The sequence below is a fragment of the Shimia sagamensis genome (assembly GCF_900182745.1).
In the GTDB taxonomy this organism is placed as follows: Bacteria; Pseudomonadota; Alphaproteobacteria; order Rhodobacterales; family Rhodobacteraceae; genus Shimia; species Shimia sagamensis.
The window spans coordinates 114,377-170,508 of record NZ_FXTY01000002.1 but is presented as its reverse complement, the minus strand read 5'-3'; the positions used below and the strand labels follow the sequence as shown (position 1 = coordinate 170,508).

Below are 56,132 nucleotides of genomic sequence, written 5' to 3'. Positions count from 1 at the left end.
TGCCGCGATCATGGTTTTGGTTCTGCGGCCGGAGGCCATGATGGGGCCGGGGTTTCAAATGTCCTTTGCGGCCACGGTAGCTTTGGTCGGCGTGTTTGGCTGGCTGCGGGACATGCAATGGCAGCTGGGTCCCAAATGGTTGCGGCCTGTGTCCGCTGTGGTGGTGTCCTCGCTGGTGGCTGGGTTAGCAACCGCACCGTTTGCGGCGATGCATTTTAATCACGTGGCGCACTACGGTTTGCTGGCCAACGTTGTATCGGTGCCGGTGATGGGCATTTTGGTTGTGCCGGCGGCAGTGGTGGCGGCGCTATTGGTGCCGATTGGACTTGAGGCGGCGCCGCTTTGGGTGATGGAGCAGGGACTACGATGGATTTTGACCGTCGCACAGTTTGTGAGCGGTTTGGACGGCGCACGCGGTACAGTGCCAAGCGGCGGGCGCTGGGTGTTGCCGGTGATTGCCGTGGGCGGCCTGTGGCTTTTGCTTTGGCAGGGGCGCGCGCGTGTCGCTGGACTTGCGGTTGTTTGTATTGGGTTTTGGCTGTGGTCTGATGCAGAAAGACCGGATGTTTTGATCTCAGACACTGGTGGTTTGGTGGGCGTGATGACGCCGCAGGGCCGGGCCCTGTCAAAGGCGAAGGGGCAAGGATTTGTCGCAGAGAACTGGCTGGAGAACGACGGCAGCGAGCGTGATCAAGCAGGAGCCGCGAGTCTGTGGCCTGGTGAGGAAAGCCGCGTTCCATTTGTCGAATTGACAGGCGGGGGGCGGTTGATCCATGTGCAGGGCAAAACCGGAAAAGCAATGTTTGATGGGTGCGCGCCTGAAGATATCGTTGTGTTTTCAACGGTCTTTGACGAGGAATTGAAATGTCACACGCTGGACTCGCGCGATTTGCAAAACCTGGGATCAGTGGCACTTCGTTTTGACGGCGCAGCGCCTTTACGCAAAACGGCCCGCCAAGTAGCGGGCCGTCGGTTGTGGAATGATGCAGAGCTACGTGGTCAGTAAGTGCGGATCAGCCCAACCAGTTTGCCTTGCACTTTGACTTTGTCCTCAGGATAGACACGAGTCTCGTAAGCCGGGTTGGCCGCCTCCAGCGCGATGGATGTCCCATTGTGGTGGAACTTCTTCAGCGTGGCTTCCTGATCTTCTACCAACGCCACCACGATGTCACCGTTGTCGGCCGTGGTGGTTTCCGAGAGGATCACCACATCACCATTGTTGATGCCGGCGTCGATCATAGAATCGCCTTTGACTTCAAGCGCGTAGTGATTTTGCCCCACAGACAGCATCTGGCCTGGAACGGCGACATGGTGGTCGACATGGCTGATCGCTTCGATTGGGACGCCGGCGGCAATCTTGCCCATGACCGGCAATTCGCGGGCAAAGAGCTGCACCTCGTCCGGCGTCACGTTGGCGGGCTGTGCAGGTGAAGGGTGAGGCCCATCGATCACGTTGGGATGGAACCCTGCAGTTGGTGCTGACGGTGCGCCGCCCATGCTCTCCGGCAGTTTTACAATCTCAATCGCGCGGGCGCGGTGGGCCAGGCGGCGGATGAAGCCGCGCTCTTCCAACGCAGTGATCAATCGGTGGATGCCCGATTTAGAGCGTAAATCCAGCGCATCTTTCATTTCGTCAAAGCTGGGTGGCACCCCGTCTTTTTGCAGACGGGTGTGAATGAATTCCAGCAGGTCTAGTTGCTTTTTGGTCAGCATGCTCGGGGACCCCTAAATAGAGTATGTCTTCCCCTCGTTCTACGCATGTTCTTGTTTTGTGTCAAAACTTTTATAGAACATAGCGGAAACAGATGCTAAAATGTGGTATGGCAACAAGGTGTTGCAGCTAGATTGGGATGTACTCGACGGTGGTGCCCGCGGGCCAATCAGGAGCGTTGGGGGCACAGACCAGCAGCGCGTTGGCGTCTGATAATATCGAAAGCAGCGAGCTGTCCTGATTGTCAAAAAGTGAGAGTTTTCCGTGCTCTACGTGGGCGCGCATATAGTGCTCTCTCGGGCCATTTTTTGGCATACGGGCCGCCAAGGTGGCGGATAGGCGTGGCGTGGGTGCTTCGCTGAGACCCAACATGGCGCGGATCACCGGCAGAACAAAGACATGGCCGCAGACCATGGCGGACACGGGGTTGCCGGGCAGGCCGATCATCATGGCCCCATTGGCCAAGGTGCCCGCCATAAGAGGTTTGCCGGGACGCATGGCAATTTTGTAGAAGCTGCGCTGCATGCCCAGATCTTGCGCCACATCGCCCACAAGATCGTGGTCTCCCACAGAAGCGCCCCCAATGGTGATCAGCAGGTCCGCATCGTCGATCAGATCAAAAGCGGCTTCCAGCGAGGCACGGTTGTCCCGCGCGATCGGCAACAGGCGGGCCTCGCAGCCTGCGTCGCGCAGCATGGCTTGTAGGCCAAAGCTGTTGGAGGCGATGATTTGATCCGGGCCGGGTGTTTCACCAGGCATGACCAACTCGTCACCGGTGGACAGAATTGCCACTTTGGGACGGCGGGTCACAGGCACTTCGGCGATGTTCATTGAGGCCATGAGCGCAATATCGGAGGGGCGCAGGACACGTGGGGCCGCAATGGTCTGCCCTACTTTGAAGTCGCCACCCAAGGGCCTGATATGAAAGCCTTTGTCGAGGTTTCTTGACAGCGTGATTACATTGCCATCACGGGTCACATCTTCCTGGATGATCACGCGGTCGGCGCCTTCGGGCACGGGCGCGCCGGTGAAGATACGTACTGCTTGGCCTGCCGCGACGCTGCCGTCAAAGGCGTGTCCGGCGGCGGCTTCGCCAATCACTTCATAGGATTTTCCGGGCGCAGTACCCTCGGTAACGATGGCATATCCGTCCATGGCGGAGGCCGAAAACGGGGGCTGATCGCGGTTGGCGCGCACTGGCTGAGCCAGCATGCGGCCGTTGGCTTGGGACAGCGGTACTGTCTCCACCGGGAGCTGTTTGGTGAGGGCGAAAAGATGCGCAAGCGCGTCAGCAACCGAGATCATTTTGCTTCGTAACGTCCTGATTTGCCACCGTCTTTGAGGATCACGCGGATGCCGCCAATTTCCATGGCTTTGTCGACTGCTTTGGACATGTCATAGACTGTCAGCGCGGCGACATTTACAGCGGTGAGGGCTTCCATTTCGACACCAGTTTGACCGGTGGTTTTCACCGTTGCCTCAACACGCACACCGGGAAGTGTGGCGTCTGGTGTCAGTTCCACTGTCACTTTGGTGATTGGGAGCGGGTGGCACAGAGGGATCAGGTCGGCGCACTTCTTCGCACCCATGATGCCAGCCAGGCGCGCCACGCCCAAAACGTCGCCTTTTTTGGCGCGGCCTTCGTTGATGATGTCAAAGGTGGCAGGTGCCATTTTGATCCAGCCTTCGGCGGTGGCAACGCGGGATGTGACGGCCTTTTCAGAGACATCCACCATATGGGCGTCGCCTTTGGTGTCAAAATGTGTGAGGCCGGACGCGTGGGTTTCGCTCATCACATGCCCCCCATTGCGTTTAATGGATTGGCCAACAAAGCCCGCGTGGCGGAGGCAACGTCGTCCTGACGCATCAGGCTTTCGCCAATCAGGAAGGTGCGGGCGCCGTAGCGGGCCATGTCGGCCAATTCCGCAGGGGTGTTAAGGCCGCTTTCGCAGACAATCAAGCGATCTTCCGGCACCAGTTTGGACAGGGTGCGGGTGGTGTCGAGCGTGGTCTCAAAGGTTTTGAGATTGCGGTTGTTGATGCCCATCAGCGGGGATTTGAGTTGGCTGGCGCGCTCCAATTCGGCGCGGTCGTGCACCTCAAGCAGCACGTCCATGTTCCAGCTGAAGGCCGCGTCTTCGAGTTCTTGCGCTTGCGCGTCGCTGACAGAGGCTAGGATAATCAGGATGCAGTCCGCACCAAGCGCGCGGGCTTCGGCAACCTGATAAGTGTCATACATGAAGTCTTTGCGCAGCGCGGGCAGGGTGGTGGCGTTGCGGGCTTCGGTCAGGAAAGATTTTTGGCCTTGAAAGCTTGGCGTGTCCGTCAAAACTGACAGGCAGGTTGCGCCGCCTTCCTCATAGGCTTTGGCCAGCTCCGGCGGATTGAAGTCTTCGCGGATGAGGCCTTTGGAAGGTGAGGCTTTTTTGACCTCGGCGATCAGGCCATACCCTTCGCGGGCCGCTTTGTGCAGCGCGTCCGAAAAGCCCCGAGTTGGGCTGGCTTCACGCGCCTCGGCCTCAACTGCCTCCAGAGGTTTGGCAGCTTTGTCGGCAGCCACTTCTTCGAGCTTGTAAGCTTTGATTTTGTCCAGAACGGTTTCGGTCATGCGTCAGTCCAATTTATCGGTGTGTCGCCTTGATCAGCGAGCCATGTGTTGATGGTTGAAAACGGGCGGGAGCCGAAAAATCCGCGACGCGCGGAAAGCGGCGATGGGTGCGCCGTTTCAATCATCAGATGTTGGCCGCCATCTTTAGGCGATGTGATGTGAGGTGCAAGGGCTTGGGCCTGTTTTCCCCACAAGACAAAAGCCGTAGGGCGACGGGTGGAAATGTCAGCCAGCACTTGATGGGCCAGGGTTTGCCAGCCCAGCCCTTTGTGGCCGTTGGCATCGCTTGCTGGGACCGAGAGCACAGTGTTGAGCAGAAGCACGCCTTGCTTGGCCCAGAAGCGCAGGTCGCCGTTTGGAGGGGCTGCACCAAGATCGTCCTGCAACTCTTTGTAAATGTTACTCAAAGATCGGGGCAGTGGGGCCACGTCCGGTTCCACTGAGAAGGACAAGCCATGGGCGTGGCCGGGTGTTGGGTACGGGTCCTGACCCAAGATGACGACGCGCAGCTTGTCTGGTGCAACGGCCTCCAGTGCGGCGAAGCGTTGGGCCGCGGGAGGAAGGATTTCCCGCGGATCGTTTTTGATCTGCGCTTCGATGTCTGGCCAGTGGTCCACGAAGAACGGCAGATGCGCCCAATGGCTGGGCGGAGAGGCTGTGCTCATGCCGCCGAGGTGACTTTGGCCAGTGCGGCGACTTTGCCTTTGGCAGCACCGGAATCGATGCTTTCTCGGGCCTTTTCGACACCTTCGCGCAGATCGCTTGCGGCGTCAGCCACGACCAGCGCAGCCGCGGAGTTGAGCAAAACTGCGTCACGGTACGCGCTTTGCGCACCATCAAGCAGGGCACGGAAAGCGTTGGCGTTGTCTTCTGGTGTACCACCAACGATGTCCTCAAACGGATGCACAGGTAGGCCAGCGTCCTCAGGGTGAAGCTCCACGTCTTTGACAGTGCCGTCGCTTTCCAAAGCAGACACCCAGCTCACGCCGGTGATGGTTAACTCGTCGGTGCCGTCAGAGCCATGAACCAGCCAAGCGCGTTCGCTGCCCAACTGGCCCAAAGTTTCCGCCATCGGGCGGATTAGGTCGCGGGTAAAGGCACCGGTTAATTGACGTTTTACGCCTGCCGGGTTGGTTAGCGGGCCAAGGATGTTGAAGATGGTGCGCGTGCCAAGCTCGGCGCGGGTGGGCATCACATGGGCGATCGCCGGATGGTGCATTGGCGCCATCATGAAAGCAATACCGCAGGTTTGTAGTGCCTTTTCAACCACGTCCGGACCAACCATGACGTTGATACCCATCTGGGTTTGCACGTCAGCTGTGCCAGATTTGGAGCTCAGATTGCGGTTGCCGTGTTTGGCAACTGCGACACCAGCGCCAGCGGTGACAAAGGCAGTGGCGGTGGAGATATTCAGCGTGTGCTTGCCGTCTCCGCCGGTGCCTACGATGTCAATTGCGCCTTCCGGTGCTTTGACCGCATGGCATTTGGAGCGCATGACCGCTGCTGCAGCTGCGTATTCATCCACGGTTTCGCCACGGGTGCGCAGCGCCATCAGCAGGCCACCCATTTGGCTGGGCGTGGCTTCGCCTTCAAAAAGAAGTGTAAACGCGCCTTCGGCCTCGGCGCGCGTCAATGGGCGATCAGCCGCGGCACCGATTAGAAATTTAATGTCGGAAGTCATGCGGCGGCGTCCTCTTTGGCGGGCATCATGTCCAGAAAGTTTTTAAGCAAGGCGTGGCCGTGCTCGGATGCTATGGATTCCGGATGGAATTGCACGCCATGAATGGGCAGTTCTTTGTGTTGCAGCCCCATGATGGTGCCATCATCCAGTTCCGCGGTGATTTCCAGACAGTCCGGTAGCGTTGCGCGGTCCACAACAAGAGAGTGATAGCGCGTCGCTTCGAATGGGCTGGGCAAGCTAGCAAAGAGGCCTTTACCAGTGTGTTTCATGGTGCCCATTTTGCCGTGTACGATCTCATGACAGCGAACAACGTCACCGCCGAAGTGTTGACCGATGGTTTGATGCCCCAAGCACACACCCATTAAAGGCGTGCGGGTTTCAGCGGCGGCGGCGGTCAATGCAAGACAAATGCCGGCTTGGGATGGGTCGCAGGGACCGGGGGACAAAAGGATGCCCGACGGGTTCATGCCCATCGCGTCCTGAACGGTCAACGCGTCGTTTCGCCAGACCTGCACATCTGCGCCCATCTCGCCCAAATAGTGCACAAGGTTGTAGGTGAAACTGTCGTAGTTATCGATCAGAAGCAGCATTTTGTCGGTTCTTTCCCTAAAGATGCAAAAGGGGTGGAGGCAGAGGGCCTGCTCGCGGTATACATGTTCAGGCTTGGCGCAGAGGGTCAAGAGGGGCAGGTGCAGGTCGCCCTATAAAATGGACGTAAAAGAGAGGCAGGCAGCTATGTTTCGCGGATTAATGTCAGGTGTGTTTTGGGGCGCGATCCTGGTGGGAGGCGTTTTGGCCGTCACATCGTTGTTGTCGCCATTGCCTGCGACGGTAAAGCCTCAGACAAACACTGACGCGCCAAAGGCTTCGGATGAGGCCGCGCCTGAGATCGGCGCGATGGAAACAGAATCGCAGGCGGATGCGGCAGTGGAAGAGGCAACGGCTGCGGTGACACCGGCTGCTGATAGCAGTGATGCGCCGCCGCTTAGCGGTACTGATTCAGCGCCGAAACCGGAGACTGGAACCGAAACAACAGCATTGGCAGTGCCGGATACAACTTCCACGGACGGTGCAGTGGCTTTGAATGAAGAGACGCCGGTTTTGCCCAATCCTCAAGCGGAGACGCCTGCAGCGCCGGTGCCGGATTCGGAGCTGTCGATTTCGACAAATCCCCCGCAGCCCGCCGCTCCGGATGTTGCGGAAAATGAAGTGTTTCCAACGCCGTCCGAAGAAAACGCAGAGACAGATACGACAGATAGTCTTGTGACGGAAGCTGCACCTATTGAGGACGCGGAAGACATCACGCCACAGGCGGAAGCGGCTGAAGAAGAGATGGTTGAGGACGCGTCGGATGCAGAGAGCCTGTTAAAACCGGCAACCGATTTGAATGAGACGTTTGAGCAACGCACCTCCACACGCTTACCAACTGTGGGTGCCAATGAAGATGACAGTGTAGAAACTCTCTCCTCGCGCCCCGTGGAAGCCAATGCGGAACAGTTTGAGAACGCTGAAGAAAAACCGGTTATGGCGATTGTTTTGATCGACACTGGCGAACAGGCCTTTGATATTGAAGCGCTTGAAAGCTTTCCCTATCCGTTGAGCATTGCGGTGAGCACGTTGGATCCCAATGTGGCTGAAAAGTCAGCGGACTACCGGACACGTGGCTTTGAGGTGTTGGCGATGCTGGACATGCCTACAGACGCTACTGCAAGCGACGTGGAGCAAGCACTACAGGCGCATTTGTCGGTTTCAGATGCCTTTGTAGGTGTGATGGAAGGGATGGATGACGGGCTGCAAGGCAGCAAGGAAATCAGCGATCAGGTGACGCAGGCGTTGTTAAGCAGTGGGCATGGATTGTTGATGCTTGCCAACGGGTTGAACACCGCGCAGAAGCTGGCTGCAAAGGAAGGCGTGCCGTCTGCAACTGTGTTCCGCGACTTTGATGACAAAGGTCAAACCGCGGTGGTGATGCGTCGTTTCCTGGACCAGGCGGCCTTTAAGGCGGGGCAGGAACAGGGTGTGGTGATGGTGGGACGTCTGCGCGATGAGGCGATCTCAGCATTGTTGCTGTGGGCGCTTCAGGATCGGGCGGGAACTGTGGCCATGGCGCCGGTGTCCGCGACATTTGACACCATCAATTAAGCCACAACGGACGATCCGTTAATGGGTTAAGAAACCGGCGTTTTTTGACGTCGGTTTTTTGTCGGTATCGCGACTGTTTTGCGGAGGTGCGGTTTTGCGTGATGCGACACGTTAACGACGGTGCCTGAATTGGCGGATAATTTACCATCAACCCAAATTTGGGGTCGCTTTAGCGGCTGGTAGGGCACATCAAAACTTCACCGGATTGCGCGAACGCGGCTCGAGTGTGAGCATTTCTGGCCAGCCAATGAACTTCTCGATCAACACCAGAATGATACAAGCGGCCACGATACCGAGCACCAGCTTGACCCGCTTCTCTGATGGCGGGTTGCGGGCCCATTTGCTCATGCGCAGGAAGTGGCGGAGGTTCATCTAGGCGCCTCTGGGGTGGCGCAGGGCTGATTAAGGCCCTGCTGTGTGGAGGGGTCAGCTCTCTTCGACAAAGCGTACTTTGCCGATGAAGGGCAGGTTGCGGTTGCGTTGGGCGTAGTCGATGCCGTAGCCCACGACAAATTCATCAGGGATGGCAAAGCCAATCCAGTCGGCGGCAATGTCGGCTTCGCGGCGGGATGGTTTGTCCAGCAGCGCGATGGTTTTGATCTTGGCCGGGTTGCGGGCCTTCAGAAGGTGCAGCACATGGGTCAGGGTGTGGCCGGTGTCCACGATGTCTTCCACAACCAACACATCGCGCCCCTCTATTTCTCCGCGTAAATCTTTGAAAATACGCACTTCTCGGCTGCTTTCCATGGAGTTTCCATAAGAGGAAGCTTCCAGGAAATCGACTTCCACAGGAAGGTCGAGCTCGCGCACCAGATCCGCGATGAACACAAAGGAGCCGCGCAAAAGGCCCACCACAATCAGCTTGTCTGTGCCGGCGTATTCCGTTTGAATTTCGCTTGAGAGGTCTTCGATCCGCGCCGCAATGGACTTGGCGGAGATCATTTGATCGATGACATATGGACGCTCTGACATGAGACCCTCTTGATTTTCTCTATCTTGCGCCGCTATGTGCGCCACCAGAACTGTGCATAGCGGGGACGTTGTGCGCTGTCACGCCAAAATGAGATGATATGCCGACGCATTCCGAGACCCGCACGCTGCCGTATACCGCCCAACAGATGTATGATCTGGTGGCGGATGTGGCGTCTTATCCGCAGTTTTTGCCGTGGTGCGCGGCGGCGCGCATTCGATCTGTGACGCCGGTGCAGACAGAGATCGGGGCAGGTGATGAGATGTTGGCGGATTTGGTGATCTCGTTCAAAGTATTTCGGGAACGGTTTGGCAGTCGCGTGGTGCTTTATCCTGAGGTTAAACACATAGACACGGAATATTTGGATGGCCCTTTCAAATACATGAAATCCACTTGGGATTTTGCCGATGTTGAGGGCGGTGTTGATGTGACATTCTTTGTCGATTTCGAGTTCAAGAACATCCTTTTGCAGAAAGCCATTGGCCTGGTGTTCAATGAAGCGATGCATCGGATAGTGGCGGCGTTTGAGACGCGGGCACAGGCGCTTTATCGGTGACAAACACACTGCAAAAGTGAGGTTTGGAAATCCCGGAGATTCTCTGTTTCGTTTCCTGTATCGGAATTGAGTGCGCGAATTCGCAGGGAAATATTGCGGCTCGTTATGGCCTGACAGGTCTTCATGCCGTTCGACAGGATGGTTGGTAAGCCACAAAAAAAGGGCGGCCACGTTTGGCCGCCCAGTTCCGGAGTGATTTCTGAGGCCTCTTAGGAGGCGATGTCGTAGGCGCGCTCACCATGCACTGCCAGATCAAGGCCGTTGACCTCGGTTTCCTCATCGACACGCAGTGGGGTGATCAAGCTGACCAGTTTCACCAGCACATAGGTCACAACCACCGTGAAGATGCCGACGATGGCCAGTGCGCCCAGCTGCGCGGTCCATGTGCCTTGGCCAAACATCGCGATCATGATGGTGCCGAAGATGCCGCCAACGCCGTGCACGGCAAACACGTCAAGCGTGTCGTCGATTTTGGCTTTGTTGCGCACAAAGTTCACGGCTTCCTGACACAGGACGCCGGCGATGGCCCCGATCACCAGAGCCTCTACCGGGCCGACAAAACCCGACGCTGGCGTGATGGAGGCGAGACCTGCGATGGTGCCTGTGACGAGACCCACAAGCGAGGCTTTGCCGTATTTGATGCGTTCCCACAGGGCCCATGTGAGCGAGGCTGTGGCGGCGGAGATATGGGTCACGGTGAGGGCCATGGCAGCACCGCCGTCTGCGGCGAGCTGAGAGCCACCGTTGAAGCCAAACCAGCCAACCCACAACATGGCAGCGCCAATCATCACCATCCAAGGCGCGTGAGGCGGCGTGGTGCGGTGTTTGCGGGCGCCGAGCATCACGGCAATCACAAGCGCCGCAAGGCCTGCGGTTTCGTGCACCACGATGCCGCCGGCGAAGTCGCGCACGCCGATCTCACCAAAGATGCCGCCGTCAGCCATCATGCCGCCGCCCCAGATCCAGTGCACCACAGGTGCGTAGCAGAGCAGCATCCAGAGGCCGGAGAACAGCAGCACAAAGCCAAAGCCGATGCGCTCCACATAGGCGCCGACGATCAGTGCCGGGGTGATGATGGCGAAGGTCATCTGGAACGCGAAGAACAGTACCTCGGGCAGGGTGCCGGACAGGCTGTCGACTGTGACGCCGGAGAGGAACATCTTGCCCAAGCCGCCCCAGACCGAGGTGGCGCCGCCGTCATTGCCAAAGGCGATGGAATAGCCAAAGACGAGCCAAAGAACGCTCATCAAACAGGCAATGGCATAAGTTTGCATAAAGACGCTGAGCACGTTGCGGGCGCGCACGAGGCCCCCGTAAAACAACGCCAGACCCGGCAATGTCATGAACAGGACCAGGGCTGTCGCCACGATGATCCATGCGGTGTCCGCTGCGTTCATATTTCTTTCCTCTTTGTCCCGTGAGTGGTGGTTTTTCCGTCAAAGAGCGGAAAACCTGCTCAGAACAAAGGCTCATGTGGCCTCAAAGCGCCTTAAAACAGGGCGTTTTGTGAGGTGCGTAAAAAATAGGCGACAATCGTGGCGTGTCGCCTAAATGGGCATCACTTTGCGCAAGCGGCCTTAAAAAGCAGCGCCAAAGCGTGATTCCGCGCCGCCTCACGCACTTCTGTGCGGCCAAGCGCGCCAAATTCGATGGTTTCTGTGGTGCAGCCAGTTTGCGTGGCGATGCCAAAACAGACACGGCCCTCGGGTTTGAATTCTGACCCGCCCGGACCGGCGATGCCGGTGATGGAGACGGCCAGCTGGGCGTCGGAGTTCACTAGCGCGCCAAGTGCCATTTCGCGGGCAACCTCTTCGCTGACGGCACCCACGGCGGCCAAGGTGGCTTCGCGCACACCCAGCATCTCGGTTTTGGCAAGATTGGTGTAGGTCACAAAGCCGCGCTCAAAGACGTCAGAGCTGCCTGCGACGTCGGTGAGGGCGGCGGCCACCATGCCAGCGGTGCAGCTTTCGGCTGTGGCGATGCGCAGGTTGGCGTCGCGACAGGCTTGCAGGAGTTGGGTGACGTCGACCATCAGATCAGCACAATGTGGTAGAGCGCAGCTGCGGCCAGAGTGGCGAGGCCTGCAAACAGACCGGCCCAGATGTCATCCAGCATGACGCCAATGGGGTCGTGGCGTTGATCTGCTTTGCCCACCAACCAAGGCTTCTTAATGTCGAAAAGACGGAAGAACAGGAAGGCGGCAATTGGGCCGGGCCAGACCATCGACGTATCGCGCATCGCAAAAGCCACGGCGGGGAACAGTAGCGCGATCCACATGCCGGCCACCTCGTCGATGACAATTTCGGAGGGGTCTTCAGTGGGGCGATCGGCCAGGTCGCGGATGCAGGCCCACATGCCAATCACGATGGCCAGCGCGGTGAGGACGGCCAGTAGCCAGACGCCAACAAAATGTGCAGCGGCCCAACCGATGATCAGCGCGGCCAATGAGCCCCATGTACCGGGAGCGGCGGGCAGGCGGCCGACGCCAAAGAATGTTGTGATCATACGGATCATGGTTTCACCAATGTTGCCGTTGCAATAGCGGCAATCCCTTCTTCGCGGCCTGTGAAGCCGAGTTTTTCACTTGTTGTGGCTTTGATCGACACGCGGTCCGTGGCTAGCCCCATGATCTCTCCCATACGGGCCATCATGGCGGCGGCGTGTGGGCCGACCTTGGGGCGTTCGCAGATCAAGGTGCAGTCGACATTGGAAATGGTGAAACCTTTGGAAGCTGCCAGATTAACCGCGTGTTTGAGGAACACGGCGCTGTCCATGTCTTTCCATTCGGATTCAGTGGGCGGGAAGTGGCGGCCAATGTCGCCTTCCGCCATGGCACCATAAACTGCGTCTGTCACCGCATGCATGCCGACGTCCGCGTCGGAGTGACCTTTGAGAGCTTTGGTGTGCGGGATTTTGATGCCGCAGAGGATGACGTGATCTCCGTCTTCAAAGGCGTGCACGTCGTAGCCATTGCCAAGTCTGATATCCATGGGGCCTCTTTGGTCGTTTTGCAGGTGCTTTTCCAGACGGGCAAAATCGTCTGGTGTGGTGATCTTTAGGTTGCGCTCATTGCCTGCCACGATGGTCACGTCAAGCCCTGCGGCGCGGGCGACCTCTACATCGTCCGCAGCATTGCCCGGATGGGCACGGTGGGCGGCAAGGATGGCGTCAAAGGCAAAGCCTTGCGGGGTTTGGGCGCGAAACAGGCCGTCGCGGCTTTGGGTGCCGGTGACCACTCCGTTTGCGCCACACCACAGCGCGTCAGTGACGGGTAAAGCCGGGGCCGCGCCATCTGCGCCGGATTGGAGTGCGTCGATCACCGCGTCAATGGTGCTGGCATCAATGCCCGCACGCGCCACATCGTGGATCAGAACATGGCTGAAACCTTGATCGTTCAGAGCGTTTAAACCGGCCAGAACGGAGGCATCTCGGGTGGCGCCGCCTGAGACGGTTGGCACAGTGAGGGATGCGCTGTGTTCCGTGTCGTCTGGGTGAACCACCACCAGCACATGGTCGATGCGCGGGTGCGTCACAAAGGCAGTGATGGCATGATCAGCCACCCGCTGGCCTGCCAAGGATCGCCATTGTTTGGGTAGGCCTGCACCGGCGCGGGTGCCCCGTCCTGCAGCGACAATCACGGCGGCGGTCTTGAAAGCGGAATTTGTCATGGGCTCTGTGTAGAACTTGCGTGCCGAAGTGGCAATTGACCCTTGAAGTCTGCCTAAATTTTGAGCATGTGCGAAAATCTGCTACATAAATAACCAAATTTCGCGGCAGTTTGATTGAGTTTGACCAAGAGGTCAGATACGCCCGAGGCATCGCACAAGGAATATGCACGTGACCATTCAAGTCGCAGATCTCACTCTGACATCCCCTGTTTTTCTGGCACCTTTGGCCGGAATCACCGATCGCCCTTTTCGGGATTTGGTTGGCAGTTTTGGCGCGGGGCTGGTGGTGAGCGAGATGGTGGCCAGTCAAGAGATGGTTCAGGCCAAGCCCGGGGTGCGCGAGCGGGCCGAACTTGGATTTGGTGAGGCAACCACCTCTGTGCAGCTTGCCGGCCGAGAGGCACATTGGATGGCGGAAGCAGCGCGGCAAGTGGAGGCCAACGGGGCCACGCTGATTGACATCAACATGGGCTGTCCAGCGAAGAAAGTGACCAGTGCCAGCGGGGCGGGTGCCAGTGGCTCTGCTTTGATGAAGAATTTGGATCATGCGCTGACATTGATCGAAGCCGTGGTGGGCGCAGTGGATATTCCGGTGACGTTAAAAACGCGGCTGGGGTGGGACGACAACATGTTGAACGCGCCAGAGCTGGCACAGCGGGCGGAAAATGCCGGGATTCAGATGTTGACCGTACACGGTCGCACTCGCTGTCAGTTTTACAAAGGTGCAGCAGATTGGGACGCGATCAAAGGCGTGAAAGACGTGGTGGGCATTCCGGTGATTGCCAATGGCGACATTGTGGATGTGCCCACGGCCAAGGCGGCACTGGCAGCCTCTGGTGCGGATGGCGTCATGGTGGGCCGCGGGGCGCAGGGAAAGCCGTGGTTGCTCGCGCAGATGGCTGCGGAGCTTTATGGCAGCGCCGCGCCGAAAGAGCCAACCGGACAAGCTTTGGTTGAGATGGTGCAAGGGCACTACGAGGCGATGTTGACATTTTATGGCGTGGATCTGGGCCTGCGTGTCGCCCGCAAACACCTGGGTTGGTACATGGATCATGTTGGTACCGAGGCCGCCTTGCGCCGTCGGGTTCAGACCAGCCGGGATACAGGTGAAGTGATGACGCTATTGGCTGAAGCATTGATGCCTGCGGATGAGACGCCAAACAACGGAGAAGTGGCATGAGTTCGGAGACGCCTTTTTGGAATAGCCTTCCCGTGCCTGCATTGGTGGTGGATAAAGCGGATGTGATCCTGCGCATCAACCCGGCGGCGGAGACGTTTTTGAATGCCTCTGCCAAATCCATGGTTGGCCAGCCGATCTGGGACAAGGTGATGATTGATGCGCCGCTTGAAGAGGCGTTTCACCGCGCGCGGGAGCATGGCACACCTCTGTTTGTAAATGACGCTGATGTGGGCACTGGAGACGGGCCGCCCGTGCAGTGCAACTTGCAGATAGCGCCGTTGGCGGATGCGCCGGACGAAATGCTGTTTTTGATTTCTAGCCGCGAGTTGGCGGGGCGTATGACGCGCAGCCATTCCGTTAAATCCTCTGCCAAATCGGCGATAGGCATGGCGGAAATGTTGGCCCATGAAATCAAAAATCCACTGGCTGGGATCACGGGGGCGGCGCAGTTGCTGTCTATGAACCTAAGCTCCGAGGACTTGGAACTGACGGATCTGATTGTTGAAGAAAGCCGTCGGATCGTGAAGCTACTGGAGCAGGTGGAACAGTTTGGAAATCTGTCGCTGCCGCAAAGACAGCCGGTGAACATACATGACGTGTTAGACCGGGCGCGGCGCTCTGCTTTGGTGAGTTATGGCGCACATATGCACATCATCGAGGACTACGATCCCTCGTTGCCGCCTGCCGAAGGGGACAGCGATCAACTTCTGCAAGTGGTGCTAAACCTTTTGAAGAACGCCAGCGAAGCGGCCAGTGATACAGGCTCAATTCGTATCCGAACCTATTATGAACATAGCTTTAGATTGCGCCGGGCGGATGGCACTGGGCAGCCTTTGCCGTTGCAAATCGAGATCATTGATGACGGGCCGGGATTGCCAGACGACCTTAAGGGCGATGTGTTTGACCCGTTTGTGTCGGGTCGCGAAAACGGCACGGGCCTGGGGCTCGCGCTGGTTAGCAAAATTGTTTCGGATCATGGCGGCATGATCACGGTGGACTCTGTGCCTGGGCGCACGGTGTTCAAACTCTCGCTCCCGCGGGCAAGCAAAGAAACTCTGAAAGCATTTGAGGAGAGCCAGTAATGGATGGCACGGTTCTGGTCGCAGATGATGATCGCACAATTCGCACGGTTTTGACGCAGGCTCTGACACGGGCAGGGTGCAAGGTGCATGCCACCTCCTCGTTGACCACATTGATGCGATGGGTTGGGGAAGGCAAAGGTGATGTTGTCATCACCGACGTGATGATGCCCGACGGAAACGGGTTGGAGATGTTGCCCAAGATTGCAGAGGATCGCCCGGGGCTGCCGGTGATTGTGATTTCAGCTCAGAACACCATCATGACGGCGATTCAGGCTGCAGAGGCGGAGGCGTATGACTACCTGCCAAAGCCATTTGATTTGCCTGATCTGATGAAACGGACCGGCAAAGCCTTAGAGCAAAAGCGACGGACACCAGCTGCGCCTGTGGCCGATGATGAGCGACCTGACGAGTTGCCATTGGTTGGGCGCACAGCGGCAATGCAGGCGCTTTACCGGCTGGTGGCGCGTGTGATGAACACGGACTTGCCGGTGTTGATTTCTGGCGAAAGCGGCACAGGTAAATCCCTGATTGCCAAAGAAATTCATGATTTTTCCGACCGCAGAAACTTGCCGTTTGTGGTGGTGAATGCTGCTGATTTGAGCGATTTGGAAGGGCCGGCAAAAGTGTTGGCAAAGGCCAGGGGCGGCACCATTCTGGTGGATGAAATTGGCGACATCGATGACGAGGTTCAGGCCCGCATTGTGCGCATGATGGACACCCCCGGGGAACACAGCCCTCGGTTTATGGCCACCAGCCAGGTCAATCTCAACGCAGCCATGGAAAACGGTACTGTGCGTCAAGATTTGTATTATCGCCTAAATGGCGCGGCGATCCATGTTCCGGCGTTGCGTGAGCGGGTCGACGATATCCCACTGTTGGTCGAGCATTTCCTAAATCGCGCGGAACGGGACGGCGCGCCAATGCGCTTGTTCTCGGAGGCGGCCATGGAATTGTTCCGGGCCTATAGCTGGCCAGGCAATGTGCGACAGTTGGAAAATGCGGTGCGGCGGTTGGTTTTGACGGCGCAAGCTGAAGAGGTTTCGCGGGGCGAAGCGGAAATGATGCTGGGGGCGCAACCGCAGGCGGGGCCGCTTTTGGGGGGCGATGACAGTGAGAAATTATCGGCCTCTGTGGCGCGCCATCTGCGGCGGTATTTTGATTTGCATGGCAATATGCTGCCACCGGCAGGACTTTATGCGCGTATCTTGCGGGAGATCGAACTGCCTCTGATCGAAATTGCGCTGGATGCCACCGGCGGCAATCAGGCGAAATGTGCTGATTTACTAGGTATTAATCGGAATACACTTCGCAAAAAAATCACTGATCTGGATATTCACGTGACACGCCGACGCAAGTTGATGTAAAAAGGCCACATAAGCGTGGCGCGCGGGCCGCACTCTGAGAAAAAGAGTCGGGGCTTAGAACGTGCTACTGAATATGGCGGTGGGCCGCGCAAGCGGTACCAAATCAATTGAGGAAGTCGGGTGTCTAGCCGGACAGCAACCAATCATTGGGCGCGTTTTCAGCGCCTACGCAGGCAAAGGCGTGTCCAGAATGCCGCAACTTTAGGGTTGGTGGTGCTTGGGCCTGTGCTGGCGCTTGCGACCTTCTTAGTGCTCGGGCCGTTTGATTTGGGCGCGTCTTCCAGCGGCCTTCGAGCGATTCTCTTGGCTGACCTTGTCTATGTGCTCGTTGTCGCGACTCTGGTGCTGCAAAACGTGATGCGAGCGGTGGCGTCGCGTCGGGCTAAGTCCGTTGGGTCAAGACTGCACTTACGGCTGACCGGCGCGTTTGCGCTTTTGGCGTTGGTGCCCGCGGTGACTGTCGCTGTGTTTGCCGGATTGACGCTGAACATTGGCCTTGAGGGCTGGTTTAGTGAACGTGTGCGCCAAGTGGTGGGCAACTCGCTGGCGGCGGCGCAAGCTTATGAAGAAGAACACATCCTAGGATTGGAAGAAGACGCGGGCCTGCTTGCGGACTTCTTGAACGAGAGCAAGCGGCGCAGCTTTGGTCTGGATGCAGGAGAGGTGCGCGTGCTTCTGGCCTCCGGTCAGGTGCAAATCCAGCGGGGGCTCAAGGAAGCGTTTGTGATTGATAGCGCAGGTGAGATTCAGGCGCGGGGCGAGCGGTCATACCTGTTTGATTATGAGGAGCCATCCGAGGCGGACATGCAGACCGCGATCGACGAAGGATCAGTGACTATTCGCGATTTGGACAATAATGAAATGCGTGCGTTGGTGCGGCTTGATGCGTTTCTGGACAGGTTTTTGTACATCAGCCGCGAAGTGGACGCGGAAATTTTCCATCTTCTGGATGACACACAGGCCAGTGCACGCCTGTATTCCCAACTTGAGAGCGAGCGCGGGCAGCGGTTGTTTGAATTTGGCATGATCTACCTTGGTTTTGCTTTGATCCTAGTGTTGGCGGCGATTTGGATGGGCATGTGGTTTGCAGAACGCTTGTCCCGTCCTGTGGGGCGTTTGACAGGGGCTGCGCAGCGTGTTGGCGCCGGTGATTTGGACGTGCGTGTGGTGGAAGAAGATGGTGACGATGAAATCGCCATGTTGAGCCGCTACTTCAACCAGATGACGCGACAGTTGAAAGCACAGCGCGAGACGTTGCTGGATAACACACGGCAGATTGATCGTCGGCGGAGGATGTTTGACTCGGTTTTGAGTTCGGTCACATCCGGCGTGGTCGGCCTCGACAGCGACGGCAAAGTTGCCTTTGTGAACCGGTCGGCACAGCGGTTGCTGGACTGGGATGAAGATCGGCAAGAGATGCCGCTCACATTGGCTGTGCCGGAGTTTGGGCCGTTATTTGAGGGGCTGAAATCTAGCGGTAAAGAGGTAGCGCAGGAAGAAGTAAAAGTCAGTCGATCTGGTCGGCTTGAGAACTTGCTGGTGCGGATGGCCACGCGGCGGCGCGAAAATGGGACGCTTGAAGGCTATGTTGTGGCTTTTGATGATGTGACCGACCTGGTGACTGCCCAGCGTATGGCGGCCTGGGGCGACGTTGCCCGGCGTATTGCGCATGAGATCAAGAACCCACTGACGCCGATCCAGTTAAGCGCGGAGCGCATTCGGCGCAAGTTTGCCAGCAAAGTGGGTGAAGACAGCGATCAGCTTGAGCAAATGACAGACGTCATAGTACGGCAAACCAATGATCTGCGTCGGATTGTGGATGAGTTTTCCAAATTTGCCCGGATGCCAGAGCCGGTTCGTAAGGCAGTTGAAGTGGTGGAACTGGTGTCCGGAGCGGTGCTGTTGCAGGAATCCGGCCAGCCAAATGTGCGGTTTGTGCGCGATATATGCGAAGGCCCGTTGGCGGCAGACTTGGATGCGACGATGATTTCTCAGGCGTTGACAAACTTAATCAAGAACGCGGGGGAAGCCACTGAAACCTTGCAGGAAAAAGGCGCACCGGATGGGTATTGTCCGGAGATACATGTGAATTTGTTCCAAGAGGCGGATGAAGCTGTCCTGCGCATTGCCGACAATGGCATTGGCTTGCCTGAGGATCGTGCGCGTTTGTTTGAGCCCTATGTCACCACGCGCGACAAGGGCACGGGTCTTGGTCTGCCAATTGTAAAAAAGATCATCGAAGAACACGGCGGGCAGCTCGCGCTGCTGGATGCGCCGGTGTTTGACAACAATTCCCACGCAGGGGCGATGGCCGAAGTTCGGTTGCCGCTTTCTCAGCAGGCTGCAGCTGCGGTGGAACCCAAAGAGAGCGAGCAAGTATTATGAGTGACATTCTGATCGTAGATGACGAACGTGATATCCGGGAGTTGGTTTCCGATATTTTGAAGGACGAAGGCTACACTACACGGCTTGCGGGCAATTCAGATGATGCCATGGCTGAGGTCGCCAGTGCGCAACCGGCGTTGATGATCCTCGATATCTGGCTCAAAGACAGCAACATGGATGGCATCGACATTCTGAAGGCGGTGAAAATCGATTATCCAGAGGTCCCAGTGGTGATCATTTCAGGCCATGGGAACATCGAGATCGCAGTCGCAGCTATCAGGCAGGGCGCGTATGACTTCATTGAGAAGCCGTTCAACATCGATCAGCTTTTGGTGGTGATCAAGCGGGCAATGGAAACCAGCCGTCTGCGCCGTGAGAACACCGAGTTGAAGCGTCAGGACAGCACACCAACCGACTTGATTGGGGACAGTGCAGCATTCCGAGGCATGATTTCGCAACTCGATAAGGTCACACGCTCCAACGGGCGTGTCATGCTGACCGGCCCTGCTGGTGTCGGTAAAGACGTGGCCGCACGCTATATCCATGCCAATTCTAATCGGGCAGCAGCACAATTTGTGACCGTTTCATGTGCCGGAATGGATCCGGACCGCGTGGAAGAGATTCTGTTTGGGCGGGAAACTGCGGAACGGGGCGTGGAGGCTGGCCTGTTGGAACAGGCCAATGGCGGTGTGATCTACTTTGATGAGGTGGCGGACATGCCGCTGGCAGCGCAGAGCAAAATTCTACGGGTGTTGGTGGATCAACAATTCACCCGAGTTGGCGGGGCCAAAAAGGTGCGGGTGGATCTGCGGGTGATCTCCTCCACCAATCGCAATTTGAAGCAGGCCATTGATGCGGGTGACTTCCGTGAAGAACTGTACCATCGGCTGAATGTTGTGCCAATTGCCGTGCCCTCGTTGGAGGAGCGGCGAGAGGATATTCCTGAATTGGCGGCCTATTTCCTGGGGCAGTTGCATGAGGCGCAAGGGTTGCCGCTGCGCACGTTGAGCGTGGATTCAGCTGCGTTGATGCAGACCATGGTGTGGCCCGGAAATGTGCGCCAGCTGAAGAACATGATTGAGCGCGTGCTGATCCTTGGCGACGGGCAGGGGCCAATCGAGTGTCGAGAGCTGCCTGGCGAAAGCGATGCACCTGCTGAAGAGGGCCGCGTTGTGTTGTCCGGCGCACTGGCAACGCTGCCACTGCGTGAGGCGCGGGAAGCGTTTGAGCGCGAGTATCTGCTCACGCAAATCAACCGATTTGGCGGCAATATCAGCCGTACTGCCAGTTTTGTTGGCATGGAACGCAGCGCGTTGCACCGCAAACTCAAGTCGCTTGGTGTGGTGACATCCAATAAGGCAGGCGCCCGTGTCGCGCATGTGTCTGGTGAGGAAGAGGAAGAGCGTGAAGCTGGGTAATCCCAGCTTTTCAGGTTCTTATAGCGGCTTATTCAAGTCGATAATGACACGACCATTATCGGTGCGCAGGCCACAGATGTTGGGGCTGAGTTCTGGTGCCACCGTGATTGGCGCGTAAGACCGACCGGCTATTTGCTCGTCTTTGCAGTATGGGATGGTCACGCGGGCATAGCCGCGTTCCTTCATGCAGTTGCGGGCGGCTGTGTATCGTGGGCCCTCGTTGATGTCGTAGCTTTCCGGACGCTGACCAATTACACGACCTTCGGCGTTATAAATTGGCCACCAATCCGTCACGATGCGTGGCGGATAGTTGTCTGATGCAAATCGGTTGCATTGCGCCTGATCCACGTTGCGCTCGGTTTTGGTTTTTCCGGGTTGATACATGGTTGAGAACTCGGTGCAGGCAGACAATGCAAGTACCAGACATCCTGTGACAAAAGCGTGTTTCATGTTTGGTTCCTCGGTGGTGCTGGATCACACAGGTTTGCTAAGGTCCACAAGCGCGACACCGCCGCTTTGCGCTCGGATAGCACAGAGATTGGGGGCAGGCTTGGGCGCACCTTTGACAGGCGTGTATTGTCTGCCGGCCAACTGTTGCTCGGTACACACCGGATGGGTGACTGCTGAGTAGCCTTTGAGGGACATGCAGTCACGGCGGTGTTCGGCGCGCATGCCGGCGTTCACGTCTCGCGTTTGAATATGATTGCCGCCGTAATAACCAGGGTAACCACCCCAACTGCCACCAACGTAGCCGCCATATCCTCCGTGATACCCGCCATAAACCGTGGTGGTAAATGTTGCCGAGGGAAAGAGGCGGTTAGCTTCCACTGAGCAGGAGGTGTCATCCCGTGAAGCCGTTTCACGGGAGACGCCGGATTTGGCAAATCCCGAGTAGGAGGTTGGGCTACATGCCGATAGGGAAAGACCAAAAATTGCCAAAATTGCCACGGTCCGCATGAGACTCACCTTTAACGCAAATGCTTGAAACTTAAGCCAATCAAAGCCGGTCTTGGTGTTGGGGTCAATGGTAACAATTGACCTGCCTTCCCCCTTCTGGCATGGCTGAGAGCCGAAACCCAAGAGGGAAGCACATGAAGGTCATTATCTGCGGGGCTGGTCAGGTTGGGTGGCAGATTGCCCGCCATTTGTCCGGTGAAAACAACGATGTTACCGTTGTCGATAACAACCCGGACCTGGTGCGCCGCGCCACGGATACTCTGGATGTTCAAGGCATTGCGGGGTTTGCGAGCTATCCGGATGTGTTGGACCGCGCGGGCGCGCGGGATGCAGATATGGTGATTGCTGCGACCTATTCGGATGAGGTCAATATGGTGACCTGTCAGGTGGCGCACTCGGTGTTTTCGGTGCCGCGTAAGATCGCTCGCCTGCGCAGTCAGTCATATTTGGATGTGCTCTATTCAGACCTGTACCGTCGCGAGCACATGCCGATTGATGTGGTGATTTCACCTGAGCGTGAGGTTGCGGATGCAGCTTTGAAGCGGTTGGCAACCCCGCGGGCATTTGATGCGGAGACATTTCTGGCCGGAAAGGTGCAGATGCTCGGTCTGACGTTGGACGATAATTGCCCGGTGGTGAACACACCTTTGCGTCAGCTCACAGACTTGTTCTCCACATTAAGTGCGGTTGTTGTTGGTGTGCGGCGTGGTGGCACGTTGATTGCACCAGAGCCGGGGGATCAGCTGTTTGTTGGGGATGATATCTACGTCTTTACTTTGGCTGAAGATGTGGTTCGCACCATGGAAGTATTTGGCAAGCAACAGAAAAAACAAGAACGCGCGGTGATCGTGGGCGGCGGCAATGTGGGCCTGATGGTGGCGCAGCGGCTTGAGGCCAGTGCCTCGCGAGTGCGCACTAAGATCATTGAGCGAGACCGGAAAGTGGCCGAGCGCGCGGCTGAAGCGCTGGAACGTACCATCGTTTTGAACGGTGACGGTATGGATGTGGCGCTTCTGGCAGAAGCCGGCGTGGACCGGGCGGACGCAGTGCTGGCGGTGACCGACGATGATAAAACCAATATGCTTGCCTCGGTGCGGTCGAAATCCGCGGGCTGTCCTTTGGCCATTTCTTTGATCAACGATCCAACTTTGGCTCCGCTGATGACGCCCCTAGGGATTGATGCGTTTATCAACCCGCGGGCCACCACGGTGAGTTCGATCCTGCGCCATATTCGCCATGGGCGCGTGAAAGATGTCTATTCAGTGGGGGACACCGAAGCAGAGATCATTGAGGCGGAGGTGCTGTCGACCTCACCCATTGCAGGACAAATGGTGCGTGATATCGACTTTCCTGAAGGCGTGTTGATCGGTGCTATCTTGAAAGGCACAGAGGTGGTGAAACCCAAAGGTGGTACACGCATTGATGAAGGGGACGTGATTGTGCTGTTTTCTCTGACCGCAGATGTGCCGGAAGTGGAGCGGCTGTTGCAGGTCTCCATCGATTTTTTCTAAGCCATGAAACTGGGCCTGTCACAAATCCCCCTCTTGGTGCAGATGACACTGTTTTCTGGCTTTTTGATGTTTGTGCCAGCGGCTTTGGCCGCTCATCAGGATCAGCATTTTGTCGCTCGAATGTTCTTTTACGGCGGCATTTTGGTGCTGTTTGCCTGTGTATTGATTGCGATTGCGATCCAGGGCACCAAACGGCGCGCACGCACGTCAGACAATCTCAAAGCACTGTTTTTTGCCATCACGTTGCTGCCGGCAGTGCTGGCTTGGCCGATGTATGAATCCCTGGATGTGGTGCCGTTTTTGGATGTGTACTTCGAGATGGTCAGTAGCCTGACCACCACGGGTATGACAATTTATGAACCTGCCAGCATGTTGGTGGATCCCCTGCACTTGTGGCGCGGCATGGTTGGCTGGCTTGGAGGATTATTGATGTGGTTGGCCGCGGCGGCGGTATTTGCGCCGCTTAGCCTTGGTGGATTTGAAGTGACCGCTGTTGGGGAGCCGGGGCAGGCGAGCGCAAGCTTTGGACATATGCAGCGTGCTCATCCGATGAAGCGCTGGAGCAAAGCGGCCCAAGCCTTGGTGCCCATCTACGGGGGACTGACATTTGCCTTGGCGGTGATGTTGATTGTGCTGGGTGACAGCCCGTTTGTGGCAACCATGCACGCGATGGCAACTATGTCGACAAGTGGGATTTCAGCGGTTGGTGGAGTCGGCTCCAGCGTCAGCGGTGTGCCGGGCGAAATGGTGATCTTTCTGTTCCTGCTGTTTGCTTTGTCTCGGGGCACGTTCAGCGCTGACACAGGATCGGTGCGGCGCAACAACCTTTGGGAAGATCCGGAGCTGCGCCTTGGATTTTTGATCGTGATGGTGGTGCCGACGGCGCTGTTTATGCGCCATTGGGTTGGGGCGTTTGAAGGCGAGGCAACACAAGACCCTATGGCTGCGTTGAAGGCGGCGTGGGGCGGTTTGTTTACTGTGATGAGTTTCTTGACCACCACTGGGTTTCAGAGTGGTGAGTGGGATGTGGCGCGGGAATGGAGTGGGTTGTCTGCCCCTGGGCTGATCCTGATGGCGCTGGCCATGGTTGGTGGTGGTGTAGCCACCACGGCTGGTGGTGTGAAATTGCTGCGGGTCTATGCGCTTTACGTGCAAGGTTTGGGGGAAATGGAGCGGCTGGTGCACCCGAACGTGGTTCTGGGACGACGGCGCACAGGGGCGCGGCAAATTCGACGCAAAGGTGCGGTGATAGCCTGGGTGTTTTTCATGCTGTTTGCCTTGTCCATTGCGGCAGTGACCATTGCGCTGGCCCTGTTGGGGAATGACTTTCAGGAAGCCGCTATTTTGGCGATTTCTGCTTTGACCACAGCCGGACCATTGACCCAAATTGCCGGGGAATTCCCGATTGCAATTTCCTCGCTTGGGGTCGCAGAAAAGCTCATTTTATGTGCAGCAATGACCTTCGGACGGTTAGAGGCATTGGCGATCATCGCATTGATATCGCCGGATTTGTGGCAGAAATGATGCGGTTTACCTTGGGCCCGACCCAAAACTTAACAATTTAGGCTGGTAAGTCACGAATCCACGTTCCATACTCTCACCGCACGACTACCCGATGCGTAAACAAGAACAAAGGCAAGCGCGACATGGCTTCGGATCGACAGAATCTCCAAGATGCATTTTTAAATCACGTCCGGAAAACCAAAGTTCCGGTAACTATTTTTCTGATCAACGGTGTAAAATTGCAGGGTGTTATCACCTGGTTTGACAATTTTTGTGTGCTGTTACGCCGTGATGGTCAGAGCCAGTTGGTCTACAAACACGCGATCTCCACAATCATGCCGGCACAGCCGATTTCTCTTTATGAGGGTGAAGACGCCTCTTGATGGAGCATGACACGCAGGTGACCCGCGCTTGGGTCCTGCATCCCGATATTTACGGCGTCGATGTTCGGCGTGAGGCCTCTTTCGCATTGGAAGAGGCCATTGCTCTTGCCGATGCTTTGCCTGAGTTGGAAACGGTTGGATCAACTGTGGTGCGCTTGTCGCGGGCGCAGCCCGGTACGCTTTTCGGGACCGGCAAGATCGCAGAACTGAAGGCGATTTTCGAAGCAAATGAAGTGGAGCTGGTCCTGATTGATGGACCGGTGACACCTGTGCAGCAACGCAACCTTGAGAAAGAGTGGAAGGTCAAACTTCTGGATCGAACCGGGTTAATCCTTGAGATTTTCTCGGACCGAGCACGCACCCGAGAAGGTGTGTTGCAGGTGGAGATGGCGGCGCTGTCCTATCAGCGCACGCGGTTGGTGCGGGCCTGGACCCATTTGGAACGCCAGCGCGGCGGGCTTGGGTTTGTCGGTGGTCCTGGCGAAACCCAGATTGAAGCTGACAGACGGGCGATTGACGACCATTTGGTCAGACTGCGGCGACAGCTGTCCAAAGTGGTGAAAACCCGCGAATTGCATCGCAAGGCGCGCGCCAAAGTGCCGTTTCCGATTGTTGCGCTTGTGGGCTATACCAACGCCGGAAAATCCACACTTTTCAACCGGGTTACCGGCGCAGATGTGATGGCAAAAGACATGTTGTTTGCCACATTGGACCCAACCATGCGTGCTGTGGAGTTGCCTGACAATGGGCCGGAAGTGATCCTGTCAGACACAGTGGGTTTCATCAGTGATTTGCCGACCCAGTTGGTGGCTGCGTTCCGCGCAACGCTGGAAGAGGTTTTGGCTGCGGACTTGGTCCTGCATGTGCGCGACATTGCGCATCCGGAGAGCCAGCATCAGTCGGAAGACGTGACCACTATTCTTGAGACGCTGGGTTTGAGTGAAGACACGCCGCAGATAGAGATCTGGAACAAGATCGATCTTCTCAGCCCTGATGATCGAGATGCAGTGGTGGCAAAAGCAGAGCGGGACGACGCAATATTTGCTGTCTCGGCCGTGAGCGGGCAGGGGTTGGACGAGATGTTTGCGGCCATTGCACAGGCGCTTACAGGCGACAAATCCCGTGAGGTTTTGAAGCTGTCGTTTGCCGATGGCAAAGGCCGGGCTTGGCTGTTCAAAGAAGGTGTTGTGGAAGCTGAGGAACAAACCGAAGACGGGTTTGAACTCACCGTCCTATGGACACCAAAACAGCGGGCACAGTTCGAAGGCCTTTAAACGATCATTGGGCACGCGGCTGCAACGTGGTGACACCAACCGCGGCAGCGCGTGCCAGCTCTTCATCCAATGACATCGGGATATACTCGCCACGGCGCCAGAGCTGCGCCATGTCGTCGTAAAACCGCGACAAGAAGTGGCCAGACTGTCCGGTAGAAATGATGAAGACGGAGCTGTCCGGGTCCGCAAAATCGTACACACCGCGATACCCGGCCGCGTGTACGTTCAGGAACGGGTTGGCCCCGGTGCCCGCCGTTTTGCCGCGTTGCAGGGTGTTGTCACCTCCGGACGTGGATTGACGGATGTTCACAAAGAAACGCAGAACAGGCACTTTGCCCAAGACCTGGTGATCGTGGGTGGCTTGGTGCACGTCGCCCCAGCGCAGGGCCTCAAGTTGTTGGCCATAACGCTCTTCAATGGCAATCAATGCGTCGTCCAAGGCAAGGCGGGCCATGTCGGAGCAGGTTTCCTTTGGAGCGCTTTGGCGCACGTCACACCACGCACCTGCGCCGCCAACGTTGCGGAAGACACGTTCGATAAACAGCGGCTCGACATGGGTGAACTCATCGGCGAGGGGCCCGAGATCGTCTTGTATCAAACGCTCTTGAAGCGCGCGGACCCAAGCTGAATAGATCAGCGGCTCCGGAATGTGCTCATTCATTTCGCCGTTCCACTCCGACAACAGGGTCAGCGCGCGTTGGCGCTGGCGTTCGCGAGAGCCTTTGGGAGCGGCTTCCCCGGTGAACCAAAGGTCAGCGCCAATCAGTGGCAGCAGAGCGCGCGCGGAGAAGCTGACCGTGTCCAGCTGGGCCTCTATGAAACTGTCACGCGTGTGCACCCGACGGTTTTGCATCAGACGTGTCCAGCGTTGGATTCGCTGGCTGTCACCCCAGACGTGGGAGACATGTGCAGGGAAGGGACGCTCAACCAGTTTATTGTTGGTGTTGCCGACAATCCCGCCAATGGGCGCGATGAAAGACGGATTGGCGGCGGAATCAAAAACACCTTGCCAGCGGTTTTCAGCCCGCCAGCCAAGCGCAGGCAAGCGGCCTTGGCTTTGGTGTTTGGCATCGCGTTTGGGCAGTGCACCGATCAGCTTCATGCCGATGTTTTCGCGATCAGCAAGTGTGAGTGTAAGACCGGGCGCGACGTGTCCCTTTGTGGCTTGTAGGCCATCTTCCACGGTTTTGGCAAACATCAGCGCCATAAGAGCGCTGGTGGAGGTGTCGCGTGGGCTGAGAGCTGTCCAGGAGAGCGCGGCGACGTGGCCCGGCGGAGTAATGCTGCTGAGATTGAAATCAGAACCAGGCAGGACAGGGCCGTTTTCGGTCCACCGCAAGGTAAGAGTGACCGGTTCAGCGTCTTTGATTGTGATAATTGATTTACGTGTGTCAAATGCTTTGAAGCCGGTTGGCGTGCGATAGTTTTCAGAGTTGGTTGGATCCAGCTCCTCGATGAAAATGTCTTGATCGTCGACATAAGCGGCTGTCACTCCCCAGCCGAGGTCATTGCTGCGCCCTGCCAACACCACAGGAATGCCCGGAATGGTCGCGCCAATCACGCCACCTGAGTTGAGTTCAAGCCGTGCGAGATACCAAATAGCTGGCGCGGATAGGCCCAAATGGGGGTCGTTGGCCAGTAAAGTGCCACCGGTGGCGCTGCGGATTGGCGCTGCTGCCCAGGCGTTGGAAGCGCCGGACAGGCTTGGCAGGGAAAATGGGGACAGCGGGTGCTGAGGCAGTGGGGCGCTTTTGGCAAATATCGGCGTGTTGGGGACAAGACTGGCGTATTCGGGCAACGCAGCAACACCGGACCCGGGGGCGTCGGGCAGAATGTCGACGAGGCGTCTTTGATCAGTCAAGGCCAGCGAGGTGCGCGCGCGCAGCACTTCAAATTGAATTTGACCAGTGAGTTGCAAGGCCATGAGTTTTTGCAAGGCGATTGAATCCGCAGGTTGCCAAGGCGAAAAACTTTGTTTGAAAAGAAATAGCTCCGGTGCGCCACGGCCCAGGGCTTCGGTGTTCACCTCATTGATGCGGGCATTTACGCCGCGCGCGTAAGCTTCCAACGCGGCGAGGGTCTGGTCGTCTTGAACGGACACCGATTGGCGGGCTGCGCGGGCAAGATCAAAGCGCCGCATGAGTTTATCAATGTCGAGCGTGCGTGGGCCAAACACCTCAGACAGGCGACCTTGGACGGTGCGGCGCATGGTCAGCATTTGCCAAAGGCGATCCTGGGCATGGGCATAGCCAAGACCAAAGAAGACATCGTCGTCAGATTGGCCAAAAATGTGGGGCACGTTTGCGTTGTTGCGCACAATCTCGACAGGCTCTGTAATGCCGGAAACGGTCAAGGATTTATCGTAGGTTGGCAGGCTGCGGGAGGCGAGGAAATAAACCAGCATCACGCCCAGAACACACAGAATCACCAGGCCGCTCGCGATGCGCAATAGCCATTGAAAGAATGTGGTCATAGAGCTGCCTTTGTTTGTTCTTGCCTTCTGCTTGTACAGGCGAGACAAGTATTACGACAATAGACAGATGGGGGAAAGACGATGGCAAAAGTTGCGTTTTTGGGGCTTGGTGTGATGGGCTATCCAATGGCTGGGCACTTGGCGAAGGCCGGTCACGAAGTGACTGTTTTTAATCGTACAACTGCAAAATCTGAGGCTTGGGCCAAGGAAAATGGCGGGGCCTTTGGCGCGACGCCTTCTGAGGCTGTAGCGGGCGCTGATTTTGTGATGTGCTGTGTTGGCAATGATGATGACTTGCGCCAGGTTTGTATTGGCGAAAACGGTGCGTTTGAAGGCATGGGGCGTGACACAATTTTTGTGGATCACACCACTGTGTCCGCCAAGGTCACTGCTGAGTTATATGATGCGGGCAAAGCGCTAGGCATCGCCTTTGTGGACGCACCGGTGTCCGGTGGTCAGGCCGGGGCCGAAAATGGCGTGTTGTCGATCATGTGTGGCGGTGACGAAGCCAGTTATGAGGCTGCTGAACCGGTTATGCAGGCTTACGGACGGTCGATCAAACGATTGGGCGAGAGCGGCGCGGGTCAGCTGACCAAGATGGTGAACCAGATTTGTATTGCTGGCTTAGTTCAGGGTCTGTCAGAAGGACTGCATTTCGCCGAAAAGGCCGGGCTGGACGGCCGTGCCGTTGTGGAAGTGATTGCCGGTGGGGCTGCGGGCAGCTGGCAAATGCAGAACCGCTACGAGACCATGATTGACGACGAGTTCGAGCACGGGTTTGCGGTTGATTGGATGCGCAAAGATCTGGGGATCTGTCTGTCGACAGCAGATGAGGTGGGCGCGAGCTTGCCAGTGACCGCCTTGGTGGATCAGTTCTACAAAGACGTGCAGAAATTGGATGGCGGGCGTTGGGACACGTCAAGCTTGATCAAACGCCTGCGGGCAATGGGTTAAATACGCCCCTTCATGACGCATCCGAAAGCTGGGCACAGACCGTAAGTGGATACAAACCGAGCGCGTGGGAATGCCCCGCGCGCTCAGATCAAGACACCTTCGGGGGTGTGATATATCCTGAAAGGTCAGAGATTTACGGGATGATGCGGGTGTATTTGATGCCTTCGAGTGTGGCGCCGACCTTCAAGCCTGCCTGACCGAAGATCACCGCGATCACAGGGGCCAAAAGATTGGTGGTTTCAGCCGAAATATTGGCGCCTTCGTTGGCAACCACATATTGCACTCCGGCGCCCGCGGCCCAGCCGTTTGAACTGCGGAATTCGGTGAGCGCGCCGTCGGTCATAAAGAACAACACATGTGCGTGTTGTTGGGCGCCAATTTGCAAACCAACGCTGCCTTTGGTGGCGGAATAGTAGTCGACAGTGGCGTCGTTGATCCGCAATGCGCCACGGCCGTAGCCGCCGCCAAAGCCAAACCCAGCTTCGGTGATCAAAGGCATGACCAGCATACCAGTGGATTTGGCTTTCAAATCCAATGTGTTGGGATATTCGGTGAAGAGGTAGTCCAGCGTGGTGTCGGCGCGCGCATCGATTTCACTTGAGGCATTGGAGCCTACGCCGTTGCCACATGCTGCAGTCATACCTGCCGCAGCGAGTCCGGAAAGCGCAAAGCCGCGCCGTGTTATATTGCTCATGGTCTATTGCCCATATGTTTTGTTCTGCTCAGATCACCGGTTTTTTGATCCGGTTTGCAGTGACTATAGATGGCGCAGCCTGTGATGTCACGAAAACTGCGCCAGATCACTATATTTTGTGGCACATTGTGGGCTATTTGCCGGAAAGTTTGCGCGCCACAGCGGGCGCAAAATAGGTCAAAATGCCATCACAGCCCGCGCGTTTGAAAGCCATCAGGCTTTCCAGCATGGCCTTGTCGCCATCAATCCAGCCATTCTGCGCCGCGCCGGTGATCATCGCGTATTCACCAGACACCTGATACGCAAAGGTTGGCACACCAAATTCGTCTTTCACACTCCGGCAAATATCCAAATAGGGCATCCCGGGTTTGACCATAACCATATCCGCACCCTCCGACAGGTCTCGTGCGACAAGGCGCAGGGCCTCATCCGCGTTGGCTGGATCCATTTGATAGGTTGTTTTGTCGCCTTTGAGCGCTCCAGATGCGCCCACTGCGTCTCGGAACGGGCCATAAAACGCGCTGGCGTATTTGGCGGCGTAACTCATCAACATGACGTTTTGAAAGCCGTTTTCTTCCAATGCGTTGCGGATGGCACCAATGCGGTTGTCCATCATATCCGATGGTCCAATGATGTCCGCCCCAGCTTCGGCCTGAGACAGGGCCTGTTTGACAAGCGCTTGGACGGTTGCGTCGTTGACTATCTCGCCGTCGACCACAAAACCGTCGTGGCCATTGATGTTATAGGGATCCAGCGCAACGTCGGTCATCACCGCAATTTCTGGCACCGCAGCTTTGATGGCGCGGGTGGCGCGGTTGGAGAGATTTTCCAGGTTCCAAGCCTCGGCGCAATCTTCGGTTTTGAGCGCCGGATCTGTATACGGAAAGAGACAGATCACCGGGATACCGAGGTCAGCTGCCTCGCGCGCGGCCTCGACAATCTTGTCCACGGAGCGTCGATACACGCCGGGCATTGAGGGAATGGGCTCTTCTATACCTTCCCCATCACGAACAAACACAGGCCAGATGAGGTCATCCACAGTCAGTGAGTTTTGACGCACAAGGCCGCGCACAGCAGCGGATTGACGGGTGCGGCGCAGGCGCGAGGTTGGAAAGGGCGCAGGCGTGTGGGTCATGGGAAGCTCCGTAAATTTGCAACAGCAGAGGTGCCACGGATTTAACCGCAGCTCAAGGCTAGGAATTGCCGCAGGAGCGCGGTATGTCAGATGGAAAATCTAAAGGGCAGTGAAGACTTTGGACCTGAGCCAAACAATTTTTGAACTCATCGATATGCGCAGTTTCAGCAACCTCTGGTTCTGGATTGCGCTTGCGGTTTTTTGGTCTTCGGCCAGCCATTGGGTGCTGGGCGTGCCGTGGGATTCCGTTCTGCGGGCCAAACGCAACGGAGGGCAGGCGGAGATTGACCTGCAGGATCTCGTGCGGATCAACTGCAACCGATTGCTACACATTGCTGATGTTTCCGGGCTTTTTCTAATCGGCGGCAGCTGTTTTATCCTAACAGGATTGGCTGGCGTGGGGTTTGGCTACAACGTGGAGTTCGCGCAGGCAGTTTTCTTGCTCCTGTTCCCAATGAGTATTGTCAGCTTGCTCAGCGTGCGGCTGGCTCGACGCATTCGGGTAGAAGCTCCCCAGCCTGAAGAGCTCAGAAAACGATTGGCGCGGCATCGGTTTTGGGTGCAATTTATCGGGATGATCTCGATTTTTGTGACCTCGCTTTGGGGCATGTTTCAGAACTTTCAAATCTCTCCGCTTGGGTAAACTTACCCGCGTAACACTATAAATTGGACGGTTAATCCGATGAAAGACGCGCAACACATCTCCGTGGGTGGGGCTCCTGAAGGCTTTGATGCTCAGTTGATCCTCAATGAGGTGGCCAAAAGCAACGGTCCCGTGGTGCATGTAGCGCGCGACGACAAGCGCATGGCGGCCACCAAGGCGGCGCTGGAGTTCTTTCAACCAGACATGCCGGTTATTGTGTTTCCGGGGTGGGATTGTCTGCCGTTTGACCGTGTGTCACCCAATGCCAATATCTCTGCGACCCGTATGGCGACATTGGCCGGGCTGGTGCATGACATGCCCAGTCGGTTTGTACTCCTGACCACGCTCAACGCGGCCACACAGCGGGTGCCTGCACGTAAGATTTTGAAAGAAGCAGCGTTTCGGGCGCAGGTCGATCAGCGCGTTGATGAAAAGGCACTGCGCCAATTCCTGGTACGGATGGGGTTCACACAAGCACCGACGGTTATGGAGCCGGGAGATTACGCAATTCGCGGGGGGATTATTGATATTTTCCCACCCGGCGACAGTGGCCCGGTGCGGCTTGATTTCTTTGGAGACATTTTGGATGGGGTGCGGCGGTTTGATCCGGCGACGCAGCGTACCACCGAAAACCTAGACCTGATCGAGCTTGCACCCGTCAGCGAAGTCATTCTGGATGAGTCAGCCATCACGCGGTTCCGACAGAATTATCGTATCGAATTTGGCGCAGCAGGCACCGATGATCCTCTGTATGAAGCGGTCAGCGCGGGACGCAAACATCAAGGTGTGGAGCACTGGTTGCCGTTTTTCCACGAAGAGTTGGAAACGCTGTTTGATTATCTGCCAAATGCAGTGATTTCTGTGGATGATCAATCGGATGCAGCGCGCATTGCGCGTTGGGACAGTGTGGCAGATCAATATGAGACGCGCAAACATGCCATGGCGCAAAAGGCGCGCATGGATACTGTCTATAAACCCGTTCCACCGCAGCTTATGTATTTGGACGATGAGGCTTGGAGCAGGGCCATCGGTGGGCGACGGGTGCTGCATTTCTCACCTTTGCCACAAGCCTCGGGGCCCGGTGTGATTGATGCAGGCGGGCGTATTGGTCGAAATTTCTCGCCGGAGCGACAACAAGAAAATGTGAGCCTTTTTGGAGCTTTGGCAGATCACATTCGGTCGATGCGGACTGACGGACCGGTGGTTGTGGCAAGCTATTCCGAGGGCGCGCGGGAGCGTTTAAGCGGCCTGATCGAAGACGAAGGTCTGGCGGAAACCGTCCACATCAAGGATGCAAAGAACCTTGGGAAATCTGGGCTGTACCTGGCGGTTTGGGCGTTGGAACACGGATTTGTCACCCCATCTATGACGGTGATTTCCGAGCAAGACGTGCTGGGTGACCGTTTGATCCGCGCGCCACGCAAGAAGAAACGGGCAGAGAACTTTCTCACCGAAACACAGTCGCTCAGCCCCGGTGATTTGGTGGTACATGTGGACCACGGCGTAGGGCGTTATCTTGGGCTTGAAGTAATCACGGCAGCAGGCGCTGCACATGAGACTATCTCCCTGGAATATGCCGAGTCTTCAAAGCTTTACTTGCCAGTTGAGAACATCGAGTTGCTCTCAAAATATGGCCATGACGAAGGCCTTCTGGATCGTTTGGGCGGGGGCGCTTGGCAGGCGAAGAAAGCCAAACTCAAAGAGCGTATCCGCGAGATGGCGGATCGGCTCATTCGGGTGGCGGCAGAGCGGGAGTTGCGCAGGGCACCTGTGTTAGAGGCGCAGCATCACGCGTGGGAGGAATTCTCTGCACGGTTCCCGTATCAGGAAACCGAAGATCAGCTTAGCGCGATTGGGGACGTGATCGGCGATTTGGCGTCCGGACGCCCGATGGATCGTTTGGTGTGTGGTGACGTTGGCTTTGGCAAAACCGAAGTGGCGATGCGCGCGGCATTTGTGGCGGCGATGTCAGGGCAACAGGTGGCAGTGATTGCGCCAACCACGCTGCTGGCGCGTCAGCACGCAAAGGGATTTGCTGAACGATTTAGGGGATTTCCCTTAGAAGTTAGAACTTTGTCACGGTTTGTTTCGGCAAAAGAAGCTGAGAAAACTCGCGATGGAATGGCACGCGGCACGGTCGATATTGTCGTTGGAACTCATGCGCTTTTGGCCAAAAATATCCGGTTCAGAGATCTCGGGCTGCTGATCATTGATGAAGAACAACACTTTGGCGTGGCGCATAAGGAGCGGCTCAAACAGATGCGCAGTGATGTGCATGTGCTGACGTTGACTGCAACGCCAATCCCACGGACCTTACAATTGAGCCTGTCTGGTGTACGCGATCTGTCTATCATTGGCACGCCGCCGGTGGACCGACTGGCAATTCGCACATACGTGAGTTCCTTTGATGCGGTGACAATACGTGAAGCGCTTTTGCGCGAGCATTATCGCGGTGGGCAGAGTTTCTACGTGGTGCCACGGATCAGTGATCTGCCTGAAATTGAAGAGTTTTTACGTGATCATGTGCCTGAAGTGAGCTTTATCACGGCCAGTGGTCAGATGGCGGCGGGTGAGCTCGATGACCGCATGAACGCGTTTTATGACGGCAAGTATGATGTGCTGCTGGCCACAACAATTGTGGAAAGCGGTCTCGATATTCCCACCGCCAACACAATGATTGTGCATCGCGCAGACATGTTTGGATTGGCGCAGCTCTATCAAATTCGGGGACGGGTTGGGCGCTCCAAGACACGAGCCTATGCCTATATGACCACAAAACCGCGGGTGAAGTTGACTCCGGCGGCGGAAAAGCGGCTGCGGGTGTTGGGGTCTCTGGACACTTTGGGCGCCGGATTTACTCTTGCGTCTCAAGACCTTGATATTCGGGGGGCCGGGAATTTGCTGGGTGAAGAGCAGTCCGGCCAAATGCGCGACGTGGGGTATGAGCTGTACCAGTCGATGCTGGAGGACGCGATTGCCAAGATCAAAACCGGTGAGCTGGAAGGCCTGTCAGGTGGAGACGATCAGTGGGCGCCACAAATCAACTTGGGTGTACCGGTTTTGATCCCGGATACCTATGTGCCAGACTTGGATGTACGGCTTGGATTGTACCGTCGTTTGAGCGGACTTCAGGGGAAGGTGGAGCTTGAAGGATTTGCCGCTGAACTGATCGACCGGTTTGGAAAATTACCAAAAGAGGTCAATACGTTACTGTTGATCGTGCGTATCAAAGAGATGTGCAAGAAAGCCGGAATTGCCAAGCTGGACGGCGGACCAAAGGGCGCGACTATTCAGTTCCACAACGACAAGTTTGCCTCGCCTCAAGGCTTGGTGGAGTTCATTCAGGATCAGAAGGGGCTCGCCAAGGTCAAAGACAATAAAATTGTGGTGCGTCGGGATTGGCAGAAGGCCTCTGACAAGATCAAAGGCGCGTTTGCGATTGCCCGAGACCTTGCTCAAAAAGTGGTTGATGAGAAGAAGCGCAAGAAGGCAAAATCCGCCAAATAACGCGTCGGTATTGCATCTGTATCGCGGCTGTTTTGTGGAGGTGCGTTTCTGCGGTGTTTTGCATGTGCGCGCTGCCCCAGACTCCCGGGTATTTAGGGGAAATGAATGCGTTTGGTCAGTCCAGTTGCAGGCGGGAAATGGCATAGAGCAGCAGGCAGAGGCATAGTGCGGCGGCGGTGAAGAAAGGCGCGCGAAGAGCCAGCTCACGGCCCAAGGATGGTTCTAGCAGCGCAACCATAGCCCCGGCCGCCATAGCGCCAAGCGGCATGCTGCCCCAGCCAAAGAAACGATAGATGCTGTTCACACGGCCCAGTAGCTCCGTAGGAATGCGGCGTTGGCGCCAGGAGACTGTGATCACGTTCCACAACATCGCGGCGGCCATGACCGAGAACAGTGCAAATGCCATCGGGATGGCCGAAGTGGTCAGGCCGATCGTGCCGTAGCCGATGCCCCATATGGCGATGGAGGCGTAGAGGCAAGATTGAGTGCCACACCATTGCACTAATTTGGGTGCAGTGAGACTGCCGGTGATGGCACCGAGGGCGGCGATGGACAGCAAGAAACCGTATTGTGTGGCGGTGAGGGAAAGCACGTCTTGGGCAAAGAGCACTTGCACGGTCATTGTGCCCATGGCGATGAAATTGGCACAGCCCAGCACAATGGCGAGACGCAGCAGAAGGCGGTCGGAGCGCATGAAGGCAATGCCTTCTTTCAGAGCGCCAAAGAAGTTTTGTTGCACTTTGGGGCGGGGGGCCAGGCTGATCATCCAGATCATGCCGGCGGCCAGCATAAGAGCCGCGATGTCTAGACCAAATGGCAGCGCGACGCTGGAGGCGATCAGGAAGCCTGCCAGTGGTGGTCCAATAAATTGACCAGTGAGTTGTTCCACGCTCCACATCTGGCCGTTGGCGGCTTCGAGATCAGAGGGTGTCACGATGTCAGGCAGTATGGTCTGCGCCGCGTTGTCACGCAGGACTTCGGCCGCGCCAAGTAGGAAGGTGAGCGCAGCGAGAAGCCAGATTGCACCTGCGCCGGGGGCACTGAGCGCCAGCCACAAGATGGCCCCCACAAGCGTGGCGCGCAATAGGTCGGCGCGGGCGATAAGCTTGCGGCGATCAACCTGATCGGCGATCACGCCAGCGGGCAAAGCGAAGAACAACCAGGGCAGGCGGCCAGCTGCTGCGACGGCGGCGATGGCCACTGGCTCACGGGTCAGCAATGTGGCCAACCAAGGGATGGCCAGCATCACAAGGCCGTCGCCGAGATTGGTCAGGGCGCCGGAGGCAAAGAGAAGACGGTAATTGCGATTGCGGAGGATTAGAGCGCTGGCCATGCGGCTACTTTTCCGCATGGCCAGTGGATGTGCAAGTAGCTTTAGGCGGTGACAGCGCGGGCTTCAATTCGACGCATGTGCAGCATCAGCATGAAACCCACCAGAGCCAACGCGCCAATGGACATAACCAATGGTAGAGGTGTGCCATCAAACGCGAGGCTGATGGGCGCCGCGATGATCACGCCAAAAATGGTGGAGAGCGCGCCCATGACAGACGCAGCGGTGCCCGCCATATGCCCCAGAGGTTCCATAGCCATGGCGTTGAGGTTACCAATTGTCAGGCCAACAGAGAAAAATACGGTCAGTTGCCACAGGGCAAAAGCATAGAATTGCATTTCGGTGTTCAGCGTTGTCAAAGCCACAACCATAATGCTGGCACAGAAGATTTTGCTCGCGATGGCAACTGTCACCAGAAAGCGCATGCCCCAATTCATCACCAGTTTGGCGTTTAGGAGGCTGGCGGTGCCAGAGGCCAGAGCGATGCCGGCAAACCAATATGGGAACTCGGCGGCACGGTCATAGGTTTGATCATAAACCAATTGCACGGTGCCAATCAGGCCAAAGAGGCTGCCCATGATCAGCGATTGCACCAGGATAGACGTGCGCACGGCGGGAATGCCCCACATTTCGCGTAGGCCGGCCAACAGTTTGGCCATGCTGAACGGGCGGCGCTGCTCTACGGGCAGCGGCTCAGGCAGACGGATGCCAATCCAAAGAACCGAGACCATGGAAAACAGCATGAAAGCGATAAAGATGCCGCGCCAGGAGGAGAAATCGATGATGAATTGTCCCAGAAGAGGCGCCGCGGCAGGCACCAAAATAAAGACCATCATGACAAACGACATGATGCGGGCCATGTCGCGACCGGAAAACAAGTCTCGGACAATGGCAAGAGTCACAACGCGGGGGCCTGCGGCACCCATGCCTTGGAACAGGCGGGCGGCCAGCAACCATTCCAGAGTTTGGCTTTGATACCCAATAAAGGCACAGAGCGTGTAGATCACCGCGCCGGAGATCAGCACTGGCTTACGGCCAAAGCGATCCGACAGGGGGCCTGTGAAAAACGTACCTACGCCCATGCCAAGCACAAAGGACATGACAATCAGGGTTTCGGTGTTGTGGCTGCCGGGGCTGAGTTCGGCGGCGATTTGTGGCAATGCCGGGAGCATGGCGTCAATTGAGAACGCAATGGTGGCAAACATCATCGCGCACAGGGCAATGAATTCGACCTGCGTTATCGGCAGATTGTCTTTGGTCATAACATGCTCCGTCAGTAGGTACGTCATTCAGGCAAGAGGACAGCCCGCCGGTGCGTCGCTGTACAAACTCTGGCCCACACCAGTCGGGTGATCGTGCTTGAGTGGTCAGGCCGCAAAATGGCGGGCTGACCTGATTAGGTTAACGCGGGGCGCTGTGGTTCACAAGTGAAGAGTGAACGTTGGTTCAGGGTTCACTCAGCGACGTTTTGCGCACGCAGGTCGGCCATTACACGCCGCCAAAGCTCAACGGGTTGCGCGCCGGGAACAGCGTGCTGGTTGGCAACAATGAAGGTTGGAACCGAGGTCACGCCCATTTCCCGACTATGGGAATCACGGTTTTGGATGTCTGCGATGTCGGCGTCTGACTCTAGCAATTTTCGTACCACAGCAGCATCCATTCCGGCGCTGTCAGCGATATCGGCCAACACGTCGATGTCACCGATGTCACGGCCGTCTTTGAAGTAGGCCGCGAAAAGCGCATCCACCACAGCATTTTGCTTTTTCTCAATACCTGCCCAATGGATCACGCGATGTGCGTTGATGGTGTTGGGCGTGCGCTTGATGGCGGCGAAATTGATCTCCAGGCCTTCGTCACGGGCGTGTTGCTCGATTTCAGAATAAACCTTCACAGCGTTGTCTTTGCCACCAAATTTGGTTTCGAGGTATTCCCGGCGATCCATGCCTTCAGCCGGCATGTCAGGGTTAAGCTGGAACGGGTGCCATTCAATCACAAAAGGGTGGTCACCTTCGGCTTCCAACGCTTTCATCAAGCGCGTTTTACCAATCAGGCACCACGGGCAGATCGGGTCGGAGATGATGTCGAGTTTGATCATGTGGAAGCCTTGAATTGATCGCGCAGGGCGCGGCGGTTGAGTTTGCCATTGGCGTTGGTGGGCAACGCAGGCAGGCGTTTGAAAAGCCGAGGCTGCTTGTAACGCGCAAGATGGGTCTCCGCAAAGGCTTTCAACGCGTCCTCTACAAGATCGTGATCAGCGGTATAAAACGCGGCGATTATGCGGGTGTCGGGCTTCACCTCAATGTCGGTCACTGCAATGCCGGTGATGCCGGGGTGGGGCAGGAGGGCGGCTTCAACTTCCAGCGGAGAGACCCGGAAACCACCAGCATTCATCATGTCATCGGCGCGGCCCAAGTAGGTGATGTGGCCCTTGGCATCCATTTGCCCGAGGTCACCGGTGAGAAACCAGTCTTCTTGGAACCGTTTGGCGGTCTCTTCGGGCGCGTTGAGATAGCCCAGCATCAGGCCGGGGTCTGATTTGTGCACGGCGATGGTGCCTGGAGTGTTTAAGGCAACCGGGCCGGTCTCATCCAGAATTGCGATTTGGCGACCAGTTTGAGGACGGCCCAGTGTGCCCTTGGGGGCAGGATGGATTGGATTGGCGGAGATGAAAGTCGAGCATTCGGACATGCCAAAGGCTTCATAAAGCTTGGTCCCGGTGGCGGCGTTCCACTGTGCGCGTAGAGGTTCTGAGAGTTTTTCGCCCGCGCAGAGACCGTGGCGCAGGTTGGGAACCGCCGGGTCATCACTTGTCGCGAGGATTTTGCGATACACACCCGGCGAGGCTGCAAACAGGGTTGCGTGGTTGTCACGCAGGAATTGAGGTAAGGTCTTTGGTGTTGTGCCGGGAGCGGGGATCAGGGCAGTGGCGCCGTTGGTCCATGGGTCCATCAGGCCTGTGCCCAAGGTGAAGGTCCAGTTGAAGGCCCCAGCATGCAAGAGGCGGTCGTTTTCGTGCAGGTCATACCAGCCATCAAACATCATTTTCCGCGCCCATATGGCGCGGTGCGCATGCACCACAGCACGCGGAACGCCGGAGGTGCCCGATGTATAGATGATGTAGGCAGGGCGATTTGGATCATCCATGTTGAATGCAGCTGGAGGGCGAGTTCGAAATTCTTTAAGGTGTTTTATTGTCAGAGTATTACCGGTCGAACCTGATGTGCTTTCAACAGCGGGATCATGTAATATGGCGGCCGGTGTCAGATCCTCGACCATCTTTGTGACTTCCGCTTGGGTAAGCTGAGAGGATGTTGGGACAGGGATCAAACCAACAGCTATGCAAGCCAGATAGGCAATCGGGAAATCCACCGTATTGCCAAGGCGCATCAGCACGCGGTCGCCGGGGTTAAGGCCGGATTGCAATAAACCGGCCCCTGTTCCGAGGATTGCCGATTTTAGTGCAGCGAAGGTCCAGCTTTCTGTTGCCGATCCAGACACCACGCACAGGGCTTCTTTGGCTGCCAATCTCTCGGCGTGGCGCAGCACGTGGGCGGCCATGTTGAAAGACGGTGGGCAGGGCGGCGGCGGGCCTTGGTCAAAGATCGAGGGCATGAGTCTTGGGTATGCGGGCCAGCCAGAAGGTGCAAGTGGCACGTGGCGGTTGCCACTGCGGGGGTGCGCGGGATAGAAGCGCGGCATGAGCTCAAAAGACCCAAAATCGTTGATCAAGATCGCACGTGAAAACGGTGGACATGATCATGTGGAACCGCTGGACCTTGGTGAACGTGTGCGCGAGTTGCGTAAAGCGCGGAAGTGGACATTGGAGCAAGCCGCGAGCCAAGCCGGGTTGGCGCGGTCCACACTCTCCAAAATTGAAAACGGTCAGATGTCACCAACCTACGATGCGGTGAAAAAACTGGCGGTGGGTTTGGAAATTTCTGTGCCGCAATTGTTTACAGCGCCGATGAAGGATCAGGTCAACGGACGCATGGCGTTGGTGAAATCTGGTGAAGGTACGCGGCAAGTGACCACAACTTATGAGCATGAGTTGCTGGCCGAAGGACTGCGCAAGAAGGCGATGTTGCCGTATCGGGCGCGAGTTCGGGCGCGGTCCATGGAAGAATTTGATGGCTGGGTGCGGCATGACGGCGAAGAGTTCCTGTACGTGTTGACTGGTGTTGTCACGCTTTACACGGAGTTTTATGAACCTGTGGAAATGCGACGCGGAGACAGTGCCTATTACGACGGATCCATGGGCCACAACGTTGTGTCAGTAAGCGCAGATGACGCAACAATTTTGTGGGTCACGTCGCTGGCGTAAATCTCTGTTTGAGCTGGTGTTTTTGTCAAATTTTCGCCAAAAAGTGCAGTTTTTGCAGATAGCGAAAATTGTAATGATTGATTGCACGTATTTTTAACAACGATTGGGCATTCCAGAGGGGCACTTACATTTGGAGCCAGAATGGAACCTCAAGAAAGAATCGGGCTCGCGAGCCTGACTAAGATGGCGTTTGACGGCGTTGATCTTCAGCCCTTGCGCAACGAGTTGCTGAGCAAAGTGTTCACCGGGAAAGATGCAGATGGCATCTTCATGGATCTGTCGGTTATTGATCAGTTGCAGGGCAATCGCGCTGCTGGATTGGCTTGGCAGGATGAAGCGCTTAAGCGGCAGCAGATTTTCAGCACAAAGAAAAGTGATGGCGCGCGCACCAAGTTGCTGGTGTTTGCGGAGCCAAGTCATATTGGCGGCAACACGCCAATCGAGTTTTTGCTGCAGGACGCGGATGTCGAAATTCTGACTTACTATCTGAATGTGGACAGTGATGAACAGATTGATCTTCCGGCGCATGATGTCGCGTTTTGTGCGGCGCCAGCGGACAGTGTGAAGGCAGTGGCGTTTCAAGCCAAAGTTCGAGCGTTGACCAATGCAGTTGGCACCAGGGTCGTGAACTTACCGGTTGGTCAGGTGGATTTGGAACGTGACACGCTTGAGAAAATGTTTGCAGGCAAGGGCGGACTGACATTGCCCAAAACGTTGCGCTTTGACCGTGGGGAGCTGGAAGGCGATGCCGGTGAAGAGCGTTTGGCTGCGCTTGGAGACTATCCCTATGTGGTGCGTCCCGTGGGAAGCCATGCAGGTGACGGTCTGGTGTTGATTGAAAGCCAAAACGCACTGTCGGCCTATTTGGCCGAGCGTGCAGACGCAGCTTTCTATGTCTCCGAGTTCATCGCTTATGCGTCTCAGAAGGACGGGTTCTATCGCAAGTATCGTGTGATCTTTGTCGATGGGCAGCCGTTCCCGTGTCACATGGCAATCGCGGACCAATGGGATCTTTGGTATTTGAACGCGCGCATGGAAGAGTTTGCCGAAAAACGCGCCGAAGAGGCCGCGTGGATGGACAGTTTTGAGAGCACATTTGCCAACCGTCACGAAGGTGGCTTTGGTGCGCTGACTGAAGCAATTGACCTGGATTATTTTGGTGTGGACTGCGCCGAAGACCCTGAGGGCAATCTGGTTGTGTTTGAAGCGGACAACGCGCTGATCGTGCATGATATGGATGATGAAGAGGTTTTTCCGTACAAAAGCAAGCACATGAACCGTATCTTTGATGCGTTTGAAACTTTGCTTGAGAAAAACCGACGCGAGAAGACGTCTGTAGAAACAGGCGGTGCCAAGCCAACGCGGCGGTTGTCGTAAGAGAATAATGAAGGCGCTCCGGTTTGGGGCGCCTTTCTTTTCAGAGGGCTTTCAGTGCCTTGGCCATGTCACCATATCCGGTGAAACGCCGCTCAAAGGCCAAGCCAAGGCGATCCGCGCAGTCTTTGGCTTTTTCTGTGAGGGCTGGATCGTTGGTTTGCGCTTGGTAGACCAGCTTCTCGTAGTTTCCAAAGTACATGTCACGCAATTCGGGATGGCGGTCGAGCCCCATGGGTTTGATGATGAAAGCGTCAAACTGGCGGACAAGGAAGTCGGTCAGGTAGAAGGCAGTGAACTCGTCCTCCGAGATTTCGGCAAAGCGGTCGTTGCCTTCAAAGAAGCTGTAGCAATGAGGCCCGGCCACCATTTGCACGCCCAATGCGTCGCAGGTCTGTTGCAGTTGCCCACCGGTGCCGCAGTCAGCGTAGACCACAAAAATGTCGTCATAGGTCTCGCGGTGTTTGGCCACAGCCTCGCGCACGGCGGGGGCGATTTTTTCTGGATGAATATGGAAAATGGCGGGTAGGCAGGTGAGGTCCATATGGGACCAGTTATTGAGTGTGATGAGGTCGAGGATTTCACGTGCAAGGGCGCCACAGGCCAGCAGGAGGATGCGACCGGATTTGCCTGTGGGGGCAAGGCCTGACTGAGCGAGGATGTTGTCGTCGGGGAGTTGTGTCATGGCTTGGTCAACTTGATGGCAAAACGGCCAGGCAAAAGTCCTGCGGGGCCGTAGCTGTCCAGGATTTCGCAGTGCCAGCCTATTGTTTCTAAGGCGCGCTTGGTACTGTTGGGATGGCACCGGGATTGCTGATGGATCACAGTGTCTACGCGATCATCAACTTGCGTTTCGATGCGGCGGGTGAGGCGCTCGCGCTCTACCGTGACCTCGATGCGCATTTGCCAATCCGCACCGGTGTTGCGCCGCGCGTGGGGCAGGCATCGCGGGCCAATCAAGTCAGCAAACAGCAAGCCGCCGGAGGGCAGGGCATCAAAAGCAGCCTGTGCGACGGGCAGGAGTGTGTCGTGTTTGGTTGTGGTGTCGATGTAGCTGAGAACTTCGCCCAGGCAGGTCACCGCGGTGGTGCCTTTGGGGATATGAATGTCAGCAGCGTTGCCTTGTTTGACCAAAAGGCCACGGGCTTGGGCAATCTCCACAAAGGCAGGAGAAAGGTCGACGCCTTCTCCCATGACGCCGCGATCTTCGGCCACCGAGAGCCATGTGCCATCGCCACAGCCGATGTCGAACAGGTGCGCGTTGACCGGGCCGTGCAGGATTTCTGCGGCGAGCCAGTCGTGCGCTTCGTCAAAAGTATCGTTGTAGCCTTCGGCGTGGATGCGGGCGAGATCGGGGGTATATAATCCGGACATATCGGTACCTTGAACAAATCGGCCCGCCTGTGAAGGGCGGGCCGGATCAAATCGCTCGGGGAGTGAGCAAAGGGATGTGGCCTGATCAGGCGCTCATCTGGTTGTGTTTGCGGGCGACCCACTCTTTGGCGGTTTCCACGGCCACGGCAGCGTCGCGGCAGTAGGCGTCTGCACCAATAGCTTTGCCAAACTCTTCGTTGAGAGGGGCGCCACCAACCAGAACGATGTAATCGTCGCGCTGACCTTTTTCGACAAGCGTGTCGATCACAACCTTCATGTAAGGCATGGTGGTGGTCAGCAGGGCAGACATGCCGAGGATGTCGGGCTTGTGCTCTTCGAGCGCTTCCAAATAGCCTTCGACAGCGTTGTTGATGCCAAGGTCGACCACTTCAAAGCCAGCGCCTTCCATCATCATCGCCACAAGGTTTTTGCCAATGTCGTGGATGTCGCCTTTGACAGTACCAATCACCATGGAGCCCATGCGTGGTGCGCCGGTTTCGGCCAGCAGAGGCTTCAGAATGCCCATGCCACCTTTCATTGCGCCCGCTGCCAGAAGCACTTCTGGCACAAACAGGATGCCGTCCCGGAAGTCGGCACCAACAATGGTCATGCCTCCCACAAGGGCCTCTGTCAGGACGCGGTAAGGCGCCCAACCACGTTCCAAAAGGATGTTCACTGCCTCTTCGATCTCGTCCTTGAGACCATCGTAGAGGTCGTCAAACATCTGTTGGACAAGTTCCTCGTCATTAAGTTCGGACAGGATGATGTCGTCTTCTTCTGACATGCGCGTATTCCAATACCCTGGCGGGGCCCCAAAATCGGGCACCGGTTGCTGTTCGTTATAACCCAGCTTTCAAACTTTTTCAGCGGGCAAACTGTCTGAATAGCGACATAGCCAAGACCGCGTGCGACGTGTAGGGGCAAAAATCATGAATGCGATGAAAGTTTCTCATCCAGATCATGGGGTTTGTTGCATGTGTTCTCTGTTTGTTCTAGTTTGGGCAGATGTCAAATCTGAAAGAGCCTAAAATTGACGCGGAGAGGCGACGTGCCCGAGGGGCACAGAGTAATGCTGCCAGCCGGTACGATGCCCAACGAGAGGAGGTGCAGGATGGCTGGGACATTCCGGAGGAGCGCGCGATCTTTGCCACTGAAGTGAGTGAGGAGCGTCCGCGCACGATGATCACGCGAAATACCTCGCCGGACATTCCGTTTGATCGTTCGCTCAATCCCTATCGCGGCTGTGAGCATGGGTGTACCTATTGTTTTGCGCGGCCCACGCATGCCTACCTTGGTCTGTCGCCGGGGCTGGATTTTGAGAGCAAGCTGGTGGCACGTCCCAAGGCGGCGGAGGTGTTGGAGAAAGAGTTGCGGCGTAAGGCTTATGCGCCAAGCCTGTTGGCTATTGGCACCAATACCGATCCTTATCAACCAATTGAACGACGGTATCGCGTGATGCGATCAGTGTTGGAGGTTCTGCAACAGTTTAAGCATCCAGTGGCGATTACCACCAAGGGCACGTTGGTCGAACGTGACATTGATATATTGAGCGAGATGGCGGCGCAGGGGTTGGCGCAGGTTGGGATTTCGCTGACCACCATGGATGTTGCATTGTCACGCGCCATGGAACCGCGATGTCCGTTGCCGCAGCGACGGTTGCAAACCATCCGGAAATTGACAGACGCCGGGATCCCGGTGCGGGTGATGTTGGCCCCGGTGGTGCCGGGATTAACCGATCATGAAATTGAGGCGTTGATGGAGGCCGCGGCGGCGGTTGGGGCAACGGGCATGGCTTGGATCATGCTGCGATTGCCAATGGAAGTGGCGCCGCTGTTTGAGGAATGGCTGGAGGCGGCGTATCCGGGGCGGGCCGCAAAGGTATTCGCCCGGATGCGGGAAATGCATGGCGGGGAGCTTTACCATGCGAAGTTCAACAAACGCATGCGAGGCGAGGGTATCTATGCGGAAATGATTGCACAGCGGGTGGAAAAAGCGCGGGTGCGATATGGGCTGGAAAAAGACATGCCTGCGCTTCGGTGTGACTTGTTTGAAGTGCCATTTGAGCGTGACGGACAACTAGCGCTTTTCTGAAACTGTTTCAGCTATTGGTGAAGTCAACACATTGGAAAGTTTCCGCGCCTGATGGTGCGGGTCTGAACAAGTTTCCATTGGAGATAGACTATGAAGCACTTGATAGCAGTTGCAAGCCTTGCGGTGGCCTGTGTGGCCGGCACGGCCACCGCCGAGCGCCTTGTTGTGGGCGTGGAAAACATTGAATACCTGCCGCACTATAATTGGGACGGTACAAACTATTCTGGATTTGGGGCGGACCTTTTGTCGGCCTTTGCCGCGGATAGTGGGTTTGAGATTGAGTTCAAAGCGCTGCCGATCACTCGGTTGATGCAAGCGGTTGTGACTGGGGATGTGGATCTGAAATATCCGGACAACGCCTATTGGTCAGCAGAGCTCAAAGATGGACGGGGTATGGTGTACTCCGAAGTGGTGGCAGAAGCGGTTGATGGGGTAATGGTACTGCCAGACCAAGTTGGACGTTCTGTGGAGGATATTGACAGGCTTGGCACCGTACTTGGTTTCACGCCGTACTCTTGGCTGGACCGGATCAATGCCGGCGACGTGGACTTGGCGGAAAACGCGAACTTCATTGGCATGATCCGGCAGGCACTGGTTGGGCGCATTGATGGGGCTTATGCCAATCAGGATGTGGTGCGGCGCGTATTGCGGGAACTTGGCAAAGACGAAGATGCGTTGGTGTTTGACGACGGCCTACCGCACTCGGTGTCAAACTATCATGTGTCGTCAAGCGCTCGGCCGGAAGTGGTTGAGGCGTTTAATACATGGTTGGCGGCAAATGGCGACACTGTGACGGCGCTGCGCAAAAAACACGCCTTTTGAGCGGAAATTCACCTTGTTAAACATAACCATAGGCGGTCTGCTGCCTATGGATTGCGAAGCTGCTTTGTGTGTTATGACACACGCTTGGCCACGTGATAGAGCGGGCCCACCACTCACTCAGACAGAAGACCAACATGAAAATGCTAATAGCGGTTGCCGTTTTGGTAGCTACGCCTGTTTGGGCGGATGTGCAGGTGCGCGATGCGGATACAATTGTATGGGACGGTACACCGGTGCGTTTCCAAGGCGTTGACGCGCCGGAACTCAAAACCCGCGCTGGAAAAGACGCCAAACGTTGGACTGTGAATTACTTGCGCGGCAAGAAAGTGTCCTGTGATTTGACCGGAGAGCGGTCTTATGACCGCTACATCGGCGTGTGTTATGCGGATGGGAAGGACATTGGCGCAGCGGTGATTGCGGCCGGTCATGCGTTGGATTGCGCGCGGTATTCTGGCGGACGGTATCGGCAATTTGAACAGGCGTCGGCGAAGAACCGGATCAAACGGGCAGGCTATTGTTAGCATCAATGTTGCTTGGCGGGTAACTCAGATTTGACGCATACCGCGGACAGGAGTGCCCCGACACGCTTCCCCTTGATAGTTGCTTTGTTATCGATGCATGCTGCGCGCATGACTCTTTAACGCGGTGCGGACGGTATATGCGGCGCAGTGTGTCTCACTACCAAAGGACTATGTAATGCCCTGGATCGATACGGTTGCCTATGATGACGCCGACGGAAAATTGAAGATGTTGTATGATCGGGTGAAAGGCCCGGACAACAATGTCGACAACATCATGATGATGCACAGCCTGCGGCCCCATACCATGGAGGGGCATATGGCGATCTACAAATACGTGCTGCATCACAGTGGTAACACAGTGCCGAAGTGGTTTTTGGAAACGCTTGGGGTTTGGGTCAGTTCGCTCAATGAGTGTGAGTACTGCGTGGAGCATCATTTTTCCGGGTTGAAGCGGTTGCTGGCAGATGATGCGCGAGCGGATGGTATTCGCCGAGCGATCGAGGCGCGTGACATCGCGCGTGCACCGCTGGATGACAAGCAGAAGTTGGCGATGGAATATGCCCGTCAATTGACGCGTGATCCAGCTGGACTAAGCGAAAAACTGATTGTTCAGTTGCGGGATACTGGGTTCAGCGACGGCGAGATTCTGGAGATCAATCAGGTGTCGGCCTATTTTGGTTATGCCAATCGCACCGTGTTGGGGCTAGGCTGTTCCATCAAAGGTGACATCTTGGGTCTGTCGCCCAACAATTCAGAAAATCCTGACGACTGGAACCATACTTAAACAAAAAGCCCGGACAGTGTCCGGGCTTTTGAAGTTTTATCAGTGTTAGACTTAGCTGCGACGGCGGCGGCCGCGACGTTCGCGGGCAGGGGCAGTAGCATCATCGCCAGTACCATCGCCCGCGGAGGAGAAACCACCAAGTTTCTCGGCAATCAGCTCCAGGCTTGGGCGCTCGCCACGGGGGCGGGTTTCCAGTGCTTCGCGCATGGCTTTGAGGTGGTTTGGCATGGTGCCACAGCAGCCGCCGATGATCGTGGCCCCACAGTCACGTGCCATCACGGCATAGTCTGCCATCAGTTCTGGCGTGCCATCATAGTGGATATGGCCGTCGACGTATTTGGGAATGCCAGCGTTGCCTTTGGCCACAATTGGAGTCTCCGTGCCTTGGGCAGAGAAGCCCAAAACGGTGCGCAATAGATCTGGCGCTCCGGTGCCACAGTTGGCGCCAAAACCCAACGGTGTGTTTGGCAGCGCACCAACCATTTGCACCATGTCGGCGGAGGTCATGCCCATCATTGTGCGACCGGCAGTGTCAAAGCTCATGGTGCCCACCCATGGCATATCGGCCAGGGCGAAAGCTTCAGCGGCCGCTTTGTATTCTTCTGGCGCGGAGATGGTCTCGAGCCACAGAACGTCGGCGCCACCTTCTTTCAGGCCCTCGGCTTGCTCGTGGAACATTTCCACAGCGTCGGCATGAGACAGGCTGCCGACAGGCTGCATAATGTCACCAGTAGGGCCAACGGAGCCTGCAACGATCACCGGATGACCAGCTGTGTCGGCAACTTCACGGCCGATTTCCGCCGCAAGGCGGTTGAGTTCACGTACGCGGTCTTGGGCGTCGTGCAGCTTCAAACGGGACGCGTTGCCGCCAAAGGAGTTGGTCAGGAAGATGTCAGAGCCGTTGTCCACCGCGAGGCTGTAGAGTTTTTTGATGTTTTGTGGCTCATCCGCGTTCCAAAGTTCTGGTGCATCGCCGGAGCTGAGGCCCATGTTGAACAGGTTGGTGCCGGTGGCGCCGTCGGCCATGAGCCAGTCACGGGTTTCCAAAAGCTTGGAGAGGGCGTTGGTCATCAGAAACTCCTTAAGGCGCGGGGAACCGCGTGTCAGTTGCGCAGCGATGTGCCACGGGTGGCAAGTAGGCACAACTCAATTAGATGCAAGACCATTATGAGGTGGAAGACAGGTAGGCCTCGGATTGGGCGATTTGCTGGCAGGCGATTGGCGTCGCTGGAGCACTGCGGAGGTTCACGGCGCGGGTCAGGTCAAGCGCGGCCAGCCCAAGTTGGGCAGGTCCAGGAGCAGCCATAAAAAGCGGTTCCCAGCGTGGGGCAAAGCAGGCCTTGAACTGGCGCAATCCTGCGCCGCCAGCGTGTTTGAAGTGATAGCCCCGGATTTTGCGTTCCAACACATTTTTTCCTTCCGGCAGGGCGGGAGCTGCAGCCAAGGACAGACGGGGCACGTCAGCCGCTGCGGCCGCCTCGATGGCTTTTTGCACGAGGTGGTGCATGGTGCCATCAGGTGCCTCTGGCAGTACGCGCATTAGGTCGAGGCACCATTCGTGCCCGGTGGCGTGGAAACTGACAAATCCGACAAGTTGGTTGCCTTGGTAAGCGAGGAATACGGTTTGGCATCCCACGTAGAAGTCGTCAAAGCGACCCATGGTCAGTCCTTTGGGGATACCATTTCGGGCTTCCCATGCAGAAGATACACGCGCCATATCACCGAGCGGCAGCATGAGTGTGTCAGGTTGGGTGACTTGAACTTCGGCCTTTTCCGCCTGGCGAAGTTTGCGTCGCAACTGGCGATAAGTGGAGCCAGATGTTTTGTGCTTGGTTGGTGTCAGAACAGCTTCGTCGGAGATATGCACAACGGCCCAGCCAACCTTGCGGGTTTTTACAGCCTGTCGGGCGGAGATTTTGTATTTACACGCAATGCGGTTTTGTGCCCGAGCGGCGTTTTTTAACGGGCGGGCCATTGTGTGGGCGTCACCTTCGATGGGGTCAAACAAGGCGACGAGCGTTTGGCCAATGCGCACGGCGCCATAGCGCCCTGCGTCGCACGACAAGAGTGCGCCCCCATTTTGACGGATCACCCCCAACTCTGCGCGACTGACGGTGGTGAAAGGTTCATTGTCATATGCCTCGTAAGCGCGGTGTTGGCGCGGCGTGCGGGCCGGACGCGGACGGGCGAGGTGGCGCAAGAGCACCAAGCCCGCCATGAGCGCTGGCACCGCATAGTAGATTGCACGGAAGGCCAACACGCCTGCCAACAACGAAGCCTCCGGTTGGTTTGGCAGCATAGCCAATAAAGTGAGTTCAAACGGACCAACACCACCTGGCGTGCCTGAAAAAATTGCGGCACCCAATGCAATCAGGAAAACTGGGAGCAAGATAGCGAAGGTGAGCGACAGATCTGGAGGTAGCAACACGTAGAGTGCCAGAGCCGCAAAGATGGTGTCGATCAGACACAGGGTCAGCAGCGCGGCCATAGCGGGAAGCGTTGGCAAGGAAAGGCGGCTGCCTTGTCGTGGGAGTACCGGAAAGACAAAGGCCACAACAACGATAAGAAAGGCAATGGCCAGAATAACGGGTGGCAAAGACGCGGGCACATGAGGCGTTGGCAGGAATATGGCAGCTAAGGCAATAGTCACGGCCATGGCAGTCAAAAAAGTGACAGTGACAAAGGCGGTGATGCGAGCCGCGTCTTTGAGTGACAGATCCGGCATCATGCGCCAACGCACGAAGGTCCCCACAACAACGCCGGCACCAAGTGTTTGACCCAAGCCAATAGCAGTGGCGCCGACCGTCATGGCCTCGGATGTACTGCGGTGCATTTGAAAATGGCGCTGTGCAATTACGTCATAGCGCGACACGGCGAGGAAACTGATCGCGGTAAAGAAAAGCGCCAAGCCCCATTGCCATGGTGAGGCGGCGAAGACGGAGGCCCACAAGGCGCTATAATCAATGTCATCGATCTGCTCTGACAGCAGCCAAAGACACAATGCACCAAATGCAAACGGCCAAACGCGTCGCAGAAAGGTCTGCGCGGTCCTCATCTTTGATGTCTTCAAGGTTCCCGCCCCAAAATCGTTACCAGTCCCGAGTGACCCAAATCGCTATCGGATGTGTGGTTTCGGCCGCCTTAACAAAGACAATTGGAGCTAAAAAAACGCGGGCCGGAGCCCGCGCATTTGATTTTCATTTCATTGTATCGATTAGGAATCGCCGGCAAGTTCTTCTTTTGCTGCAGCAAGACTTTCACGGCGCTTCGCGCGAATGGTCGCCTCGTCGGATTTGTTTCCTAGATCCGCAACAACTTTGCGAATGACATCGTCGTGGCCTGCTTCTTCAAAATCGGCTGAGATAACGGTCATGGCGTAGGATTCTGCGTCTGACCCGGACTTGCCCAACAAATCAGCAGCCCAAAGCCCCAGTTTTTTGTTGGCACGGGCTTCGGCTTTGAATTTTGTTTCTTCATCATGCGCAAACTTGGCTTCGAAGGCGGCTTCACGATCGTCAAATGTATTCATTTTTTGGTCTCCTTCAGGGTCCTAGTATGACTTCGTTTAAATATGAGCATCAGATAGCATTGTCGCAAGAGTAAGCGGCGTGCTTGCGACAATGCTATCCATCCAGTAAGAGGGCGATCAAATTCGGGACTCATCCCGAAAGAGAAGGAATGAAGCCATGGCCCGCGGCAAGAAAATCTATGAAGGCAAAGCCAAGATTCTGTTTGAGGGCCCTGAGCCGGGCACCATTGTCCAATATTTCAAAGACGACGCCACTGCGTTCAACGCAGAAAAGAAAGACGTCATCGACGGCAAAGGTGTTCTGAATAACCGCCTGAGTGAATACTTCATGACGGGCCTGACACAGGTTGGGGTTCCGACCCATTTCCTCAAGCGCATGAATATGCGCGAGCAGTTGGTGCGCAACTGCGAGATCATTCCACTTGAAATCATCGTGCGCAACTTTGCCGCCGGCACAATGAGCAAACGCCTGGGTATTGAAGAAGGCACACAATTGCCGCGCCCAATTGTGGAATACTGCTACAAAGATGACAGTCTTGGTGATCCGCTGGTCTCAGAAGAGCATATCGCTGCCTTTGGCTGGGCCAGCCAGCAGGATATGGATGACATTCTGGGGTTGGCGCTGCGTGTCAACGACTGGCTGAGCGGCGTTATGTTTGGCGTCGGTATCCGCTTGATTGACTTCAAGATCGAGATTGGCCGGGTTTATGAAGGTGACTTTCAGCGTTTGGTTGTGGCCGATGAAATCAGCCCCGACAGCTGTCGCCTCTGGGACATTGAAAGCGGTCGGAAACTCGACAAAGACGTATTCCGCCGTGATCTTGGCAGCCTGACTGATGCCTATGCTGAAGTTGCGCGCCGCCTTGGTGTACTGCCAAAAGGCACCGGCCCCAAGCCGACGCTTGTCAGCTAATTCTGACTTAAGCTTTCTGCGCCCTGTGATGGGCGCGGGAAGACAGACAATTTTTGGTAAGAAAAGCGGGACAGTCCCGCCACATGCCCAATTGGAGAGAGACCAAATGAAAGCCCGCGTATTTGTCATGCTGAAGAACGGCGTTCTGGACCCACAAGGTGAGGCCGTGCGTCATGCGCTTGGTAGCCTTGGTTTTGACGGCGTGGAAGGCGTGCGACAGGGCAAGGTGATCGAGTTGGATCTGGCAGAGGGCTCCACCGAGGCCACCGTGACCGAGATGTGTGAGAAGCTGCTCGCCAACACAGTGATCGAAAGCTACCGGGTGGAGATGGGCTGATGAAAGCTGCGGTCATTGTTTTTCCGGGCTCCAACTGTGATCGCGACCTCGCGGTGGCGTTTGAACAGGCCGGAGCAGACGTCACTATGGTGTGGCACAAAGATACAGCCTTACCCGAAGGCATCGATATGGTTGGTGTTCCAGGCGGGTTCAGCTTTGGCGATTATCTGCGGTGCGGCGCCATTGCTGCAAACTCGCCTATTTGTCAGTCACTCATCAAACACGCGGAACGTGGTGGCTATGCGCTTGGCGTTTGTAATGGCTTTCAAATCCTGACTGAGACGGGACTGTTGCCTGGTGCGTTGCGCCGCAATGCTGGGCTGAAGTACATCTGCCGGACAGTTGGTCTTGAAGTGGCCAGCGCAGATACTGCGTTTACGTCTGGTTACGGCAAGGGTGACGTTGTGAACGTGCCAATTGCGCACCATGACGGCAACTACTTTGTCACGGATGAAAAGCTGGCACAGCTGAGAGACGAAGACCGGATTGCGTTTACCTACACCGACAACCCAAATGGGTCGGTTGCAGATATCGCAGGTGTGGTCAGCAAAAATCGCCGTGTGCTTGGTATGATGCCTCACCCAGAGCGGGCGGCGGATACTGGACATGGTGGCACGGACGGAGTGGCAATGTTCCGCGCGTTGATGGATCAGTTTGCCACAGCATGACTTGAGGGTGTCGGCGCGTAAGCGTACTGTTCGTGCATGACGCAAAACGCTTCTGACACCTCTGAAAAACTGCGCCCGGCGACAACAAGCTGGCGGGCGCGTGTGACTTTGGCGTTGTTGGTCGTGGTTGCAGGGGTGACAATTTGGGTCACCAACAGTTTCCTGACAGATCGGTTTACCGCCAACACACGCAATCGGGCGGAGCTCCGGCTCGCGCTGTATTCTGGCAACTTGCTCAGTGAATTGCGCCGCAACGCGATTGTACCGCAGTTGTTGGCCAAAGACCCTGAATTGATAGGGGCATTGAATTCTCAAGATTTCTCCAGCTCCACCGCGCGGTTGATCAGCTTTGTCGATGAGATTGGCGCGGCATCACTTTTAATGCTGGACGAAACCGGGCGCACGGTGGCTGCGACTGACCGCACCCGACTTGGTACAATGTATCGAGAACAAGAGTTTTTTATCAATGCGTTACGGTCTAATGTTACACTCTTTACAACAGCAAGAGATGAGACCGGCGCTTATCGGTTTATCTATTCTCGGCGATTGGAAAGCGGCGGGGCCACGCTTGGTGTGATCGCAGTTGAAGTGGATTTGCACAAATTCGAACGGGCCTGGGCCGGGATTTCGGATGCGGTTCTGGTGGCCAACAGCGAAGGCACGATTATCCTCAGCAGTGAGCCGCGTTGGCGCGGATTGACTGAATCAGAGGCGCTATCACGTCAACCAGCCTTAGGCGCGATAGAGCGGGCGATAAAGGTGACCGCGGATTGGGCACAGGACCCAGCGGACGCGTATTTGCGCGGTGAAGCGGTGATGCGTATGGGCGCGCGTATCCCGTTCCGAGGCTGGCAGATGACCAGTTTCACCAGTTACGCCGGTGTGCGCGAGAAGGTGAACGCGGTTCTGGCACTGGAAATTATGGGGTTTGCGATCCTGCTGGCGCTTGGATTTTATGTTTTGGGCCGAAAAAGTGCTTTACGTATGGCGTTGTTTCAGCGCGAAAGCGTCGAATTGCGCGGTTTGAATCTACGGCTTCAGCGGGAAATCGCCGAACGAGAACGCATGCAGCAGAGTTTAGAGGTGGCGGAACAAAGCCTGGCGCAGAGCTCCAAATTGGCCGCGTTGGGGGAGATGTCTGCGGCGGTGAGCCATGAGTTGAACCAACCATTAGCGGCGATGAAGACCTACCTAGCCGGAGCGCAGCTTTTGGTGAAGCGCAACCGGCCGGACGAAGCCCTGACGTCGTTTCAGCGTATTGATGATCTGATCGAAAGAATGGGCGCGATCACCAAGCAGCTCAAATCGTATGCCCGAAAAGGTGGCGATGAGTTTCATGTGGTTGAGATGAGCGATGCGGTGGCCTCGGCTTTGTCGATGATGGAGCCGCAATTGCGCCAGAGACAGGTGCACATAAGCAAGATTGTGCCGACGGATCCGGTACGGGTGATGGGCGATCGGGTGCGCATCGAGCAGGTGATGATCAACTTGCTGCGCAATGCCTTGGACGCGACCGAGTCTGTGGCCGATCCGGAGATCGAAATCCTTTTGGCAGCAGGGGAAACAGCCACTTTGACGGTGCGCGACAACGGCCCTGGCATTGAGGATTTGAACAACCTTTTTGAGCCGTTTTTCACCACAAAACAGCCTGGTGAGGGGGTTGGTTTGGGGCTTGCGATCAGCTCTGGTATCGTCAGCGACCTTGGCGGACGGCTTACGGCACGAAATGGGGACGGGCAGGGGGCTGTATTTGAGGTACAACTTCCTATCTTGAATGAAGACATTGAAGCAGCGGAGTAAATTCGTGGCACAAAGCATGAAGATCGCAATCGTCGATGACGAGCAGGACATGCGGCAGTCGATCAGCCAATGGCTGGCGCTGTCGGGCTATGACACAGAAACATTTCCCAGCGCCGAAGATGCGCTGAAAGCGCTTGGCGCAGAATATCCGGGGATCGTGATTTCCGATATCAAGATGCCTGGCATGGATGGGATGCAATTCCTTAAAAAACTGATGGGCGCGGACAGTTCGCTTCCGGTGATTATGATCACCGGACACGGCGACGTGCCTATGGCGGTGGAGGCGATGCGCGTGGGTGCGTATGATTTCCTGGAGAAGCCGTTTAATCCGGATCGCATGACGCAGCTGGCCAAGAAGGCCACCAATGCGCGACGCCTGACGCTGGATGCGCGCGCGCTACGTCGGGAATTGTCTGACGGCGATCAGATTATGAACAAGTTGATTGGGGCGAGCCCGGTGATGGCGCGC

The 56,132-nt window shown here is 56.5% G+C and carries 54 protein-coding genes (2 of these 54 running past the window's edge); 26 read left to right on the top strand and 28 right to left on the bottom strand.

What is annotated here, in order from left to right; genetic code table 11:
* A protein-coding gene (locus QOL67_RS05310) for a ComEC/Rec2 family competence protein (RefSeq protein WP_283424931.1) crosses the window boundary here: on the top strand, nt 1-1,006 show its end. It extends 1,040 nt beyond the left edge of the window; only the last 1,006 of its 2,046 coding nucleotides appear in the window; its start codon lies off the left edge, out of view; it ends in the stop codon at nt 1,004-1,006.
* Here QOL67_RS05310 and lexA read toward each other — a convergent pair.
* The 7 genes from lexA to QOL67_RS05275 form a co-directional block, all read right to left on the bottom strand.
* A complete protein-coding gene (lexA, locus tag QOL67_RS05305; RefSeq protein WP_283424930.1) occupies nt 1,000-1,713 on the bottom strand; it encodes a transcriptional repressor LexA in 714 nt (237 codons plus the stop codon). The genes QOL67_RS05310 and lexA overlap by 7 nt on opposite strands.
* 127 nt (nt 1,714-1,840) lie before the next feature.
* Entirely contained in the window at nt 1,841-3,016 is a 1,176-nt protein-coding gene (locus tag QOL67_RS05300; protein WP_283424929.1) for a molybdopterin molybdotransferase MoeA, read from the bottom strand.
* A complete protein-coding gene (gene moaC / locus QOL67_RS05295; protein ID WP_283424928.1) occupies nt 3,013-3,504 on the bottom strand; it encodes a cyclic pyranopterin monophosphate synthase MoaC in 492 nt (163 codons plus the stop codon). Before moaC ends, QOL67_RS05300 begins: the two co-directional genes overlap by 4 nt.
* Nucleotides 3,504-4,319, bottom strand: a complete 816-nt coding sequence (gene trpC, locus QOL67_RS05290; protein WP_283424927.1) for an indole-3-glycerol phosphate synthase TrpC — start codon at nt 4,317-4,319, stop codon at nt 3,504-3,506. The genes moaC and trpC overlap by 1 nt, the downstream gene beginning before the upstream one ends.
* Nucleotides 4,316-4,984, bottom strand: coding sequence for a uracil-DNA glycosylase (locus QOL67_RS05285; protein WP_283424926.1), 669 nt, complete (start codon nt 4,982-4,984; stop codon nt 4,316-4,318). Before QOL67_RS05285 ends, trpC begins: the two co-directional genes overlap by 4 nt.
* The gene (gene trpD / locus QOL67_RS05280) at nt 4,981-6,000 is read right to left on the bottom strand and encodes an anthranilate phosphoribosyltransferase (protein WP_283424925.1); all 1,020 of its coding nucleotides are present in this window, start codon (nt 5,998-6,000) and stop codon (nt 4,981-4,983) included. The genes QOL67_RS05285 and trpD overlap by 4 nt, the downstream gene beginning before the upstream one ends.
* Nucleotides 5,997-6,590: an anthranilate synthase component II gene (locus tag QOL67_RS05275; RefSeq protein WP_283424924.1), complete on the bottom strand. Its 594-nt coding sequence runs from the start codon at nt 6,588-6,590 to the stop codon at nt 5,997-5,999. The genes trpD and QOL67_RS05275 overlap by 4 nt, the downstream gene beginning before the upstream one ends.
* A 145-nt stretch (nt 6,591-6,735) precedes the next feature.
* Between QOL67_RS05275 and QOL67_RS05270 the strand changes: the two genes are divergently transcribed.
* Complete coding sequence (locus tag QOL67_RS05270) at nt 6,736-8,142, top strand: divergent polysaccharide deacetylase family protein (RefSeq protein WP_283424923.1); 1,407 nt, start codon at nt 6,736-6,738, stop codon at nt 8,140-8,142.
* A 189-nt stretch (nt 8,143-8,331) separates the two neighbouring features.
* Here QOL67_RS05270 and QOL67_RS05265 read toward each other — a convergent pair whose 3' ends face one another.
* Both QOL67_RS05265 and hpt read right to left on the bottom strand, forming a co-directional pair.
* Nucleotides 8,332-8,514: a hypothetical protein gene (locus tag QOL67_RS05265; RefSeq protein WP_283424922.1), complete on the bottom strand. Its 183-nt coding sequence runs from the start codon at nt 8,512-8,514 to the stop codon at nt 8,332-8,334.
* A 54-nt stretch (nt 8,515-8,568) separates the two neighbouring features.
* On the bottom strand, nt 8,569-9,114 hold the full coding sequence (hpt, locus tag QOL67_RS05260) for a hypoxanthine phosphoribosyltransferase (protein WP_283424921.1): 546 nt from the start codon (nt 9,112-9,114) through the stop codon (nt 8,569-8,571).
* Nucleotides 9,115-9,212: 98 nt separating this feature from the next.
* Here hpt and QOL67_RS05255 point away from each other — a divergent pair, with 98 nt between their 5' ends.
* On the top strand, nt 9,213-9,668 hold the full coding sequence (locus QOL67_RS05255; RefSeq protein ID WP_283424920.1) for a type II toxin-antitoxin system RatA family toxin: 456 nt from the start codon (nt 9,213-9,215) through the stop codon (nt 9,666-9,668).
* A 209-nt stretch (nt 9,669-9,877) separates the two neighbouring features.
* Here QOL67_RS05255 and QOL67_RS05250 read toward each other — a convergent pair whose 3' ends face one another.
* The 4 genes from QOL67_RS05250 to QOL67_RS05235 all read right to left on the bottom strand — a co-directional run bounded on the left by QOL67_RS05250 (nt 9,878) and on the right by QOL67_RS05235 (nt 13,336).
* Entirely contained in the window at nt 9,878-11,065 is a 1,188-nt protein-coding gene (locus tag QOL67_RS05250; protein ID WP_283424919.1) for an ammonium transporter, read from the bottom strand.
* 161 nt (nt 11,066-11,226) lie between these two features.
* The gene (locus tag QOL67_RS05245) at nt 11,227-11,700 is read right to left on the bottom strand and encodes a CinA family protein (RefSeq protein ID WP_283424918.1); all 474 of its coding nucleotides are present in this window, start codon (nt 11,698-11,700) and stop codon (nt 11,227-11,229) included.
* On the bottom strand, nt 11,700-12,182 hold the full coding sequence (locus tag QOL67_RS05240; RefSeq protein ID WP_283424917.1) for a phosphatidylglycerophosphatase A family protein: 483 nt from the start codon (nt 12,180-12,182) through the stop codon (nt 11,700-11,702). The genes QOL67_RS05245 and QOL67_RS05240 overlap by 1 nt, the downstream gene beginning before the upstream one ends.
* On the bottom strand, nt 12,179-13,336 hold the full coding sequence (locus QOL67_RS05235) for a bifunctional 2-C-methyl-D-erythritol 4-phosphate cytidylyltransferase/2-C-methyl-D-erythritol 2,4-cyclodiphosphate synthase (RefSeq protein ID WP_283424916.1): 1,158 nt from the start codon (nt 13,334-13,336) through the stop codon (nt 12,179-12,181). Before QOL67_RS05235 ends, QOL67_RS05240 begins: the two co-directional genes overlap by 4 nt.
* 169 nt (nt 13,337-13,505) lie before the next feature.
* Here QOL67_RS05235 and dusB point away from each other — a divergent pair, with 169 nt between their 5' ends.
* From dusB to ntrX, 5 genes are all read left to right on the top strand, one after another.
* A complete protein-coding gene (dusB, locus tag QOL67_RS05230; RefSeq protein ID WP_346770599.1) occupies nt 13,506-14,516 on the top strand; it encodes a tRNA dihydrouridine synthase DusB in 1,011 nt (336 codons plus the stop codon).
* Nucleotides 14,513-15,598 (top strand): two-component system sensor histidine kinase NtrB, encoded by a 1,086-nt coding sequence (locus tag QOL67_RS05225; RefSeq protein ID WP_283424915.1) that lies wholly within the window; start codon nt 14,513-14,515, stop codon nt 15,596-15,598. The genes dusB and QOL67_RS05225 overlap by 4 nt, the downstream gene beginning before the upstream one ends.
* Complete coding sequence (locus QOL67_RS05220; RefSeq protein ID WP_283424914.1) at nt 15,598-16,962, top strand: response regulator; 1,365 nt, start codon at nt 15,598-15,600, stop codon at nt 16,960-16,962. The genes QOL67_RS05225 and QOL67_RS05220 overlap by 1 nt, the downstream gene beginning before the upstream one ends.
* 120 nt (nt 16,963-17,082) lie before the next feature.
* Complete coding sequence (locus tag QOL67_RS05215) at nt 17,083-19,347, top strand: sensor histidine kinase NtrY-like (RefSeq protein WP_283424913.1); 2,265 nt, start codon at nt 17,083-17,085, stop codon at nt 19,345-19,347.
* Nucleotides 19,344-20,765 carry a nitrogen assimilation response regulator NtrX gene (ntrX, locus tag QOL67_RS05210; protein WP_283424912.1) on the top strand — a complete coding sequence of 474 codons (1,422 nt, stop codon included), beginning with the start codon at nt 19,344-19,346 and terminating at the stop codon, nt 20,763-20,765. Before QOL67_RS05215 ends, ntrX begins: the two co-directional genes overlap by 4 nt.
* Nucleotides 20,766-20,783: 18 nt before the next feature.
* Here ntrX and QOL67_RS05205 read toward each other — a convergent pair whose 3' ends face one another.
* Nucleotides 20,784-21,215 (bottom strand): hypothetical protein, encoded by a 432-nt coding sequence (locus QOL67_RS05205; protein WP_283424911.1) that lies wholly within the window; start codon nt 21,213-21,215, stop codon nt 20,784-20,786.
* A 24-nt stretch (nt 21,216-21,239) separates the two neighbouring features.
* On the bottom strand, nt 21,240-21,722 hold the full coding sequence (locus QOL67_RS05200) for a hypothetical protein (protein ID WP_283424910.1): 483 nt from the start codon (nt 21,720-21,722) through the stop codon (nt 21,240-21,242).
* A 134-nt stretch (nt 21,723-21,856) separates the two neighbouring features.
* Between QOL67_RS05200 and trkA the strand changes: the two genes are divergently transcribed.
* From trkA to hflX, 4 genes are all read left to right on the top strand, one after another.
* Nucleotides 21,857-23,233: a Trk system potassium transporter TrkA gene (trkA, locus tag QOL67_RS05195; RefSeq protein ID WP_283424909.1), complete on the top strand. Its 1,377-nt coding sequence runs from the start codon at nt 21,857-21,859 to the stop codon at nt 23,231-23,233.
* A gap of 42 nt (nt 23,234-23,275) precedes the next feature.
* Nucleotides 23,276-24,757, top strand: coding sequence for a TrkH family potassium uptake protein (locus tag QOL67_RS05190; protein ID WP_283424908.1), 1,482 nt, complete (start codon nt 23,276-23,278; stop codon nt 24,755-24,757).
* Between the two features lie 122 nt (nt 24,758-24,879).
* Nucleotides 24,880-25,119, top strand: a complete 240-nt coding sequence (gene hfq, locus QOL67_RS05185) for an RNA chaperone Hfq (protein WP_008204623.1) — start codon at nt 24,880-24,882, stop codon at nt 25,117-25,119.
* Nucleotides 25,119-26,393, top strand: coding sequence for a GTPase HflX (hflX, locus tag QOL67_RS05180; protein ID WP_283424907.1), 1,275 nt, complete (start codon nt 25,119-25,121; stop codon nt 26,391-26,393). Before hfq ends, hflX begins: the two co-directional genes overlap by 1 nt.
* Before the next feature lie 4 nt (nt 26,394-26,397).
* On the opposite strand, the gene QOL67_RS05175 is transcribed toward hflX, so the two are convergent.
* On the bottom strand, nt 26,398-28,866 hold the full coding sequence (locus QOL67_RS05175; protein ID WP_283424906.1) for a penicillin acylase family protein: 2,469 nt from the start codon (nt 28,864-28,866) through the stop codon (nt 26,398-26,400).
* 81 nt (nt 28,867-28,947) lie between these two features.
* Here QOL67_RS05175 and QOL67_RS05170 point away from each other — a divergent pair, with 81 nt between their 5' ends.
* Nucleotides 28,948-29,820: an NAD(P)-dependent oxidoreductase gene (locus QOL67_RS05170; protein ID WP_283424905.1), complete on the top strand. Its 873-nt coding sequence runs from the start codon at nt 28,948-28,950 to the stop codon at nt 29,818-29,820.
* A gap of 133 nt (nt 29,821-29,953) precedes the next feature.
* On the opposite strand, the gene QOL67_RS05165 is transcribed toward QOL67_RS05170, so the two are convergent.
* Together QOL67_RS05165 and hemB are read right to left on the bottom strand one after the other, a co-directional pair.
* Nucleotides 29,954-30,514: a lipid-binding SYLF domain-containing protein gene (locus tag QOL67_RS05165; RefSeq protein WP_283424904.1), complete on the bottom strand. Its 561-nt coding sequence runs from the start codon at nt 30,512-30,514 to the stop codon at nt 29,954-29,956.
* Nucleotides 30,515-30,647: 133 nt separating this feature from the next.
* The gene (gene hemB / locus QOL67_RS05160) at nt 30,648-31,649 is read right to left on the bottom strand and encodes a porphobilinogen synthase (protein WP_283424903.1); all 1,002 of its coding nucleotides are present in this window, start codon (nt 31,647-31,649) and stop codon (nt 30,648-30,650) included.
* Between the two features lie 118 nt (nt 31,650-31,767).
* On the opposite strand from hemB, the gene QOL67_RS05155 reads away from it, so the two are divergent.
* Both QOL67_RS05155 and mfd read left to right on the top strand, forming a co-directional pair.
* Complete coding sequence (locus QOL67_RS05155; RefSeq protein ID WP_283425457.1) at nt 31,768-32,292, top strand: component of SufBCD complex; 525 nt, start codon at nt 31,768-31,770, stop codon at nt 32,290-32,292.
* Between the two features lie 39 nt (nt 32,293-32,331).
* The gene (mfd, locus tag QOL67_RS05150; RefSeq protein ID WP_283424902.1) at nt 32,332-35,799 is read left to right on the top strand and encodes a transcription-repair coupling factor; all 3,468 of its coding nucleotides are present in this window, start codon (nt 32,332-32,334) and stop codon (nt 35,797-35,799) included.
* Nucleotides 35,800-35,914: 115 nt separating this feature from the next.
* Here the strand turns inward: mfd and QOL67_RS05145 are convergent, their stop codons facing one another.
* The 4 genes from QOL67_RS05145 to QOL67_RS05130 form a co-directional block, all read right to left on the bottom strand.
* Nucleotides 35,915-37,132 (bottom strand): MFS transporter, encoded by a 1,218-nt coding sequence (locus tag QOL67_RS05145; RefSeq protein ID WP_283424901.1) that lies wholly within the window; start codon nt 37,130-37,132, stop codon nt 35,915-35,917.
* A 41-nt stretch (nt 37,133-37,173) separates the two neighbouring features.
* The gene (locus QOL67_RS05140) at nt 37,174-38,391 is read right to left on the bottom strand and encodes a multidrug effflux MFS transporter (protein ID WP_283424900.1); all 1,218 of its coding nucleotides are present in this window, start codon (nt 38,389-38,391) and stop codon (nt 37,174-37,176) included.
* 191 nt (nt 38,392-38,582) lie between these two features.
* Nucleotides 38,583-39,224, bottom strand: a complete 642-nt coding sequence (locus QOL67_RS05135) for a DsbA family oxidoreductase (protein ID WP_283424899.1) — start codon at nt 39,222-39,224, stop codon at nt 38,583-38,585.
* A complete protein-coding gene (locus tag QOL67_RS05130) occupies nt 39,221-40,741 on the bottom strand; it encodes a class I adenylate-forming enzyme family protein (protein ID WP_283424898.1) in 1,521 nt (506 codons plus the stop codon). Before QOL67_RS05130 ends, QOL67_RS05135 begins: the two co-directional genes overlap by 4 nt.
* 85 nt (nt 40,742-40,826) lie before the next feature.
* On the opposite strand from QOL67_RS05130, the gene QOL67_RS05125 reads away from it, so the two are divergent.
* The gene (locus tag QOL67_RS05125; protein WP_283424897.1) at nt 40,827-41,450 is read left to right on the top strand and encodes a helix-turn-helix domain-containing protein; all 624 of its coding nucleotides are present in this window, start codon (nt 40,827-40,829) and stop codon (nt 41,448-41,450) included.
* Nucleotides 41,451-41,591: 141 nt separating this feature from the next.
* Complete coding sequence (locus QOL67_RS05120; protein ID WP_283424896.1) at nt 41,592-42,827, top strand: ATP-grasp domain-containing protein; 1,236 nt, start codon at nt 41,592-41,594, stop codon at nt 42,825-42,827.
* Between the two features lie 40 nt (nt 42,828-42,867).
* On the opposite strand, the gene QOL67_RS05115 is transcribed toward QOL67_RS05120, so the two are convergent.
* The 3 genes from QOL67_RS05115 to QOL67_RS05105 form a co-directional block, all read right to left on the bottom strand.
* A complete protein-coding gene (locus QOL67_RS05115) occupies nt 42,868-43,509 on the bottom strand; it encodes a DUF1638 domain-containing protein (RefSeq protein WP_283424895.1) in 642 nt (213 codons plus the stop codon).
* A complete protein-coding gene (locus tag QOL67_RS05110; protein WP_283424894.1) occupies nt 43,506-44,198 on the bottom strand; it encodes a methyltransferase domain-containing protein in 693 nt (230 codons plus the stop codon). Before QOL67_RS05110 ends, QOL67_RS05115 begins: the two co-directional genes overlap by 4 nt.
* 85 nt (nt 44,199-44,283) lie before the next feature.
* Complete coding sequence (locus QOL67_RS05105) at nt 44,284-44,982, bottom strand: corrinoid protein (protein WP_283424893.1); 699 nt, start codon at nt 44,980-44,982, stop codon at nt 44,284-44,286.
* A 221-nt stretch (nt 44,983-45,203) separates the two neighbouring features.
* Here QOL67_RS05105 and QOL67_RS05100 point away from each other — a divergent pair, with 221 nt between their 5' ends.
* From QOL67_RS05100 to QOL67_RS05085, 4 genes are all read left to right on the top strand, one after another.
* Nucleotides 45,204-46,289: a PA0069 family radical SAM protein gene (locus tag QOL67_RS05100; RefSeq protein WP_283424892.1), complete on the top strand. Its 1,086-nt coding sequence runs from the start codon at nt 45,204-45,206 to the stop codon at nt 46,287-46,289.
* 90 nt (nt 46,290-46,379) lie between these two features.
* The gene (locus tag QOL67_RS05095; RefSeq protein WP_283424891.1) at nt 46,380-47,111 is read left to right on the top strand and encodes a substrate-binding periplasmic protein; all 732 of its coding nucleotides are present in this window, start codon (nt 46,380-46,382) and stop codon (nt 47,109-47,111) included.
* Nucleotides 47,112-47,245: 134 nt separating this feature from the next.
* On the top strand, nt 47,246-47,632 hold the full coding sequence (locus tag QOL67_RS05090) for a thermonuclease family protein (RefSeq protein WP_283424890.1): 387 nt from the start codon (nt 47,246-47,248) through the stop codon (nt 47,630-47,632).
* Between the two features lie 175 nt (nt 47,633-47,807).
* A complete protein-coding gene (locus QOL67_RS05085; protein ID WP_283424889.1) occupies nt 47,808-48,416 on the top strand; it encodes a carboxymuconolactone decarboxylase family protein in 609 nt (202 codons plus the stop codon).
* Nucleotides 48,417-48,467: 51 nt separating this feature from the next.
* Here the strand turns inward: QOL67_RS05085 and bmt are convergent, their stop codons facing one another.
* The 3 genes from bmt to QOL67_RS05070 all read right to left on the bottom strand — a co-directional run bounded on the left by bmt (nt 48,468) and on the right by QOL67_RS05070 (nt 51,945).
* Nucleotides 48,468-49,487, bottom strand: coding sequence for a betaine--homocysteine S-methyltransferase (gene bmt / locus QOL67_RS05080; RefSeq protein ID WP_283424888.1), 1,020 nt, complete (start codon nt 49,485-49,487; stop codon nt 48,468-48,470).
* A 94-nt stretch (nt 49,488-49,581) separates the two neighbouring features.
* The gene (locus tag QOL67_RS05075; protein WP_283424887.1) at nt 49,582-51,471 is read right to left on the bottom strand and encodes a phosphatidylglycerol lysyltransferase domain-containing protein; all 1,890 of its coding nucleotides are present in this window, start codon (nt 51,469-51,471) and stop codon (nt 49,582-49,584) included.
* 159 nt (nt 51,472-51,630) lie between these two features.
* Nucleotides 51,631-51,945 carry a DUF1476 domain-containing protein gene (locus tag QOL67_RS05070; protein ID WP_283424886.1) on the bottom strand — a complete coding sequence of 105 codons (315 nt, stop codon included), beginning with the start codon at nt 51,943-51,945 and terminating at the stop codon, nt 51,631-51,633.
* A 157-nt stretch (nt 51,946-52,102) separates the two neighbouring features.
* Between QOL67_RS05070 and purC the strand changes: the two genes are divergently transcribed.
* From purC to QOL67_RS05045, 5 genes are all read left to right on the top strand, one after another.
* Nucleotides 52,103-52,858: a phosphoribosylaminoimidazolesuccinocarboxamide synthase gene (gene purC / locus QOL67_RS05065; protein ID WP_283424885.1), complete on the top strand. Its 756-nt coding sequence runs from the start codon at nt 52,103-52,105 to the stop codon at nt 52,856-52,858.
* A 106-nt stretch (nt 52,859-52,964) separates the two neighbouring features.
* Nucleotides 52,965-53,195, top strand: coding sequence for a phosphoribosylformylglycinamidine synthase subunit PurS (gene purS / locus QOL67_RS05060; RefSeq protein WP_283424884.1), 231 nt, complete (start codon nt 52,965-52,967; stop codon nt 53,193-53,195).
* Entirely contained in the window at nt 53,195-53,863 is a 669-nt protein-coding gene (purQ, locus tag QOL67_RS05055) for a phosphoribosylformylglycinamidine synthase subunit PurQ (RefSeq protein WP_283424883.1), read from the top strand. The genes purS and purQ overlap by 1 nt, the downstream gene beginning before the upstream one ends.
* 36 nt (nt 53,864-53,899) lie before the next feature.
* Nucleotides 53,900-55,663 carry a sensor histidine kinase gene (locus tag QOL67_RS05050; RefSeq protein WP_283424882.1) on the top strand — a complete coding sequence of 588 codons (1,764 nt, stop codon included), beginning with the start codon at nt 53,900-53,902 and terminating at the stop codon, nt 55,661-55,663.
* Between the two features lie 4 nt (nt 55,664-55,667).
* Nucleotides 55,668-56,132: the 5' end (the start) of a sigma-54-dependent transcriptional regulator gene (locus tag QOL67_RS05045; RefSeq protein ID WP_283424881.1), read on the top strand. 870 nt of this gene lie beyond the right edge of the window; 465 of the gene's 1,335 nt are visible here — the first part of the coding sequence; it begins with the start codon at nt 55,668-55,670; its stop codon lies off the right edge, out of view.

What these genes read in the sequence shown, in the direction of transcription:
- lexA (WP_283424930.1), bottom strand. Translation starts at nt 1,713, where the DNA reads ATGCTGACCAAAAAGCAACTAGACCTGCTGGAATTCATTCACACCCGT.
- QOL67_RS05300 (WP_283424929.1), bottom strand. Translation starts at nt 3,016, where the DNA reads ATGATCTCGGTTGCTGACGCGCTTGCGCATCTTTTCGCCCTCACCAAA.
- moaC (WP_283424928.1), bottom strand. Translation starts at nt 3,504, where the DNA reads ATGAGCGAAACCCACGCGTCCGGCCTCACACATTTTGACACCAAAGGC.
- trpC (WP_283424927.1), bottom strand. Translation starts at nt 4,319, where the DNA reads ATGACCGAAACCGTTCTGGACAAAATCAAAGCTTACAAGCTCGAAGAA.
- QOL67_RS05285 (WP_283424926.1), bottom strand. Translation starts at nt 4,984, where the DNA reads ATGAGCACAGCCTCTCCGCCCAGCCATTGGGCGCATCTGCCGTTCTTC.
- trpD (WP_283424925.1), bottom strand. Translation starts at nt 6,000, where the DNA reads ATGACTTCCGACATTAAATTTCTAATCGGTGCCGCGGCTGATCGCCCA.
- QOL67_RS05275 (WP_283424924.1), bottom strand. Translation starts at nt 6,590, where the DNA reads ATGCTGCTTCTGATCGATAACTACGACAGTTTCACCTACAACCTTGTG.
- QOL67_RS05270 (WP_283424923.1), top strand. Translation starts at nt 6,736, where the DNA reads ATGTTTCGCGGATTAATGTCAGGTGTGTTTTGGGGCGCGATCCTGGTG.
- QOL67_RS05265 (WP_283424922.1), bottom strand. Translation starts at nt 8,514, where the DNA reads ATGAACCTCCGCCACTTCCTGCGCATGAGCAAATGGGCCCGCAACCCG.
- hpt (WP_283424921.1), bottom strand. Translation starts at nt 9,114, where the DNA reads ATGTCAGAGCGTCCATATGTCATCGATCAAATGATCTCCGCCAAGTCC.
- QOL67_RS05255 (WP_283424920.1), top strand. Translation starts at nt 9,213, where the DNA reads ATGCCGACGCATTCCGAGACCCGCACGCTGCCGTATACCGCCCAACAG.
- QOL67_RS05250 (WP_283424919.1), bottom strand. Translation starts at nt 11,065, where the DNA reads ATGAACGCAGCGGACACCGCATGGATCATCGTGGCGACAGCCCTGGTC.
- QOL67_RS05245 (WP_283424918.1), bottom strand. Translation starts at nt 11,700, where the DNA reads ATGGTCGACGTCACCCAACTCCTGCAAGCCTGTCGCGACGCCAACCTG.
- QOL67_RS05240 (WP_283424917.1), bottom strand. Translation starts at nt 12,182, where the DNA reads ATGATCCGTATGATCACAACATTCTTTGGCGTCGGCCGCCTGCCCGCC.
- QOL67_RS05235 (WP_283424916.1), bottom strand. Translation starts at nt 13,336, where the DNA reads ATGACAAATTCCGCTTTCAAGACCGCCGCCGTGATTGTCGCTGCAGGA.
- QOL67_RS05225 (WP_283424915.1), top strand. Translation starts at nt 14,513, where the DNA reads ATGAGTTCGGAGACGCCTTTTTGGAATAGCCTTCCCGTGCCTGCATTG.
- QOL67_RS05220 (WP_283424914.1), top strand. Translation starts at nt 15,598, where the DNA reads ATGGATGGCACGGTTCTGGTCGCAGATGATGATCGCACAATTCGCACG.
- ntrX (WP_283424912.1), top strand. Translation starts at nt 19,344, where the DNA reads ATGAGTGACATTCTGATCGTAGATGACGAACGTGATATCCGGGAGTTG.
- QOL67_RS05205 (WP_283424911.1), bottom strand. Translation starts at nt 21,215, where the DNA reads ATGAAACACGCTTTTGTCACAGGATGTCTGGTACTTGCATTGTCTGCC.
- QOL67_RS05200 (WP_283424910.1), bottom strand. Translation starts at nt 21,722, where the DNA reads ATGCGGACCGTGGCAATTTTGGCAATTTTTGGTCTTTCCCTATCGGCA.
- trkA (WP_283424909.1), top strand. Translation starts at nt 21,857, where the DNA reads ATGAAGGTCATTATCTGCGGGGCTGGTCAGGTTGGGTGGCAGATTGCC.
- QOL67_RS05190 (WP_283424908.1), top strand. Translation starts at nt 23,276, where the DNA reads ATGACACTGTTTTCTGGCTTTTTGATGTTTGTGCCAGCGGCTTTGGCC.
- hfq (WP_008204623.1), top strand. Translation starts at nt 24,880, where the DNA reads ATGGCTTCGGATCGACAGAATCTCCAAGATGCATTTTTAAATCACGTC.
- hflX (WP_283424907.1), top strand. Translation starts at nt 25,119, where the DNA reads ATGGAGCATGACACGCAGGTGACCCGCGCTTGGGTCCTGCATCCCGAT.
- QOL67_RS05175 (WP_283424906.1), bottom strand. Translation starts at nt 28,866, where the DNA reads ATGACCACATTCTTTCAATGGCTATTGCGCATCGCGAGCGGCCTGGTG.
- QOL67_RS05170 (WP_283424905.1), top strand. Translation starts at nt 28,948, where the DNA reads ATGGCAAAAGTTGCGTTTTTGGGGCTTGGTGTGATGGGCTATCCAATG.
- QOL67_RS05165 (WP_283424904.1), bottom strand. Translation starts at nt 30,514, where the DNA reads ATGAGCAATATAACACGGCGCGGCTTTGCGCTTTCCGGACTCGCTGCG.
- hemB (WP_283424903.1), bottom strand. Translation starts at nt 31,649, where the DNA reads ATGACCCACACGCCTGCGCCCTTTCCAACCTCGCGCCTGCGCCGCACC.
- mfd (WP_283424902.1), top strand. Translation starts at nt 32,332, where the DNA reads ATGAAAGACGCGCAACACATCTCCGTGGGTGGGGCTCCTGAAGGCTTT.
- QOL67_RS05145 (WP_283424901.1), bottom strand. Translation starts at nt 37,132, where the DNA reads ATGGCCAGCGCTCTAATCCTCCGCAATCGCAATTACCGTCTTCTCTTT.
- QOL67_RS05140 (WP_283424900.1), bottom strand. Translation starts at nt 38,391, where the DNA reads ATGACCAAAGACAATCTGCCGATAACGCAGGTCGAATTCATTGCCCTG.
- QOL67_RS05135 (WP_283424899.1), bottom strand. Translation starts at nt 39,224, where the DNA reads ATGATCAAACTCGACATCATCTCCGACCCGATCTGCCCGTGGTGCCTG.
- QOL67_RS05130 (WP_283424898.1), bottom strand. Translation starts at nt 40,741, where the DNA reads ATGCCCTCGATCTTTGACCAAGGCCCGCCGCCGCCCTGCCCACCGTCT.
- QOL67_RS05125 (WP_283424897.1), top strand. Translation starts at nt 40,827, where the DNA reads ATGAGCTCAAAAGACCCAAAATCGTTGATCAAGATCGCACGTGAAAAC.
- QOL67_RS05120 (WP_283424896.1), top strand. Translation starts at nt 41,592, where the DNA reads ATGGAACCTCAAGAAAGAATCGGGCTCGCGAGCCTGACTAAGATGGCG.
- QOL67_RS05115 (WP_283424895.1), bottom strand. Translation starts at nt 43,509, where the DNA reads ATGACACAACTCCCCGACGACAACATCCTCGCTCAGTCAGGCCTTGCC.
- QOL67_RS05110 (WP_283424894.1), bottom strand. Translation starts at nt 44,198, where the DNA reads ATGTCCGGATTATATACCCCCGATCTCGCCCGCATCCACGCCGAAGGC.
- QOL67_RS05105 (WP_283424893.1), bottom strand. Translation starts at nt 44,982, where the DNA reads ATGTCAGAAGAAGACGACATCATCCTGTCCGAACTTAATGACGAGGAA.
- QOL67_RS05100 (WP_283424892.1), top strand. Translation starts at nt 45,204, where the DNA reads ATGTCAAATCTGAAAGAGCCTAAAATTGACGCGGAGAGGCGACGTGCC.
- QOL67_RS05095 (WP_283424891.1), top strand. Translation starts at nt 46,380, where the DNA reads ATGAAGCACTTGATAGCAGTTGCAAGCCTTGCGGTGGCCTGTGTGGCC.
- QOL67_RS05090 (WP_283424890.1), top strand. Translation starts at nt 47,246, where the DNA reads ATGAAAATGCTAATAGCGGTTGCCGTTTTGGTAGCTACGCCTGTTTGG.
- QOL67_RS05085 (WP_283424889.1), top strand. Translation starts at nt 47,808, where the DNA reads ATGCCCTGGATCGATACGGTTGCCTATGATGACGCCGACGGAAAATTG.
- bmt (WP_283424888.1), bottom strand. Translation starts at nt 49,487, where the DNA reads ATGACCAACGCCCTCTCCAAGCTTTTGGAAACCCGTGACTGGCTCATG.
- QOL67_RS05075 (WP_283424887.1), bottom strand. Translation starts at nt 51,471, where the DNA reads ATGAGGACCGCGCAGACCTTTCTGCGACGCGTTTGGCCGTTTGCATTT.
- QOL67_RS05070 (WP_283424886.1), bottom strand. Translation starts at nt 51,945, where the DNA reads ATGAATACATTTGACGATCGTGAAGCCGCCTTCGAAGCCAAGTTTGCG.
- purC (WP_283424885.1), top strand. Translation starts at nt 52,103, where the DNA reads ATGGCCCGCGGCAAGAAAATCTATGAAGGCAAAGCCAAGATTCTGTTT.
- purS (WP_283424884.1), top strand. Translation starts at nt 52,965, where the DNA reads ATGAAAGCCCGCGTATTTGTCATGCTGAAGAACGGCGTTCTGGACCCA.
- purQ (WP_283424883.1), top strand. Translation starts at nt 53,195, where the DNA reads ATGAAAGCTGCGGTCATTGTTTTTCCGGGCTCCAACTGTGATCGCGAC.
- QOL67_RS05050 (WP_283424882.1), top strand. Translation starts at nt 53,900, where the DNA reads ATGACGCAAAACGCTTCTGACACCTCTGAAAAACTGCGCCCGGCGACA.